Origin of the sequence: Bacillus sp. EKM501B, from assembly GCF_011800505.1 — a bacterium.
Classification (GTDB): Bacteria; Bacillota; Bacilli; order Bacillales; family Bacillaceae_G; genus Bacillus_A; species Bacillus_A cereus.
Map to the genome: position 1 here is coordinate 1 of NZ_JAALFZ010000013.1, position 57,671 is coordinate 57,671.

A 57,671-nucleotide genomic window follows, 5' to 3' on the forward strand; every position below is an offset into this window, starting at 1 on the left:
GGCTTTACTATTTCTTGCGCTTTCGGTTCTTCTTTGACTTTTGCCTCTTCTTTAGGCTTTACTATTTCTTGCGCTTTCGGTTCTTCTTTGACTTTTGCCTCTTCTTTAGGCTTTACTATTTCTTGCGCTTTTACTTCTTCTTTGACTTTTGCTTCTTCTTTAGGCTTTACTATTTCTTGCACTTTCGGTTCTTCTTTAACTTTTACTTCTTCTTTGACTTTTACCTCTTCTTTAGGCTTTACTATTTCTTGCGCTTTCTCTTCTTTTTTAACTTTTACTTCTTCTTTGACTTTTAACTCTTCTTTAGGCTTTACTATTTCTTGTGCTTTCGTTGTTTCTTTCGCTTTTGCTACTTTCTGCGTCTTTACTTCTTTCTTTTCTTTAACTGATTTTTGTACTTTCGCTACTTGCTTCGTTTTCTCTTCAGTTTTCTTTTCAGTTGGTGCTGTACTTGATAGGAAAGAAACGTTTGCATAAGCAGTTTTTCCTTTATACTCAAATTGCAGCCATCCGTCTTTTACTTGATGCGTTGATTCAATTACATCATCTTTTTTTAGTCTGCCAAGAATTTCTGAATCCGTGTTTGCTTCAGTGCGTACATTTAACAAATTCGCCGTTACATGATATACATCTTTTGTAAACTCCGAACTTACAAACACTTCTTTACCATTCAACTCAATTTTTGACCAGCCATCTTCGGTATTTATGACTTTTAACTCTTGCCCATTCTTTACTTTTTCGACCACTTTTGATTCTGTAGTCGGTTTTTCACGTACGTTAAGTACATCTGCTGTTACAATTGTTTCTGCGGTAGCAGTTGTGGTAAACGCCCCCAATCCAAAAACAGTTGCTGTTGCTGCGCCAATTACTTTTTTCATATTAGCCTCCATTAAATTTTTTTGAATTTTACCAAATGCCTTCGTAAAATTGTATAATCTTACATAATATCAAAACATTTGCAACAGTATATTAATATTGTTTAATATACTGTTATTAAAACTCCTTACTCCAATACTATCAAATTCTCATTTCTAATTCTATATATTATAAATCTCCTTATCTTTTATAAAAGCTCCATGCCCTTCTTCACACTAAATAGTTGTAGCAATTCCCGCCAAAAATAAACTTACGATTGCTAAAATTTGAGTAGCGACTATAGCCCCTCTTAAATGAAACTTATAATCTTTATATCCTTTCATACCTTCCGTACTAGGAATCACAACAAACCTTGGAGTAATCCAGCAAAAAATTAGCCAATCAATTATAAGTAAATCTACTAAATTGAAAATCATTAAAATACCAAAAGTGTGTAAATAGGCATCCATATACATTAATTTTTCATGCTTATGTAGTATATATGTAGAAATGAAAGGAGTACCGAAAAGAATAGTATTATATAAAATATTAAAATAAATGGTTTGCTTTTTTTCATGAATCGATTTTGGAAAAACTACTTTTTGAATATCTTTCGGATAATCAGTTAATGAAAGTCGAGGATTATAATATAAGGACCCTAAAATCATTACAGATAGTACAATAGACATGATGACACCAACGTACATCATTTGCTCAAATTGATTCATATACTGTATTCACCCTTTTCTGTAATTACTATGATGGTCATTCACTTAATTACATATTGTATGTACGTACATAATCAAAAATTAACAACTAGCTTTAATAGCAAAGCAAAATTGTTGCAATGCAAATGCAAATTTAATACAGTGGAAGCCTAATTGATACAGATAGGATTGGTGAAACCTATGAAAATTGAACATATCGCAATTTGGGTAAATGACTTAGAATGTATGCGTGATTTTTATATAAAATACTTTAATGGTAAAGCAAACTCGTTATACCATAATGAAATGAAACAATTTGAATCTTATTTTATTACGTTCGAATCTGGAGCAAGGCTTGAACTTATGCGTAAAAAAGGGGTTGAAAATAAGCCTAATTTAAACATAACTGGCTATGCTCATATGGCTTTTTCTGTCGGTAGTGAAGAACGAGTGAATGAACTGACAAAGGTGATAAAAGATGCTGGTTATCCTTTATTAAATGGACCACGTTTTACTGGAGATGGCTATTATGAAAGTGTAATAGGTGATCCAGAAGGCAATCAAATAGAAATTACGATTTAACTTACCCTTTTTTACCACCTCCATATTTTCCCACGGATTAGGCGGTGCTGTTGCTGAGGTGCCAAATGAGGCAACTGCTTACTTTTACCGAAAAGCACTATCAAACATGTCAATATTCGCTACTTGGGAGCAACCAGAAGGTGCCGCTGGAAGTATTCGATGGGTTGAAGACTTCCGCTTAGCGATGCTTCCATTTACAAAAGGTGTCTACGTTAATACGCCTGACCTATCCATTAAAAATTGGCCAGATGCATACTTCAGTTGCAACTTTGACCGATTAATGGAAGTAAAAGCGAAATATGATCCGAAAAATATTTTTAACTTTCCGCAAAGTATTCCGCTTTTTCAAACTATATATTACACCTAATATATTAAAATATAAAGCATCCATTTTTTAAATGGGTGTTTTATAAATAAAGTTTACATAATATAATTATTGGTTAATTCTTTTACTAAATATCTATTCAACAATCCAAAGTAACACTTTCTCAAACTCTTTTTTGGACAACATACTTTCGTTTATATAGCCATTCTTTTAATTGTACTTCATCCAAAGCTCCGTTCCCCTCTCATGATCCTTCACACTATATTCGCTCGTTTTTCACAAAAGGTTCATTTTACATGAAAATTTATTTATTACAATAAAAATATAAGGTATATTTTTATGAAAAGGAGGAATTCAAGAATGAATACAGAGGATAAAATTTACGCTGAAAAAGTGTTAAAAAATCTCTTTATCGGATCACAAGTTGATGGATTACAATTATCCCTCCTGAATCTTTAGCAATTTTCTATGAAACAGTTACATCTTCAAAGTTCTTCAGAAAATCTGATGAGCTGAATGAGTTAGCTTCAAAAATTGTACAAGCTACAGCAGAACAGAAGTACATGATCCATTATGGGGTTTAAATGTAATTCAAAAAATGCTTAGGATTTCTCCGAAGCATTTTTTGTATGTTACTAATACATTTATTCCTTAACCATTTAGTCAATGCTTGAGCCTATGGTCCCTTCTTTTACAAGTGAGGGCGCCCCTATTAATCTAAATAAGCGTCTCATTTCCAATCTTCCAGCTAAACCATCTCCCATGCCCTTCTGTTTCTCCAACCGTTTCACGATATTCGTTTCCGTTAATATAATAATCAATATGAAGGTCACGATCCCACATGTTGTTATACAGGTGGAATACATCACGTTTTGCGCCAATTTCTTGTATTTGTTTTTCTAACTTATGTTTTACTTGTTCTTGTATTTGATTTGCGACGTGTGTATGGAAAATACAAATAACAGCTTCTTCACTTATTTGTTCAATAATAGATGATAATAGCTCTACACCGTCTCCTTCTATTAATTGGACAGATTCATTTTTCACTAAAGATGCAGCTTGATCAAACATCTCAAACCTTTCTTTATGCTCTGGCCAAATTAAAGCACGTAACCATAAATAATCTTCCTCATTATGTAAATCATTCACATGTAAGTCCAGTCCGATTCTTTCTACGACAGATGGGCTTTCTTTTAGAAAATGCGGCACATTCTCCCCTCTTATTTCAGAAGTTACATGCACATTTGAATCTATATTTCCGTACATTTCATCCGTCCCGTACGAATAACGATATTGGTCCCAGAACAGTTGCAACCCAGAACTTGTCCCAATTTCAATTAACGCTAACGGCTTCTTCACTTTGTTAAATATGTAGCAGAAACTTGGGTATAAGTATGCGCACCGTCTTACTTCATTTGTTTGAACGAGTTTCGTTTGTAACAAAGTAATGATTTCTTCTCGGTACTCTTTACAGAAATCTTTAAAATGATTAAAAGCTTTATCTAAATTTGTATCAGCATTTTCAACTAAACTACTATAATACGTTTTTAAATGATGTTCTTTCCCTGCTAGCAATAAATAATGTACTGCACCTAATAGTAAGTTTGGGACTGGTTGACCTACCTGAGCATAGGACGATAGTGTAAGTACTTCCTCATCTTCAGCAATTTTCATTGATAAATATTCATATAAATCACTTGACCCTTTACATTCCTTTATTGAAAAGTTTCGAAATAAGTTTGAAATTTGTTCTTTTGTACACATTAGAGTCCCTCCTTTTTATTTTTCAGAATAATCTTACCATTACAGAAAGAATAATCCCATAAAAAGGTACTCGATTTAGTCACTTAAGGATACGTAAGCTTTTTCGAGATAATTTCAAACTGTAATTTTTTTCTATTTACCACCTTAAAAGAGCTTGTTAAATAAGATTTTTAGCGAATAAAACGTTAAATAGTTTAAAATTATCAGATAACACTAGATATTTTAGTCTATTAATTATTATAATAGAGTATGAGATGGTTATATAATTGAGACAAAAAAGGTATACACCTAGGTGGGGCCTAGGCGGTGTTTCTCTTTTACGGCTTAGACATAGAAAACACCTACACTTTTTTGCCAATATAGGGGATGGAGAGATTATCATGAGCAACATGCAGCAAAAAACAGACGTTATCTTAATTGGTGCAGGAATTATGAGTGCAACGTTAGGCTCATTACTAAAAGAATTAGCACCAGAATGGGAAATTAAAGTTTTTGAAAAACTCGCAAGTGCCGGGGAAGAAAGCTCTAACGAATGGAATAATGCAGGTACAGGGCATTCTGCGCTATGCGAACTGAACTATACTTCCGAAAAAGCTGACGGATCTATAGATATTAGTAAGGCTGTAAAAGTGAATGAGCAATTCCAGCTTTCAAGACAATTTTGGGCATATCTTGTAAAGAGCAAATTAATTCGTAATCCACAAGATTTTATTATGCCACTACCTCATATGAGTTTAGTACAAGGGGAAAAAAATGTTGAGTTTCTAAAAAACCGTTTTGAAGCGCTTTCAAAAAATCCACTGTTTCAAGGAATGGAATTTTCTGATGCTCCTGAAACATTAAAAAAATGGCTTCCACTCATTATGGAAGGTCGCACATCTAATGAACCGATGGCGGCAACGAAGATTGACTCTGGAACAGATGTTAACTTCGGTGCATTAACACGTATGTTGTTTGATTACTTAAAAACAAAAAATGTCGAGCTAAACTACAAGCATAGTGTCGAAAATATTAAGCGCACGAAAAATGGTTTGTGGGAAGTAAAAGTACACGATATGAATAGTGGTAAAATTGAGCATCATACTGCTAAATTCGTCTTTATTGGCGGCGGTGGCGGTAGCCTACCTCTACTTCAAAAGACTGGTATCCCTGAATCAAAGCATATTGGTGGCTTCCCAGTAAGTGGACTATTTATGGTATGTAAAAACCAAAAAGTTGTAGAGCAGCATCATGCGAAAGTGTACGGTAAAGCTAAAGTTGGCGCTCCGCCAATGTCTGTACCTCATCTAGATACGAGATATATAGACAATAAAAAAGCTTTACTGTTTGGACCATTCGCAGGCTTCTCACCTAAATTCTTAAAAACTGGCTCAAATCTTGACTTAATCGGTTCTGTAAAACCGAATAATGTCTTAACGATGTTAGCCGCTGGTGTAAAAGAAATGGGACTTACAAAATACTTAATTCAGCAAGTTATGTTATCACATGAAAAACGTATGGAAGAATTACGCGAATTCATTCCGAACGCGAAAAGTGAAGATTGGGATATTGTAGTTGCTGGACAACGTGTACAAGTAATTAAAGATACTGATGCTGGCGGTAAAGGAACACTTCAATTTGGTACAGAAGTAGTAAGTGCAGCTGACGGCTCAATCGCCGCATTACTAGGCGCATCACCAGGTGCTTCTACTGCTGTTCACGTCATGCTCGAAGTATTAGAAAAATGTTTCCCAAGCCGCATGGTAGAATGGGAAGAAAAAATAAAAGAAATGATTCCTTCATATGGCATTTCACTAACTGAAAATCCAAGATTGTTCCAAGACCTTCACACTTCTACTGGTCGTACACTTGGATTAAACGAAAAAGAAACTGTTCATAATTAATGCAGAAATAAAAAAACGTCCGATATATTCGGACGTTTTTTTGTCTACTAAAAATTATACTTATCAATATTATCTTTCGTAAATACAACTCGTTCTGGTAATACGATAATTCCGTTCCCTTCTGCCTCATAATCATATCCTTGAATGGAGTTTGGCTCTACTTTCACTTTTCCAATTCCTTTTACTTCGAAGCTATCCCCTACTTTTAACTTCTTCCCTTTTACAACAATTTCATTTGCTACATACGTTGCGAGAGCACCTTGTTGTTTTACATCCCATAAACCAAATTGTTGTACTGTTCCTCGTTTTACATAATCACGCATAACGTTCGGTGTAGAAAATCCAGTTACCACTACTTTTTTATCCATTTTTAAGTTTTCAGCTGCCTGCGCCATTGCTGGGAGTGCTGTTGCATCTGGACAAATAACTGCGTTAATATCTGGATACGTTTTTAATATGTTCTCCCCTACGGATAAAGATTTTTGTGCATTATTTTCACCGTACTGCGTCGTTACAATTTCCCAGTTCGGATATTTCTTTTTAATAATTTCTTTCGCTTTCGTTACCCATTGGTTTTGATCCGTTACTGTCGGGCTAGAATAAAAGAATGCTACTTTTCCTTTATCTCCAATTTGCTTAGAAGTCATTTCTATTAATAAGTTAGCAAGTTGGTCTGGTGTTCCTTGGCTTATATAAAAAGAACGATCTTTCGGATTCACATCAGAATCCCATGTTAAGACGGTCATTCCTTTTTTCTTAGCACGTTGTAGTGATTGCGATAAACCATCAACTGATGTAGAGGAAACCATAAGTGCATCATAGTTTTGGTTAATAAAATTATTTATATACTTTACTTGCCCTGATACACTCGCTTCAGACGGCCCATCATATTTCACTTGTACGCCTAGCTTCTCTCCCATCTCCTTTGCTCCTTCACCTCCCGATGTGAAGAAACCAACTCCTGTTAATTTCGGAATAAATGCAAATTTCACATCATCAGCCTTTTTCTTATCTGCCGTTTGGCTAGAACACGCAATTAAACCGATTAAACAAATACATACAATCAATACAATCCCTAGTTTTCTCTTCATGACATTTCCCCCTTATGCAAACTCTGTCTTTTCCCCGCTAAAAATTGATGTAATTTGAAATGTCTCATAATAACTGAAAGAATAAGGATAATACCTATTACTACATTGGATTGTTCATTTGTTAAACCCGTCATTTGCAAGCCATACTGCATGAGCCCAATGAAAATACTCGCCAGTACAGTACCGAAAATACTTCCTTTTCCACCTGTAATAAGTGTCCCGCCTAATACAACTGCTGTAATAATTGGTAATATTGTTTCGCTTCCTATATCAGCACGTGCAGAACCGAAATATGCAGTTAAGAAAGCTCCTCCTAATCCACCTCCTAACCCAGAAAGTATGTAAGCAATGATTACTACTTTCTTCGTCTTAATCCCGGTGTATTTTGCTGCATTTTCATTCGCGCCTGTTAATTTTACGTGGCGCCCATATATCGTTCGGTGAAACAAAATCGTGCATACAATTGTTAATAAAATAAGTAGCCATAATAAATTGGGTATTCCTATAAAACTACCATTTGCTAGTTGTACATAAGTATCAGGTAAGCCGCTTATCCCTTCATATCCAGAAGCACCTGCCCCTCCTGAAATGACGAGTGCAATTCCTCCGTATAAAAACATCGTTCCGAGTGTAACGACTAGTGGTTCTACATCTGTCAATTTTATAATAAGCCCATTTAAAGCTCCTGCTAAGCAACTGACTATAAGTGCCATTATTACTGCTAGTAAAATATGAATTCCATTCATCCAAAACACACCAATTAAAATCGAGGTTAGCCCCATAATTGATCCTACAGATACGTCAATTCCTCCTGTTACAATAACGAAAGTCATTGGAATTGCCGCGATTGCTATGAATAGAAAATCATTTGTACTAAAAAGGAGATTACTAATATTTAAGAAATTGCTGTTTATAAAACTAAAGAGAATGAATTCTATAAGAAGTAATATGATTAACACACCTTCCCATCTGTAAAAATACTTCATAGATTCATTCTCCTTTCTGCTTTCCACTTCTTCATGACGCTATCTAATATGATAATAAGTAATAGTAAAAAACCTGAAATAGCATTATTCCAAAATGCTGGTATTTTTAAAAAGATAAGTGAACTGCTTATCACTTCTAAAAACAATGCTCCTAGTGCAGCTCCAAATATAGAACCTGTTCCTCCTTTTAGATGAATTCCTCCTAGCACAGCAGCTGCAATCACCTGTAGTTCCATTCCTGTACCAGTTTGATTTGGAACGAACCCGATATTCATAACAAATATGCAACCAGCGAGCGCAGCGCTTATGCCTGAAATCATAAACGCATATATCTTCACTTTATTAACAGGTATACCAATAAGCCTCGCGCCATCTTCATTATCACCTACCGCATAAAAGTATCTTCCCAATGGCACTTCTCTTAAAAAAAAGTATAGTAGTAGTAAAATAATAAGAACGAACCATACAGTTATAGGTAAACCAAGAATGATGATAGATGACAGCTGCTTAAAATCGTTTGGAATATCTTCAATCCACTTCCCGCCTGTGAAAATTAACATTGCACCTCTAACAATTCCTAACATGCCTAATGTCATAATAATGGCTGGTACCCGAAACTTCGCAACTCCAATACCATTTACGAAACCGATAATGGCCCCAAGTATAATAGCTACAAATATCGACAAGAATGCACTATACCCATTCGTTAACATCATTCCGCAAACTGCTGCACTTAATCCCATGCTTGAACCAACTGATACATCTATATTTTTCGTAAATAAGACGAACGATTGACCGATTGCTAGCACGACTAAAATAACGCTTGATTTCATCAGTAAAGATAACGAGGTAAATTGAATAAAACTAGGGTTTATCATCCCTACAATAGCTATATAAATTAGTAGTAACATTATGATAGACGTTTCGTGCATTTTATACATACGTTTCATTCCGTTACACCTCCGTATGCAAGGCGTGTAACTTCATTCACACTCAGTTGTTCTTTTTCCATATGAGAAACAAATCGCCCATTTCTCATTACATATACACGGTTTACTAATTGGATAATTTCTTCAACATCTGAAGAGATTAATAAAATTGCGAGTCCTTCCCTTTTCATTTTTTTTATCGTCTCATACACTTCAAGCCTTGCTTTCGCATCAATTCCGCGAGTCGGCTCATCAAGAATAATAATTTTAGGATTACATGCAAGATACTTCGCAAGCACGACCTTCTGCTGATTACCTCCTGATAAAGATGCCAATTCTTTATTCATATTCTGTACAACAATTCGGAACTGTTCTATAAACGAATTAACTAAAGCGCTTTCTTTTTCTTGATTTATAAAAAAGCGATTATTTTGATATAAACTTGCTGCTGCAATATTTTCTTTAACAGAAGCAATTGAGAAAATTCCATTCCTCGCCCTATCCTCTGGCACATAAACTAGTCCTTCGTCTAGCCTTTTATGCAAAGAACACGTATCAATTGATTTTCCCCCCAATAAGATAGACCCTGATTTTATAGTTTTCAATCCAAATATCGCTTCTGCTAATTCCGTTCTGCCAGATCCTATAATGCCAGCAACACCTACAACCTCACCCGCATGTACAGTGAATGATATATTTTCGAATGCGTGACCATTTATATCAACCACTTCTAATATTTTTTTCGTCTTTGCTGTCTCTTGAACTACTTCTATTTTCTCTTTCTGTTTATATCCTTTTGGCAATAGTCCCTCCATCAGCATGTCATATGTATAGTCACATACATCACCTTGGCTTACAACCATTCCATCACGTAGTATTGCTACTTTGTTGGCAATTTCAAAGATTTCTGGAAAACGATGCGTAATATAAATCATCCCAATTCCTTTTTCTTGTAAACTTTTCATCAACACAAAAAGACTCTTAATTTCGTGTGTTGTTAATGTCGATGTTGGCTCATCTAGAATAAGAATCTCAGCTTCTCTTATTAATCCTCTAACGATTTCTACTAACTGTTGTTGCGCAATAGATAACGATTCTCCCTGTTCATTAAGATCAATATCCCAACTTAAACTGTCAATTAATTGCTGAACTTTTACTTTAAGCTTCTTTCTATTCCCCTTTAATCCAATACATATATTTTCTTCAATGGTCATATGCGGAAAAATGAGCGGTTCTTGTGGTATTAAATAAATCCCTTCTTGGTGTGCTTCTTTTGGATTTGCAAACTGCTGTCTCTTTCCTTTCACATACATTTCTCCACTATCATACGAATATAACCCCGTTAATATTTTCATTAATGTCGATTTCCCGGCGCCATTTCCACCAACTAAAGCGTATATATCACCATGCTCTACTTGTAAGTTCACTTCCTTTAGCACAAGTTGATTCGAAAACGCCTTACTCATTTTCTTCACTTGTAATAAGGGCACATTCTCCACATGATGTCACCTGCCTTTACCCAGAACATTTTTTGAGAAAATGATTATTTGTTCTACTTGTTTTGTAGCATTGTATATTCCTTTTTTTATATCTAGAACACTTTTTTCTACGTACTATTAATCGTTTCAACTGGAATAAACAAAATATATGGTACATATGTTTAAGCTGTGGTCAATTGTTGAAAGGGATGAAGAGTATGACTCAGCTGAACTTTGAAGAAAATTTATTAACTAAAGTAGCTTGGTACTATTATAAAGACCAATTAACACAACAGGAGATCGCGTCACTTCTTCATATTTCAAGAAATAAAGTCGTCCGGTTATTAGATAAAGCGCGGAGTGAAGGTATCGTTACATTTCACGTAAAAGGGACTGGTTTGCACTGTTTAAGTATTGAGCGTGACCTAATGAAAAAATTCCACTTAAAAGATGCTTTTATTATCCCTACCCCAGTAAACAATTATCACGCTTCTCTCGGAAAAGCTGCTGCACAATATTTAGAAACTCATCTCCAGCAAGGCGATTTACTCGGTATTGGCTGGGGAGAAACAATTAGCAAAATGCTAGAAAACATTCATTTTGAAAGTTCTATCAACCTTTCAATCGTAACGCTAACAGGCGGGGTAAATCACTATCTCCCGAGAAAACAAAACTATTTACACTACATGCAAGGCGAACTTCACATTATCCCTACGCCGTTTCTAGCGTCTACAACCGAAATGGCACAAAGTATTCTATCAGAACCGAGTGTAAAAGATATGCTTCAAGTCGCTTCACTTGCTCATACGGCTGTTGTCGGTATTGGGGGATTATCTCAAGACGCTACGATTGTAAAAGAAGAAAAATTAACACTACGTGAGATGACATATATTCGTAGTCAAAACGGTGCTGGCGATATTTTAGGACAATTTTATAATACAAATGGCGATTTATTAGAGCTCTCGCATCACAATCGTCTAATTGGCACGCCCCTCTCTATTTTGCGCAATATGAAGCATGTCGTCGGTGTTGCTGGAGGTACTGAAAAGATAGATGCAATTTATGGTGCCTTAAAAGGAAAGTTTATTCATTCATTAATTACCGATGAGGAAACTGCCCTCTCCTTATTACGAAAGGATGGTGATTGTTAATGTCCCATTTATTAGCTTTTGATGCTGGTACAGGGAGCATTCGAGCAGTTCTTTTTGATTTACATGGTAATCAAATTGCAGTAAGTCAAAAAGAATGGATTCACAAATCTGACCTTCGTTATCCAGGCTCTATGAACTTTGATGTAGTAGAAAATTGGAAGCTAGTACAAGAATGTACGAAAGAGGTGCTTCAAAAAAGCAACACTCCTGCCTCTTCTATTCTTGCTATTAGCGCTACAAGTATGCGAGAAGGATTTGTTTTATATGATCAAGATGGGCAAGAAATATGGGCGTGTGCAAATGTTGATGGGCGCGCATCCGTCGAAGTTAGTGAATTAAAAGAAATTCGGTCACATCTTGAAAAAGATTTATATACAAAGTCTGGTCAAACTTTTTCATTAGGTGCTTTACCACGCCTACTCTGGATAAAAAAACATGAACCCGACGTCTATAATAATATTTACTCTTTTACAATGTTAAACGATTGGATTTTATATAAACTAAGCGGCGTACTACAAATTGATCCCTCAAACGGATGCACGTCAGGTATTTTTGACTTACAAAATAGAGTGTGGGATAACGATGTCGCTAAGGAGTGCGGTCTATCTTTGCCATTTTCACCAACAGTAAATGAAGCTGGTACAGTAATTGGCAACGTTACAAAAGAGTGTGCAGCATTAACTGGATTACGTGAAGGGATTCCTGTCGTCGCCGGGGGTGGAGATGCTCAAATGGCATCGCTCGGAACAGGAATCGTGAAACCAAATCAAACGTTAATATGCGGGGGTAGCTTTTGGCAACAAGAAGTGAATGTTACTGAGCCAATAACAGATCCACATGCTGCGATTCGAGTAAATTGTCACGTCGTTCCGAACCTATGGCAATATGAAACAATCGCCTTTTTCCCAGGTCTCGTTATGCGCTGGTTTCGAGACGCTTTTTGCCAAGAAGAAAAGAAACTTGCTGATAAACTCGGTGTAGATGCTTATGAATTACTAGAAGAACAAGCGAAAGACGTACCTGTCGGTTCACATGGCATTATCCCTACTTTTTCAAACGTTATGAACTACATTTCTTGGCGTCATGCCGCACCTTCTTTTTTAAATTTAAGTTTAGACGCTGACAAATGCGGAAAAAAAGAACTGTTTCGTGCTATTGAAGAAAATGCAGCCTTCATTACACTTGGAAACTTAAAATTAATAAAAAATCTAACTGGCACATTCCCTTCTGAAGTTATTTTTGCTGGCGGTGCCGCTAAAGGAAAACTATGGCCACAAATTCTATCAGACGTACTCGGTATTCCTGTAAAAGTACCTGTTGTGAAAGAAGCAGCTGCTTTAGGAACTGCGATTGCTGCTGGAGTTGGTGCTGGCATATATTCATCTATGGAAGAAACTGCCGAAGAGTTTGTACAGTGGGAGCAAACATTCGAACCAGTTACTGAAAATCACGAACTATATAAAGAGTTCTATGAAACATGGAAAACTGTATATGACAGTCAGCTCGCTTTAGCTGATAAAGGGCTCACCTCACATATGTGGATTGCGCCTGGTGCACTGTAACACATTACATAAAGGAGTGAACTGTATGTTAAAAGCGAATGAAAATGACTTCTCCTATCGCTTCGGTGATAACGGGCCGAAATATTTAATACAAGGTCCAAATATTGATCTTGGCCTTGTTGTCATTCAACCGGGCCAGGAGTTTCAAAACCATTATCATACGACGTGCGAAGAGGTCTTTTATGCATTAGAAGGTGAAATAGATTTCTATGTGAATAATGAAAGAGTTCCAATTAAACAAGGTGATGTCCTGCAAGTTCGTCCTCATGAATCTCACTATCTTATTAACCATTCTGACAAACCTTTTAAAGCTGTTTTTATTAAGTCACCACATTTACCAAATAAAGATACTGTACAAACGGAAAATCCAACATTAACGAAGGAGTGATTTGGAATGACTTGGGGATTTAAAAATCGATTAAATACAATTTTACCTGATGGCAGAGCGGTAATGTTAGCAATAGATCACGGTTATTTCTTAGGACCAATTCACGGACTAGAACAACCACTTGAAACAGTTAAAAACTTACTTCCTTACACGGATTCTCTCTTTTTAACGCGTGGTGTACTTAGCTCCTGTATTCCTGAAAACTGCAGCACACCGATGGTTATGCGTGTATCTGGCGGTGCTACTGTCGTCGGTAAAGATTTAGCGAATGAAACAATTGTTACACCTGTAAAAGAAGCAGTGAAGCAAAACGCAATTGGCGTTGGCGTTTCTGTTTTTGTCGGATCAGACTATGAAACACAAACTGTTACAAATCTCGCAAATGTAGTCTCTGAAGCTCACGATTACGGCCTACCTGTACTCGGCATTACCGCAGTCGCAAAAGAATTACAAAAACGTGAAGCTCGCTTTCTAGCACTTGCTTCCCGCGTATGTGTTGAAATGGGTGCTGATATTATTAAAACGTATTACTGTGAAGGATTCGAAAAAATAACGAGCACATGCCCTGCCCCAGTCGTCATCGCGGGTGGCCCAAAACTAGATTCAATTGAAGACGCATTAAACATTACGTACAATGCGCTGCAAGAAGGCGCAATTGGAGTAGATATGGGCCGAAACATATGGCAATCCGAGCACCCAGCTGCGATGATTCAAGCGATACATGGCATTGTGAAAAATGGATTGAATGTGAAAGAGGCACTTGAACTTTATGATGATGTGAAGAATTAATGTGAAAAGACAGACTATTTATTAGTCTGTCTTTTTTACTTTACAGTGAAACTTTCTTAATCCGTCTTCTAATATGATACATACTTAAATTCTATACACCTTCAAATGATTACTCTAGATGATTACTATTAAGCTTTGAAACTTTCTTACCTTCTCTATAATCAAGACAAGACACTTCAATTAATAAGCCATTAAATACTGTAAAATAAAAACCATAACTACTACCTCGCATCAAATAAGGTCCCTTGTCTATTTCAATGCCGCCGGCTACTAAACGATTATACGCTTGATCCACTTCACTTGATGTATCCACTAAAAAACCAATATGAAAAGCTTCCGGATACGTAACTTCCTTATTCCCTTTAAATGCTTTTGGATCACTTAGTACAAGTATAAAACCACTCTCATCACTCATGACTACAAGTGCTTTCCCTTTTTGCTCCAAAAATTGAAAATCAAAAAATGTTTCAAAGAAATGTCTCGCTTCTGATAAATCATCAACACATAAATTTAAATGATTCAGCTTCATGTACTCATCTCCTTTTAAACAGAAGGTATATAGACTCATTTCCATAACACTTAAATATGTAAGGGAAAATATTCAAGCGTTCCGTCTAAGACTATGCTTTATAAGTCTAATATTTTTTTCTATAGCCTAGAACGTTTTTTAAATGAATGAAAGATTTCCTATCATTCCCATCCCCCCAGTAATAAAAAAGAGGATACATGTTTGCTTCTACAACATGTATCCTCTGCTTGTATATTACGACTGTTGATAAGCCGATTTCGATGATTTCACATAATAAACCGCATGATCCACATTAATAATATGATCTGGTTTTGGTTTACCACGGCCCGCTCTATGTCCAGCTAAGTGTTCTTCACTTGTTTCCCAGTTTTTCCATGCTTCTTCCGATTCCCAGCGAATCATTACGACAACTTCTTCGTCACCGCGTCTTACTTTTTTAACGAGAACACTTAAATCGATGAAGCCTTCAAATTTTTCAATTATGCCTTCTCCAGTAAAACGTTCTACAACTATATTTGATGTACCTTCTTTTACTGTAAATGTTTTCGTTTCGATAAACATATATTCCACTCCCTCTTTGTTATACGAATACTAGTATTCTTCTATTATAATTGATTATGATAATTATTTTCAATTGTAAAGTTTTAATTTTTTGAATTATGCTGATTTCTTTTCTATCGCCTCATCTAAAAATTTGAAATATGGAAGTAACATCCCTATTAAAGATGTAACACATATAATTGCACCGATAATTACATATAGCGCTCTTACTCCCCACATTTCACTCAATATTCCCCCTACTAACACACCTAATGGCATAGCGGATCGTATAAAAAATAAACGCACTGAAAATACTTGTCCTATCATATTATTTGGGACGATTTGTTGACATATTGTTGTGTTATGAACATTGAAAAATGCAATACAAATCCCTGCTATTACTTCAATTAGTATTGCAATGATAATACTATGATTGAATCCTAATGAAATGTATGTGAGTCCCCCTATAAACAATCCTCCAAGCATAAGTATACGCCGGCTTTTATATGTTACTTTTCCGACTAATACTGAGCCAATTACGTAGCCAAGTGGAAAACCTGCCATAAAATAGCCGTACTCTGCATATCCCGCTAACAGCTCGTCTTTTATATAAGGAAGATTTATGACCATCGTTACCCCTACTCCAAACTGCACGAAAGTAAGAAATATACCGAGCCAAACGATGATTGGTTTTGTAAAAAAATATGTAAAACCTTGAAGAAATTGTTCTAGCCACGTTTTTCGTATATCTGTTGTAGTTCTCTTTTCTTTTATATAAAGTAAGAAAGCACCACTAACAAATAGACAAATACATACGAAAGATAATGTAAGTTCTGTTCCAATGAAATGAATGACTACTCCGCCCAATACTGGCGCAAGAAACATCATGAGACGAGTCATTCCATCAATATACGCATTTGCGTCTTGAAGTTGTCCTTGACTTACAATGCTCGGTGTAATTGCTTGACTTGCAGGTGTATAAAGAGGTGTAATAAGTCCCACTACAATTTGAACAACATAAATGTGCCAAACTTCTATACTACCTGTAACTAGCATCACCAAAGGTAATAAGAATACGGACGCCCGTATCCATTGTGAAAAAATCATAATCCACTTCCGGCTCCATTTATCAATAAATGGGCCACTTATTAATTGCAGTATGAGTGATGGGATGAAATATAATAGCCACATACTACTTAAAGCCATTTCCGATCCTGTTAACTCATATACTAGAATTGAATTACATAACGTTCCGAAAGCCCCTCCTAATTCAGAGATTGCACTACCAATCCACATAAAAAAGAACGAACGATTTTTCAATATATTTTTCAATTTCACACACCAACTTTTCTTTTATATTCCTCCCTTTATGTACATTCTCGTTGTTAATTATCTATTCAAAAACATATCTAATTCTTTCGCTAAAGACTGTACTGCTTTCTTTCTTAATACATATTTTCCGTCATGTATATCAACTAACTTCGCTGCACGTAACAATTTCAAATGATGGTGTACAGTCGATTTACCAAGCTGTAATCTTTCCGTTATTTCCTGTAATGTACGTTCTTTTTCAAATAACATTTTTACAATTCGCAATCTCGCCTCATCCCCAAGAGCCTTATGTTTTTGAACTAAAAAATAATTCGGTTCATACGGATCTTCAGGATGAATGCTTTCATTCGCAACTGGATAATGAAATACTTTCGTATCATCAATATCCGCTTCAATATTCCACGGTCTGTACGTCATTTGCGGAATAAGAAGTACGTGATGAACACTTGGCTCTGGCATATAGTTCACTCCGCCAGTCGCCCACTCGACAAACTCTTCCGGCTTCATCTTTTTATTCATTTCATTTTTCGCTTCATAATCTCGTTTTAATATAGAAAGTATTTGTTCTTCCTCTCTTTTAATAACACTCTCATACCAACCTGTCATAACAGCGATTAAATGCGATTTCAGCACTTGTACATCTACATTACATATAAAGCTAATATAAGTAGAAAAAAACTGATGATTATCTGTTAGTTCCTTTAGTTCGTGTATTGCACATACAACTCCCGTTGCAGCTAAACGTCTTTTCTCTTCATACTTCTCTCCTAAAAACGGTAAACATATAAATTTCAAATCTTCTTCTGAAAATGAATCAATTTTAAAATTAAACTGCGATAAATCTTGAAAATCCTCTTCATACAATAACTGGAGTAATGCTTTCCACGTATTATGTTCTTCTACAAACTGTAAGTGTTCTCTCATTTCTTCTGTTAATGCTTTCTTAATTTCTTCCCATTCACTTTGAGTCTTTTCAAGAGTATCAATTAACCTTTTATGAGTAATCGCTGCAATGCCAAGTGCACATTCGAAAAGTATCGAATATTTCACCTGAACGTTGTATGTTTCCCTTTTTCTGCTCGTTATGTGATAGACCTCCATTTTTATCCCCTCCTTGTTTGCTATATAACATATTCTATTTTTATCGAATTTTACCTTCTATATTTTTAGAACCGTTTTGCAACTTTAAAAAAACTTTAATCAATGAGCAAACAGAAAAAGGTTTATACTCTTTTCATTCTGACTCAATGAAAGCCTTGATTATTAAATATCATATTAAAAATGAGATTTTTTAATGGCTCAATTATACGTTGTATTTCACTCTCTTGTTCAACTATAGAGAAGGTTTATTGAAGAGAAAAGCGAACGCTTCAAGTACATGATGCCTTACAATCTTCATTAACCGCCCTTCAAGAAGCAGAACTAGATCAACTAAGTCCTTCTCTACCAGTTTGGCAACAATATATGAATATCCTTTTGCATGATGCTTATCATACAGGACAAATTATACAGCTTCGGAAACTTCAAGGTTCATGGCCAACTCACCGTTCTTATTTATAAAGTGAAATTTTAATCAGCTCTTACCAATCGGGATTTTGCGGGCAGCCCATCCCCACTTCACTTCTTTGCTTTCCCTGAATTTTGAGGTAAAAGTCTTACTGCCCGTTAATCCGGGATAAACGATGTTTAAAATCGCATACGTTTAATATCTAACAAAACAATTGAAAACAACTAATTGTTCGATAATTACTGCGATTGCTCAAAATAAAGCAAATTAAAATACATTGATTCCTAACATAACTTACATGCTTCATAACTTCTAATCATAATCCAAATTTGGAAGAATAGATGCTTTTTTATATACAAATAATAAGCCTCAAGGAGTTGTTGACATGCATTTCATATTGAATATGTTAGGGATTTTCGTTGTCATATTAATCGTTTTCTTATGTTCGCCTAATAAAAAACATATAAAATGGAGACCAATTGTAATTCTCATCCTATTGGAGCTTTTTATTACATGGTTTATGTTAGGCACAAAGCTCGGCAGTATTATCATTAATAAAATTGCGTCATTTTTCAGTTGGCTACTAGCATGTGCGAATGAAGGTATTCGATTTGCATTTCCTTCAGCTATGGAAAGTCAGCACATTGATTTCTTCTTTAGTGCGTTACTTCCTATCATTTTTGTTATTACTTTTTTCGATATTCTATCTTATTTCGGAATCTTAACTTGGATTATTGATAAAGTAGGTGCAGTTATTTCAAAGATTTCTCGTTTACCAAAATTAGAAAGTTTCTTTTCGATTCAAATGATGTTTTTAGGAAACACCGAAGCACTTGCGGTTGTTCGTGATCAATTATCTGTGTTAAAAGAAAATCGATTATTAACTTTTGGAATTATGAGTATGAGTAGCGTTAGCGGATCCATTCTTGGCGCTTATTTATCAATGGTGCCAGCAACATATATTTTCAGCGCCATTCCATTAAATTGTATTAACGCATTAATTTTAGCCAATGTATTAAATCCTGTGGAAGTTTCGAAAGAAGAAGACGTTGTTTACACACCTTCAAAACATGAAAAAAAGGATTTCTTTTCTACTATTTCAAACAGTATGTTAGTTGGGATGAATATGGTTATCGTTATTTTAGCTATGGTAATTGGTTATGTAGCTTTAACAGCATGTTTAAATGGGATTTTAGGATTTTTTGTAACGGGGTTAACAATTCAAAAAATCTTCTCCATTATCTTTAGTCCTTTTGCATTTTTACTCGGTTTATCAGGCAGTGATGCTATGTATGTAGCTGAATTAATGGGGATCAAAATAACGACGAATGAATTTGTTGCAATGATGGATTTAAAATCAAACTTAAAGTCGTTACAACCGCATACGGTTGCGGTTGCAACGACATTTCTAGCTTCTTTTGCTAACTTTAGTACAGTAGGTATGATTTACGGAACTTACAATTCATTATTTGGCGGAGAAAAATCATCAGTCATCGGTAAAAATGTTTGGAAGCTTCTTGTTAGCGGGATGGCTGTTTCTTTATTAAGTGCTATGCTCGTTGGGCTATTTGTATGGTAAATAATTTTTATAATAAAAGACACCCAAGCCAATTGAGTGTCTTTTATTATTATTTTCGAATTTGCCCATTTCCACGAATCACATATTTTGTAGAAGTTAATGCTGGAAGCCCCATTGGTCCTCTTACGTGTAACTTTTGTGTACTGATACCAATTTCCGCTCCGAATCCAAATTCGGATCCATCTGTAAAACGAGTCGATGCATTATGATAAAGTGCCGCGGCATCTACAGAAGTAAAAAACTTGCTGACGTTTTCCTCGTTTTCAGTAATAATCGCTTCAGAATGCATAGATCCATACGTATTTATATGATGAATCGCTTCTTCAACAGTGGAAACCACTTTCACTGCTAGTGTGAGAGATAAAAACTCAGTTTCCCAGTCTTCTTCTGTCGCAAGTAAGATAGAAGGATCAATCGCCACTGCTTTATTATCACCACGTAGCTCCACTCCTCTTTCCTTCAAGGAAGAAAACAACTCGCTACCATATTGCTCTGCCCAATTCTCATGAAGTACAATCGTCTCAATTGCATTACATACAGATGGACGCTGCGTTTTTGCGTTTATAATAATATTAAACGCCATTTGTTTATCTGCTGTTTCATCAATGAATATATGACAATTTCCCGCACCTGTTTCAAGTACTGGAACAGACGCTTCTCTCACTACTGTATCAATTAATTGTTTACCGCCTCTTGGTATAAGAACATCCAAGTACTCGTTCAATGTAAACAACTGTTTTGCACTATCTCTCGTTGTATCTTCTATGAGCTGTACACTTTCTGAAGGCAAGCTAGTTTGCTTAAGCGCCCGGTGAATAACGCTAACGATAGCTTTGTTAGAATGTATAGCAGAAGAACTACCACGTAGTATTACTGCGTTTCCTGTTTTTAAACAAATTGTAGCAGCATCAACAGTTACATTCGGTCTTGCCTCATAAATCATTCCGACAACACCAAGTGGTACGCGCATCTCCTGAATAGATAGTCCATTTGGTCGTTCCCATGCACTTACACATTCTCCAATAGGATCACGTAATTCAATTAACTGCTTAATACCCTCTGTCATATCAACAATTCGTTGTTCATTCAGCAAAAGGCGATCAAGGAGTGAATGAGAAAATCCTTTCTCCTTACCTTCTTCAATATCCCGTTTGTTTTCTTCTAAAATATAAGCTGTTTCTACTATCAGCTGATTAGCAATTGCAGCAAGTGCTTCATTTTTTTGATCTGTAGTTTTAAGCACAAGTTCTCTAGCAACCTCTTTTGCTTTTATCCCCTTTGCCAACACTTCATTCATTTTTATTTCCTCCTTTTTAAAGTGAAACCCAATGATCCCTATGGATGACTTCATAACTATGTCTCTCGCCTCTTACTTGAATATCTTGGCTTTGCATACCTTTTACATCTCTTAGTTCCTCTGCACTATATGTGCATTGTCCTTTTCCTATTACGCGCCCTTGTTGCGTTACAACCTCTACAACTTCACCCACTTGGAAAAATCCTGATACATTCGTAACACCAGCTGGAAGTAAACTCTTCCCATGCTGAATGATGGCAGTAGCTGCCCCAGCATCTACTTCAATTTGTCCGCTAACAAGCGAATGCAAGGCAATCCATTGCTTGTTCATCTTCATTTCTTTTTGAGGAGCATTACCAACATACGTTCCATCACCCTTACCCTTCAAAACATCTACAAACTTTTCCTGTCCACGTCCTGTTCCGATAAATACACTCACACCAAGAGAGAGTGCTGTCTTTGCAGCATCGATTTTTGATTTCATACCGCCAGTCCCAAGTTTTGAGCCTGCATCTCCTGCAAGAGAAGAAATTTCTTCCGTAACTTCAGGAAGAAAATAATATTTTTTTGCATCCGCATTTTTCTGAGGATTTTTGTCATATAACCCGTTCACATCCGTAAAGATCATAAGCATATCCGCCGAAACAAGCCCGCTTACTAAAGCTGACAGCATATCATTATCACCGAACGTTAGCTCCTCTAAAGAGATGGAATCATTTTCATTAATAATTGGAAGAGCGGAACGGTTTAATAATTCTCCTAACGTAGCGTAAGCATTACTATATTGTTCTTTTCTAGAAAAATCACTTCTCGTCAGCAAAAGTTGCGCAGTAACGATGCCATATTTACGGAATTCCTCCGTGTACGCCTGCATTAACAAACTTTGTCCGACAGCTGCTGCAGCCTGTTTCCCTTTAATCGTTACAGGTCTGCTAGGATATCCTAGCGCTGAAAAACCTGCAGCGACGGCTCCAGATGTAATTAACACAACCTCGTGCCCATCTTCTTTCAACCGAGCCAATGCGGCAACGTGATCTGAAAGCTGTTCTGTAGAGATGCCTCCATGACTATCTGCCAAGGAACTACTCCCAATCTTTACAACAATTCGTTGTTTTTTCACTTTTTTATCCCCCAAGTCTAAAATCAAAGTTTTTTTATAAATTACACTTCATTCACTTTGTAACTATATCTATTCTCATCAATGCTGCACTGAAGTATTTAAGAGCAAAATAAAAATGACCGCTTCGCCCTTAATAAAATAAAAAGGACGAAACGGTCATTGTTCCGCGGTACCACCTTAATTGATATACATAGATATCCACTTGGTGCCTATAACGCAGGCGAACGCCTAAACTTTCATTTAAGACTCAGGGATAGGTTCGATATATTCTATACGAGGAATCTTTCAGCCGGTGAATTCCACTCTCTTTCGCAAGAAGACATATGTACTAATTCCCTTCAACGATTTTCAATCTAATTTTTTTATATTATGCGATATAGTTCGATTCGGTGTCAAGAGGTATTTTTAAAAATAAATAGAGCCACAAGTTATTTGTATGAAATTATCGCCCTACTGAATGAAAATACAAAATGATATAAGTTTAACTCATATTCATAAACATAAAACCTTACATTATAGTGTATATATTTACATAATGTCGAATATAATTAATTTTTGTCTTTTAGTGTTGCAAAAAGGAATATATTCTCTTAGAATGTTTCTTTATATTGCACAGGGATGTTATTCTTATTCTAAGAAAATAATATCAAACCGATATAATTGATTATAAAAGGAGCAAGATTGAGTTATTATGGATAAACAAATTGGATTCATCGGTTGCGGAAATATGGGAATGGCTATGATTGGCGGAATGATAAACAAAAATATAGTGTCTTCAAATCAAATTATTTGTTCAGATTTAAACACTGCTAATTTAAAAAATGCTAGTGAAAAATATGGGCTAACTACAACTACCGACAACAATAAAGTAGCTAAAAATGCTGATATTTTAATTTTATCAATCAAACCAGACCTATATTCATCAATAATTAATGAAATAAAAGAAGTAATCAAAAACGATGCTATCATCGTTACGATCGCTGCTGGAAAAAGTATTGAAAGTACTGAAAATGCCTTTAATAAAAAAGTAAAGGTTGTAAGAGTAATGCCTAATACTCCTGCTCTTGTTGGAGAAGGAATGTCTGCATTATGCCCTAATGAAATGGTGACAGAAAAAGATTTAGAAGATGTACTAAACATTTTCAATAGTTTTGGTCAAACAGAGATCGTAAGTGAAAAATTAATGGATGTTGTCACATCCGTAAGTGGTTCTTCACCAGCTTATGTATATATGATTATAGAAGCGATGGCAGATGCTGCTGTACTAGATGGTATGCCAAGAAATCAAGCATATAAATTCGCTGCTCAAGCTGTGTTAGGCTCTGCAAAAATGGTACTAGAAACAGGAATACATCCAGGTGAATTGAAAGATATGGTTTGTTCTCCTGGCGGAACGACAATAGAAGCTGTAGCAACATTAGAGGAAAAAGGATTACGAACAGCGATTATTTCAGCTATGCAGCGTTGTACGCAAAAGTCTGTTGAACTATCTGGTCAAACTAAAAAATAAAACTATAAAAGAGATTACGTTAGCTATGAATTCACATAATTTTAATTAAAAATTCACTACATGATAAACGGCCAAACTCATATAAAATTGAGCTTGGCCGTTCTACTTTTTAATTATATTAAAATAATTTGATTTGACTCTTCTTTAAAGGTTCTGTTTTATCCCTTACCTATTCCCTACTATGATTGTGTAATTTTATTAGAAACTAATAATTTTTCAATGCATTTCGGTAACATATCTAATAGTGTTTCAAATGCGTAGTTTACATCTAGACGTTCTGTCCATTGATGTGCATCTTTTCCTACCGGTCCCATATTTAATACTGGAACATCAAACTCTTCTAATTCCTGAAGCGGAATTGAATAGCCTTTATCCCATAATGGCATATTGTCTACAAGCGAACTCATTGAATCCAGTGGATACTGCAAGCCTACATAGCTTAAATCTGAAATCCCCCCAAAATAATTTTGGTTTTCAAATGTAATTTTATGATTGTAATGTGCGTACTTTTCCATTTCTACAACTACCTCTTTTATTAAAGGATTGTTGCGTGAACTCACAGCTGGATAGTACGGCGGAGCGAAGAAAAGTACAATCATCGGTGCCTTTTCTTTACATAAAATCGCTAATTTATCTACTAAATCAATCGTTACCGCACGATCATCTTTATCTCCTCTATTTTTTATAATATTAGATTGAATATGATCTATTTTTTCTCGTCCATGTTGCTCAATTGCATATGTGATAAGCTCTTCATAAGTTAATACATTTACTTTGAGATTAGGTGGTATAAATGGATTATATTTAGAAAAACGATATGCATGTTTTTCATACGACTCTTCTATTTTCTCTGCTACTTTTGTTACTTTTTGACGTAACAATGAAACTACATCTGTCATTGATTTTTCTAATAAAAACAAATTAAATAATGTGACTGCACGATGCGGAATTTGTACAGAATAATCCTCTTTTAAGTCCCTTTGAAGTAAGTTAGTTGGCGGCGGACTCGCTTCCCCTTCTACAATATCACAAAGGTCTGTGTTTAACTCTAAGTCTGCTGTTATTAATGAAGCCATATAAATCCCATTTAAACCTGCAAAAGGTTCACCTACATGTGTCTCTTTTCCGTAGCACAGAAAACCAGGTAACACTTTACCAATAGAGCCAGTGTAAATATACTTATTTTGGTCACCAGGATGTCTTGAAAACATAGGCTCTGAGTTTAAGACCGTTTTATAATCTAAGTTATGCTCTCTTGCTAAATCTAACAGTCTCGGAACAGCGGCCCTCATCCCTACCGAATTCACTTCCTCATCTGGTACAGCCAATAAAAGAACATTCCCATCGAATCTTCCTTCACATGCTTGTTCAATCATTGCCATTTGTAATGCGAGGCCACATTTCATGTCCATTGTTCCTCTACCAAACAGCCAATCTCCATGTTCTATATCTTCACGTACATGGTCTGGAAGTTCATCTTTATGAGAATAAAACATAGATGTTAACTTTTTAGGATTAAATGCATCTTCTTTCCACACTCCGTAATCTTGTACATCTACAACATCAAAGTGACTTACTAGAATTACAGTATTTTTTGTACTATCGCTTTTCTTTACTAGTGCTGTAACAAAAAATCGTCCGTCCCCTGTCGGATTTTTTTGTAAATGATGCTTGTTTTCTTTGAAGTACTGTAAATCAGATAACTGTTCCACAACAAAGTCTGGCAATATTACTTCAGCTTCTGAACCAGTAATACTAGGAATTTCAACAAGACCGCTTAATAATTGAATCAATTGTTCTTTTGATTGCCACTTTGACATATAAATCCCCCTATTTTTCCACATTATGAAAACGAATTCCAGTATATGAATAAAAAATGACGACAGCTATCAAAATTATAGTTCTGATGTACTGCCGATTTTTATTGATATTTCATGAGCTGCTTGTTTTACCTTGCTAATAAGAAAAGATAGTCGATCATCATTAATACGATGACTAATTAACCCAACACTTAATGCTCCTACTACTTTATGATTAAATCCGATAATAGGTGCAGCTACTGAAGCTGTCCCTTCTGTTTTTTCACCATAACTGACAGCATATCCTTCATTTTTTATTTGCTTTATTTGATTAAGAAGAATTTGCTTTTGTTCTGGTAATGAAGAAAGTAAATGCTCTACAATATGTTCCATTTCATTCGTTTTCATATTGGCAAGCATCGTTTTATTTGCGGCACCAATTGAAAGTGGAATTTGTTCCCCTAGATTATCAATAACTCGAATTTTTAAAGGACTATCAATTCTTTCAATGATAATAGAATGTGTTCCGTTTGGAATATTCAAATAGACACTTTCTTCCACTTCAGCAGCCAAACGTTTCATCACTTCTCTTGCAACAGATCTATAGTCTACCTTCTCCAATTGACGCAACCCTATTTCCATCCACATTGGTCCAATTTTGTACTGTTTTGTCTCTGAAATTTGTGTAACTAACCCATGCTCCATTAGAGAGTTAAGTAATCTATGTACTGTACTAACCGGGAGATGTGTTCCATCAGCTATATCAGAAATAGCCCAGTACTCTTTTTCATTTGTAGAATTCAATAATTTAATAATACTTATCGCTCGATCAATGGACTGTACCATAACTCGCCTCAACTTTACTCGTAGTATGTTAGTACGTTTAATTAACTATCAATTTAGCAAACATTCGAAATGAAATCAATATATTTATTCAATTTTCTAACAATAAAAATATATCACTAACAACGAATTGAAAACGCAAACAAAAAAATATTGACTTTTCTTTTTAATTATCTGAAAATTATAACAAGATTTCACATCACGGAATACATTCCATAATACGGAAAAACATCAAACTTTATTCTATCAACTACGAAAGTGAGGAAAACAATGGCGCAAGTAAACAATACAAACAATGAATTAAAACGTACGATGAAAAGTAGACACTTATTCATGATTGCACTCGGTGGTGTGATTGGAACGGGGTTATTTAACGGATCTGGCTTTATAATAAGTCAAGCTGGACCTGGTGGATCCGTACTTGCCTTTATGGCCGGTGGATTATTAATGTATTTCGTTATGCTATGTCTTGGTGAACTCGCTGTAGCCATGCCTGTTTCGGGTTCTTTCCAGGAATATGCCACTAAATTCATCAATCCTGCAACTGGCTTTACAATCGGATGGTTGTATTGGTTAAGCTGGGCGAATACGACCGGTCTTGAATTTACAACTGCCGGTATTACAATGCAGCGCTGGTTTCCTGATATTCCTGTTTGGGTTTGGTGTTTAATATTTGGCGTTACAATCTTTACTATTAACGCATTATCTGCTCGTAGTTATGCAGAAACAGAATTTTGGTTTTCAAGTATAAAAGTATCTGCCATTATAGCTTTTATAATTCTTGGTGGCGCCGCTATGTTCGGCTTTATTGATTTAAAAGGCGACGAACCAGCTCCACTCCTTTCAAATTTCGTAAATCATGGTGGTTTATTTCCGAATGGACTTGCAGCTATTCTATTAACAATGGTTACAGTCAATTATTCCTTCCAAGGTACAGAGCTTGTCGGAATCGCAGCAGGTGAAAGTGAAGATCCAGCAAAAACTTTACCTCGTTCTATTAGAAATATTATATGGCGCACAATGTTTTTCTTCGTCTTAGCAATCTTTGTTCTTGTTGCTTTAATTCCTTGGGAAGAAGCAGGACTCACAAAGAGCCCATTCGTTGCTGTTTTTGATAATATCGGTATTCCATATGCAGCTGATATTATGAACTTTGTTATTCTTACTGCTGTTCTTTCTGTTGCAAACTCAGGACTATACGCTGCTACTCGCATGCTTTGGTCTTTATCAAAAAACGAAATGGCTCCAGCATTTTTAAAGAAATTATCATCACGTGGGATTCCTCTCAACGCTTTAATCATGACAATAGCTATTTCTGCTTTTTCTCTTTTAACAAGCGTCGTAGCTGCTGAAACGGTTTACTTATGGTTAATTTCCATTTCTGGAGTCATAACAATTATTGTTTGGATGTCAATTTGTGTTTCTCAATTCTTTTTCCGCAAACACTATTTAGCTGAAGGTGGAAAATTAGACGACTTGAAGTTCAGAACTCCACTCTATCCCCTTGTACCAATTCTTGGTTTTGGATTGTATGGCATTATATTAGTAAGTCTTATCTTTATCCCAGATCAAAGACTAGGCATTTATTGTACTGTACCATTTATCATCTTTTGCTATACTTACTATCACTTTAAAGTTAAGAAAAGAATTGCAACTAACACTCAAAGTGAAACTAAAATTAGCGAAACTTCGTAATATTGTACGATACAAAAAAGACAACACGTGGCGTTTCACTTCATGTGTTGTCTTTTTTTATTATTTAAATATGAGTTCACCTGAATTTAATGGATTTTTCTCTTCTCCTACAAAAGTAGTAAAATTTTCATTTGAACTTGCTACCTCAGTTGGATTTATCGTATTTCAATTTCGATATAATAATAAATAGGTATATCAGATATAGCTGTACATTATTAGAACTACATTCATTACTCAACTGGTAGTTATCAAGAAAGAAAGGAATGATCATAATGATACAGAACATATACGAAACTCATTTACATGTAAGAAATTTAGAAAAAGCGATAAATTTCTATCAAAACAAGCTAGGATTAACCTTAGCAAGAAAACTCTCCAAAAGAAGAGTGGCTTTCTTTTGGGTCGGAGAAAATAAAAAACAAATGCTTGGACTATGGGAAGTAAATAATATCGAAGACTTTGAGCTGAGACATTTTGCTTTTGGTGTAAATTTAGAGTTTTTAATGACTTCTAAAGCGTGGTTAGAGGAGCGTGGAATAGAAGTGATAGGAAGTCAAGGAAAAGGAAATCAAGAGCCAATTGTCCAAAGGTGGATGCCCGCTGCAAGTGTATACTTTCTAGATTGTGATAGAAATAAATTAGAATTCATTTCTATGTTACATGACAATCCAGATGAATTAGAATATGCATCCTATTTAAGTGTATGGAATGCGGAACACCAAGAAAAATGAATGAAATTTCCGTTCAAGTCTTTTCTAATTTTTTAGATATACTGTTGTACGATCCCCCTTTTGCTATTAATTTTCGTCGGATTTATGAACAGTTATCGTAATGGAAAATTCATGATAACTCCAATTGTTAACATAATGCATTTATCGTCATCTTGTATTTGTACTTACGTACTAGCAATTCCTAATCTGCTTCCATTACAATTTGAAACATTTAATTTTTCTTCTTATCTGGCATCTAATCTTTAAACAAAAACTCCCCTTAAATCGAAAATGATTAAGGGGAATTTTATATACGATGCAATTATAGTTCAGATTTCACCCGAACAGAAACATTATTTTTAATTATATTTTTGACATCTTTAAAGCTAACAAAATTGTTACTTTTCTCATCCCAAAGACGGAAACGGAGTGAACGCAAGCTTGTAGCAAGCGTAATTGTTGGTACATTTTTTAAAGGAAGGGTATTGTTGTGTGCCTCTTCTAGTTTATAGTTAGGTACTCTTGGACTTAAATGGTGAACATGATGAAATCCAATATTACCCGTTAGAAATTGCAAAATTTTTGGAAGTTTATAAAAAGAACTTCCCTCCACTGCCGCTTTCACATATTCCCATTCTTTATCTTCTTCAAAATAAGAATCCTCGAATGTGTGCTGTACGTAAAACAGCCAAATCCCTATTGAACCTGCTATTAAAAATATAGAACCATGTACTAAAAGAAACGATTGCCATCCAATTGCCCAGCAAAGCATTCCTACAATAGCAACGATTAAAATATTCGTTAAATAAGTGTTCATACGTTCTTTTTTTCTAGCACCTTTTCGGTTAAATCTATTTTTAAGCAAGAAAACATAAATCGGGCCTAACCCAAACATAACGAATGGATTGCGATATAAACGATATGCTAAACGGAGTCTAAATGGTGCTGCTACATATTCATCTACTGTAAGCGTCCAAATATCCCCTGTACCCCTCTTATCCAAATTACCACTCGTAGCGTGGTGAATAGAATGCTCATGCCCCCACTGATCAAATGGGAATAATGTTAAAACACCCATACACGTTCCAACTATTCTATTTGCACGTCGACTTTTAAAGAATGAATAATGGGTACAATCATGAAAAATAATGAAAATCCTTGTCATAAATCCAGCGGCTAACAGTGCTGGAACTAATGTTAACCAATAAGAAACTGACAAACTTTTATAAGCAAGGTACCATAAAATAATAAATGGCACGATTGTGTTGATCAGTTGCCAAACACTTTTTTTAATCGTTGATTTTTCAAAAGGAGCAACTTGTTTTTTTAAATTTTTAGTATTTTCTAAGGTCATTGTTCTAATTCCTTTCCTTTTTGTTGCTAATTCATATTATAGCACACTATTAGTATCAGGTGTTAAAAGTAGCTATAATAAATATTTTATACTATGAAAATCTCTTTTTTCTTACTCATTACTTACAAATTTCTTACGTCCAAAATAGCTTCTATAATTGGACAGACGGAGCATTTTATGTATCAAAGAAACTTCATATTTTTCCAATAAGTACATAAAAAACAGCGAGTTTTTTCACAAGAAGAAAAAAGCTGCAATCAGTCAGTTTCACCGACTTATCGCAGCTTCTCTTCTTTTTACCTTATTTTATCGATGAAGCCAAACTGCACCTGCAGACTTGTCTTCAGCTTGGCCTACCACTTCAAACTTCAGTCCTAGCTTCGGTAACTTACGTCCTGCATCAGGAATAACGCTGTTGATGTATTGCTTAGAATCATCAAATTTTGCCACTCCTGGTAATCCTTTATAATCAAAGATACCGCGTGTTGGTGAATTTACTTTCCATGCTGGTGTTTGATCAAATGAGAATGCCGCATCGGCAATTTGATAACGCGTACTGCTCTTCACAGTAGGTTGTCCGTTTAATGTCCCTACAATTGCCTCTGGATGAGAATCTACTACTCCTAAGAACCCTTCACCTGGATGAACGCCTACCCAGTTATCTGTAAAGCTTTGATCCGCATACCATACAACCATTCCTGTATTAAATACTGGGCCACGTGCATATTGTAACGCAGTGTCAGAACCAGCGTAATTTCTCCACTCTACATAGTAATTATGTTTTTTCTGTTCAAATCCGTTAGACACAGTAAAGCCTTTTAACGTCATTGCAGGCTGACCTTCTGCATCATCAGAGAAAACAACTTTTCCATCTACAGTTAAGGCTGCATTATCTAACGCAAATCCTTTATAAGCTACTGCAATATCTGTTAAGTACTCAAATTGCAGTTTTACTTTTTTTCCTTTGAATTGGCTTAAATCGTATGATTTATCAACCCACTTACCATCAGTTGTATCCGCGCCGCCTTTTATATCTTTTTCGCCCATTCTATCAATGCGTGTCTTCGTTCCATCTTCTGCAATCGCATATACGTCAAGGAAATCATACTTCGCTTCAAGTTCGTAAAATGCCTTATAATCGAACTTAGCATCCTTTGCATTTGTTAAGTCAAATACTGGTGTCTCAAGTGTTGTATGAATGTCATTTCCTTTTGTACTGTAATAGAACTTCTTACCAAACGCTGATTCGATATTTTTTATATCTTTGTCCGGCAAGTTAACACGAACAATTCCAGGTCGTTTAGATTTTGTAGTACTTTGATCTACATATGTTGCAACACCGATTCCTTTGCTAAGTTTGTCATAATCTACTTCAAGAATATTCGCCCAGTTCCCCTTCATATTCTTTTGGAAAAACTCTTTATTTTGTGGCGAGAAACTCGTTGGCTCTGTTCCTGCAATTTTTCCAGCCCAGCTACCACCACTCATAATAGACCATGACTCAACAGGTTCACCTTGTCCTGAGTACTTTGTATCATATTCATCTGGTAAGCCTAAATCATGGCCATACTCATGTGCAAACACACCAACTGCTCCGTCTTCAGGCTCGATTGTATAATCATATGCAGCCATCTTTCCGCCCCAGTTCGAAACAGAAGATTTCGTGCCATCAATTGCATATGGTTTTGAACCTAGTTTTGAACGATGTGACCAAATCGCATCATCTTTCAATTTACCGCCGCCAGCTTCTTGACCAACGCCAGCATGTACAACCATTAAATGATCAATAATACCATCTGGCTCATTTTTATTTCCATCACCATCTTGATCGTATTGATCAAATTGGTCATAGTCTGCTAAATTGATTCCTTTTGCTACCGCTGCTTTTAATGCTTCTTTCACAAAATCTTTTGGTCCTAAAGGCCCCTTGTTATCATGCCCAGTACCCGCATCAGCACCATAATCTGATGCTTTTCCTGGAACAGTAAGCCATTCTGTTACAGTCCCATCAACTGTATAGCTACCACCAGATTGTTCTTCATAATATTGCTTAAATGTGTTAATTTTCGATCCATCAAATAAAGTAAATGGTTCATCACCAAATAACATTTTTTGATAATGTTCACGATTAAAGTCCTTAGAATACATGTATCCTGGCTCTTGATCAATATTGTTATGCTTAAAATCGCTAAATTCTACAAGTAAAACAAGTACTTTATCTTTTCGAACAGCTCCATTGTATTCTTCTTGCTTCGCTGATGTAGTAGGTACTTTTCCATTTAATTTCCCAGGGTTCAATGCTGCACCTTGTCCAGCTACTGGGCCTACTTCAGGCTGCTGCGCCTGTTCATTTTCCCTCATTTTTGCATCTTTTACTTTTTTCATAAAGTCAGAGGCTTCTTGCGTAAGACTATCTCCTGTTAAGATTTCTTTCCCAGGGTTTTCCCCTTTCTTTTTCTCAACATATTTTTCGACAGCTTTTGAAGTCTCAGCTTGTGATGCAGATTGATCAATTACCCCCCGTTGTTTTAGCGCTTCAGCCAAACGCTCCTCCGGTATTAAGTGCTCATCTATTGGTAGAGATGATGTTGGTGTCTCAGCATACGCTGCGTGACCTCCAAAAGCAAACGTACTACTTAGTACTGCTGCTGTTGTTAATACCGCTAATGGTTTTAATTTCTTTTTCTTTTTCTTTTTCAATGTATTTCCTCCCCAGTGTCTGCAAATTATCGTTTTTTGCCGATAACAACATAATATTCGTTATAATACGAATATTCAATCTTTTTCAACAAATAAAATGTTGAGAAATATTTTTTTATGCAGGGTGAAATACATAAGATATAAAAACAAACAGACTCTTCTATAAATAACAGTGAACTTTTATATGTTCTTAGTTACAATCAAAATCCAGTAAATCTGGGATTCATACTTTTTTAATAAAAATAAGAATTAAATATTTTCTATACTATTTAATCTATGGATTACCATATTACTCACTATTCTCATTATTACAAGCTAATAGTGGTTCGTACATCATTATAGCGTGATTCTCTGTTACATATTGATCTTCTATTAACTGTTTCTGTTGATTATATACTTTACGTTGAATCACATTATGTCGTATATAACCGCCCCAGTATGCAGGTTGAATTGAGTGTTCTTTCTCATACACTTCATATTGATAAAGTTGCGGATAGACTGTTCTCCATTCACCAACTAAATGTTCATCTGTCATATAAAGGTGAAGTTGATACAGTTGGTCCGTTTCATTTTTAATTTGTAAATCCAAATAGTTATAGGAACAAGTCGCCCCACTCCCAAACGGTTGAGTGCGCCTAGAGTCAGGAAAGACATCAAAGCTATGACGATATCGTTCTGTTACTGTCAGTGGTGTATGTAAAGTCATCCAATATATTAAATTCGAAAGCTGACAAAGACCTCCTCCAATACCTGTTTGAAAAGATCCGTAATGTAATACCATACCTTCTACATACCCTTTTTTCCTCGTTGGCTTACCTATTAAACGCCAGTAAGAAAATGTTTCTCCCGGTCTAATGACGATACCATTTAGTTTTTTAACAGCAATTTTCAAATTAACAACCTTATTCTGTTGATACCACATATCTACATCTTTGAGCTTACGAAGTAATATCGTTCGGTGCTGAATTGCTGTACAAGGTAGCTTTTCTTGTTGAAACCTTTTTGCATATGTTTTTCCGTCTGCTAACCACTGAATGTACCTCTTTGTAGAGTAATACCACTTCCCTAGCATAATGCGATACTTAGACCGCTGTTTAGGACGTAAGTGCACTATATTCATTTTATTCCCTCTCTCTTTCTTCAACTAAATTCTAATATATTTCTAATTCAATAAATTACAGTTTTCTTAGCTGCATAATAATTTCCGCAAAAAAATAATAAATTTACTCTAGTGGAGATTTTATTTTGATGATTGCTTTATAATTATATAAAACTGAGCTTCAATACAATAAATTGAAATAAACATATTATAAATATAACGGATAACCTTAAATAAAAAATAATGAACATTAAAGAAATTCTAAAGTATTAATATATTTTTCGTAAATATTAATTGATAACACATTAGACTTTACTATATGTATAACTTCTTATTCTACAAAACGAAATTTTTTAATGTAAGAAAAAAATATAATTTCCCTTTAACATTTATACAAGTCTCATATGGAAAACTTTACAAAACAATTCGAACACTTATATTTAGAATAAACACAAAAAATTGCCACCAGTTAACTTAACTGGTTGGCAATTTTTTAACGAGAATGCTTTACAAATAGTTGAATTGCTTCTTCTGGTACATAGCACTTTCCATTACTCTCTACAATAATACTTCTTAATTCATACCCTTTACCATTGATACGAATTATATTTTTGTTACCAAATAATTGTGCTTCTACTTTATTATGTTTTACTACGAGTAACGGGTTTGCTCCTTCGGTTTTGTCGGCTGTTACAGTTGCACCGATTTTCTTAAAGGCTTGTTCACTCTCTAAAAATATTTTATTCGTTACTTCTTCTAAGTTAAAGCCCATCGCTTTCGCCATCGTCTTCGCAATGTCTGTATTTTGGATTAAGCCTTCTGGTTTTTGAGGTCCATAAGAATGTAAGAATACATCCTCACCTGTATGTCCTCCTGTCGTAAAGCCGATATTTGCACGATTAGCCAATAATGTAGTAAAAATTCGTCCTACATCCATTTTCTTTTTTGCCACTTTTAATTGTTCTTTTTCATCATGAGTTAGATTATCCAAACCGTATAGTTTAGCTACATCTTCTACATTTGATAAATCAGATTTCAGTTTATTTATAGTTCCTTCAAGTGTCATTTTCGCCTTTTTCAATGGATCAATGTATACAGAAACCGGTGTAGTATTGTATCCTTTTGTCGTATTCCTATTCCCTATAGAGATGCCGCTGTTACCATGATCAGTTAAAGCGATGAGCATCGTATCCCCATCTTTCTTCGCAAATTGTAACGCCTTTGCTACCGCTTCATCAAATGCTAATACATCACTAATCATCCCAATTGGATCATTAGCATGAGCTGCCCAATCAGGCTTACTACCTTCTACGAATAAAAAGAAGCCATCTTTATCTTTTGATAATGTTTGAATTGCTTTTTCTGTCATTTGAGAAAGTGTTGGTTGTTCTGGATTTGTTGCTATACGATCCATATCAAACGCAAGAGCATGATGTGAGAAAGAGCCCCAAATTTTATTAGATTTGGAGTTCAATAACGCATCTTTCGTTTCAACGAAATCGTATCCTTTGTCTTGAATCACCTTTACTAAATTTTCACCATCTTTTCGGATTCCATTACTTTTCATAGGTAACAGCGCCGCTTTTCCCCCGCCTAATACGACATCTATATTTTGATATACTTGCTGCTTCGCAATTACGTCAAAATGTTTGCGATTGACATGGTGAGCAGAGAATCCGGCCGGAGTAGCATGCTGAATTTCAGATGTAGCAACAATGCCAGTTGCACGACCAGTACATTTTGCGCCTTCTAATACGTTTGCGACCGGCCGTAACTTTTCTTCTTCTTTTATTGGCTGTAAGCTAGGCGAACTTACAATAGAAGGTAATATACCTACATATCCTGAATTCGATTTATTTCCAGTTGCTAAAGCTGTTGCTGCTGGCGCTGAGTCTGTAATAGCTGATTCCGCCGAAAACGTACGAACACCTCCTGTTACAATTTGATCTAACGTAAGCGGTGCCCCTTTATACCAGCGAGCCAATGTTGTCGCCGTTGAACTCGTTCCGTCCATAACCATCATAATTATATTTTTAGGCTGGTGTTCTACTTTTTTCACCTTAGCTTTGGCCGCATGATAATTCATCATACTTTCCGTACTTAATACGCTTACTATTATAGCTCCCACTAATAGTAACTTTTTCATCTTCACACCATAATTCAACATGATTGTTCCTCCATAAACTTTGCATTCATTTCAATACACCTTATTTCCTTTTCCATACCAAAACCTACATATGTTTTATTAGTTCCCAATTCTCATAAAGCTAACAATAGTTACTTTCTCTTTCTTTAATTAAATATCGATATGTATCATTTATCTTATAAAAAAGATTTAACATCCTTTTCATTAATTACTTGTTTAACAATAAATCCTCGATTAAAAGAAATAAAAATTTATTGTTAAACAATAAATTTCATGTTAAATTAATAAGATATTAAATAAATGAGGTGCTTTTTATGAAACAAGGATCCACACTCTTTTTAAAGACCGTTGTAATTCTAATCGGAATCCCCGTTCTTGCTATGTGCATTTTTTTAGTCCCTAAAATAGGAAATTTTGCCGCAGAATTATATCCAGATATTGCATATATTAAATATCTTGTATTTATCAATTTATACGCAACAGCAATACCTTATTACTTCGCACTGTACCAAACATTTAAGCTTTTAAACTATATTGATAAAAATAACGCATTCTCAGAGCTATCTGTTCAAGCTTTAAAAAATATTAAGTACAGCGCATTGGCAATTAGTGTATTATATGTATTAGGTATGCCACTTTTTTATCTCGTGGCAGAGAGAGATGATGCCCCTGGCATTATTATTATCGGAATGATTATGATTTTTTCTTCAATGGTAATCGCGGTCTTTGCTGCCGTTCTCCAAAGACTATTAAAAGATGCTATAGATATAAAATCAGAAAATGATTTAACGGTCTGAGGTGAATAATATGGCAATTATTATTAATATTGATGTAATGTTAGCAAAAAGAAAAATGAGTGTAACAGAACTTTCGGAGAAGGTTGGAATTACAATGGCTAACCTTTCTATCTTGAAAAATGGAAAAGCAAAAGCAGTCCGTTTTTCAACTTTAGAAGCAATATGTAAAGCATTAGAATGCCAACCGGGTGATATTTTAGAATATCAACCTGAAGATACCGAGTAAAAAGAGTCCTTCATATGAGTAATGGGTTCAGTGTAGGAAGAGAAAAATGCTAATAACCATTAGAAATAACAAACTAAAACGCTCAGAAGATATTCTGAGCGTTTTTATTTCCTTATTCAACTAAAGCACCAGTTAGTGTAAAAAGCTATTTCACCATTTGTATGGCTAACTTATCTTTTAACATTGACCTATATGAGTCAATTTCATATTTTGTATTATTGATTTTTTCTTTTTTCATTTTTAACATATCGAATATTTCTAATTCTAAATTCCTTCTAGCTTCAAGAACTTTTATCGCTCCTTCTATACCTGAATGGTTATGTTCTTTTCCATAGCCTTGGTTAGTGTAATAGTCAATAATTCCTGTGGACCATTCTGGAGTTCTTTCTTTTAACGCCTTCCTAAATGAAAATTCAAGATTATCTTGTTCTACATACAATAACATTGGATTTAAATTCTCTATGATTTTTGCAACTTTCATTATATAATTTATTATTTTTTCTTTTTGTTCACCATATTTAATCATCCCAATAGTTAATGGATTTTGTATGAAACAACATTCAAAGATATAAACCTTATTGTCTTCTAGAGCGGTTTCAGCAAAGTCATTCCATTTATCAGCAATTAATTCAACATTTTTATCGAATGGTAATTCGTATATATCATTTTTAGAAATAATGTTAAATAATTCGTCCGAAAACTGGTCACCAAACTCATTTTTTATCTTTCTGTATGGTAATAAATAATTGCTTCCTTTTTTTAGAACTTTCTTAAGGAGCACTTCTTTAAAATCCCCACTGTTAGATAATAATCTATCGAACTCAAATTTATTAAAACAAGATACACCATCATAGTCGGCTGGGTGGTTCAAATTTCCTTCTAAAAATAGTTCAACTTCAATTTTATTTTGGCTTAGAATTTCATTTATTAGCTTTGCAGTGGTTGATTTTCCAAATCCAGGTAACCCTTCTACTATTATTAGTTTTGTATTCATAGTTATAAATGCCTTCCTTCAAAGTATTTAACTAAGATTAAAAAAATCACTTACTCCACTGCAATCACCCCTTCAAAATATGATATTTACCATTTCCTTTGAAAAAACTTTCTTAAAGTAACCTGACTGTTAGTTTAAGAACATTTTTTCATAATCTCTACAACTATTTTAACATAAATTTTCCATTTATCTTTTTATTTAGAACACTATTTAACTATATAAAAGTGCTTAAACACTATAATAACAATAAAAAAAGGGTGCTAAATCATATGTGATTTACATCCCTAATTTGTGTGTTATTTTATATTTTCTCTCCTGTAACTGAACCCGATATCATACGAGAAGGACTCTTTTTATTACACATTACGGCGCAAAACTAATTTGACCAGTAAACAATAGGATAATTGCTATGATCCAAAATATAAAAAATGATGAGGACAGTATTAATGAAAGAATAGCAATTCCCTTCTTCTCTGTTCTTTTCGTCATTGTGATTATTGAAAGCATGATACCTACACCTGTCAGGGCAATTGTAATATAATCCCCAACTATATTACCTGCATTGGCTATCCTTGTTGGCGTTATAAAAACGAATAGAAAACACAAAATGCCGATGAGTAAAGATGCATAGCTTATTATACTGTACTTCTTTTTAGGAACTATTTCAGTTTTCATACTAACCCCACCCCTTCTATATAGCTATGAGTTCATATTAACATGAATAACCATAATTTAGTTAAAATAAACTGGCCACTTCCTTAATAAAGATGGACGATTATCCTTTAATCTCTAGTAATTATTATATACAGAAAATAAAGTGAAACTTTAATCAGTGGAGGTTTTGTTCACCCTCCACTGATTATTAGTTGAAGCAATCAGGCTGCCCGTTAATGCGGAATAAAATGAAAGAGTTCTAAAAAATAAAGACTGTACCTTTAAAATAAAAGATTCAGTCTTTATTAATAACTTCTTTTATAAAGAAAACTCTCTATCACTCACTACCTTAAAAAACTCCGAGTAATGTGATAAAGAATAATCCGCTACATCACAATTACCTTGAAACATACATGTTGAAATACCTAATTCTTTTGCAGGTAATAAATCTAATTCTCTATCTCCAATAGCTAAATCAATATTATGCTTTTTATGTAAATGATTATAAGCTAAAGAGTTGGGCTTTCGGGGAAAGCCATCGTCAATTGTAACCATATCTACAAAGTATTTTTCCCAGCCGTAATATTTTAAAATGTCCATAACTCCTGCCCTATGTTTATGGGTCATAATCACATTTTTATCTGCAAATTTCAAAACCTCTTCGACACCTGCAAAAGGTTTCATATCTTTTGGCGTGAATTTTCCCTTCAAAACTTTAATCTTTTCTTCCTGCTCGCATGAAATATTATAATACTGAATTGCATGAGAGTATGATATTTTTAAGTTTTTGTATATTTCTTGTTTTTCTACTGAGTCACCTAATATTTCAGAAAGCATTATTGTATATGCAGGATACGTATCAAATAACGTCCCATCAAAATCCCATAAAATATTCATTCTATTCACCTTCTATTTTCAAATCATTGGATGACTAAATCCGCCCTATCCCTCGGCAATTCCGTTTCTAAGTAATAATCCTCTGCTTTCCAATACCTATTTTCAAACTTTGAAAGGTTCTTCTGTGTCTCCTCACTCTCACGTAGAAACCTTGTCTCTCTTGGACAGTCCAAATAGACCATATAATGAAAGAAATCTCTCCATTCTTTTCGCTGCAGAAAAACTCCTTCAATAACAATTACGCCTACAATAGGAATCTGTACTTTTTCCATTTCACATATATCTGTTTCTTCATGAAAAAAAGGTAATTTCAATTTTGTTTCGTGTTGTAGCTTTTGAAAAAATTTCTGCCTTAGCCATTCAATGTCCCATTGTAAATAATAATACTCGTACCATTCTTCATATCCAGTATGATATCGTTTATTACGCTCCACTATATGATCATCAATATGGAAAATATGAAACGGAATGCCTTCTTGTTTCATATTTTCTTTTAAATTGGCTACAAATGTTGTTTTTCCAGATCGACTTAAACCATCTATACCTAAAATGAATCTATTTTCCCTATGCTTCTTCATAATCGTTATAAGTTCGTTTGTACTCATTACTTCTTCCACTCTTCTTTTAATAAAGAATATAAAATGGTATCATGAGCAACTCCATTTTGAATCATATGTTTTCGAAGTAATCCTTCTTCTTGAAATCCTGCTTTACTTAATAATTTTTGAGAAGCTTTATTTTCTACATATACAACAGCAGCAACTCTAATAAGTTGCAATGTTTCAAACCCGTAAGTTAAAATTGCCTGTAACGCTTCCGTTGCATACCCTTGTCCCCAATATGTATCGTCTAATTCATAACCAATTTCAGCTCGTTTATGATGATTATTAATTAAATGAAATCCGCACGTTCCGATTAATTGGCCCGTCCCTTTTTTCTCGATTCCCCAGCGAAATACACTGCCCTCTTCATAACGATTTTTAAACGTTTGAATCGTTGTTTTCGCTTGCTCAATATTTTCAAAAGAATCCATTCCGAAATAACGTATAACTGATTCTTTCGAGAAATATTGGAACAGCGTTTCTGCATCTAATAGTGTAAGTTCTCTTAGTCGTAAACGTTCTGTTTCTAGTTTCGGAAATCCCATCTCTCTTTCTCCCTCTATTCTAATGAACTGCAAATTTCAATATAATTTCCATCTGGATCAGCAATGTAGGCAATTGTTTGTCCCCACGGTTTTACAATAGGTTCAACTAAAATCTTGATTCCTTGTTCTCTAAATTGCTCAATCGTTTCTTGTACATTCTCAACAACGAATCCTAATTCGAAATGAGAAGACTGTAATTCACCTTCTGTAAGCGGTAGTCCTGTTAATTCTTTCACATCTTGCCGCGTATTCATCGCTAAAATGGTAGTTCCAGTATTAAATTCAATATATGTTCCGTGCTCTGCTTTTATAGGTAACTGTAAAATATCTTTATAGAACCTTAAACATGCCTCAAACTTTTCTACATATAAAATGATGTACTTCATTTTCAAATTCATTTTACATCCCCCTTTGTATCTATTCCTAAAATTTCGACAAAAGTCTCATAAAAACCTTGTTCCTTGTAGTAATGAGCAAAAAAAATGAGGCCGATTTCTCGGCCCCCCAGCTTATTGGCATAAAACAGGAGATTTGGTTTGGACATAACCAGTTCGTACTTTTATTATATTTTATTTTTTCTGAATTTTAAATACATTAAACACCTATTTATATTGAGAAAGTTTTTTGCTTGCATAAAATTAAAGATTTTAAGAAATGATACAAATGGAGGTGTATACATATGGAACCAATGCTATGTCCAAGTTGTAAAACAAACCGTACCCGCTTTAATATTCTTGAGCAACAAGTAAAACCAGTCAAATTAAATCCACAAACTGGTCAAGTAGAAGAAGAATACACAAATGAAACGATGAATGCTTTTCATATGGCCTATCAAGGACCTACATACCGTGTCCAATGCGCTGTATGTGGGCTTGTTGAAAACCCAGAACAATTTATTAAACCTGCTCAAAATCAGTCTTTCTAATAAAAACATGATTATCCCTTATAGAAATAGATTTTTCTATAAGGGATTTTTTCGTTTAATAAGTTAATTAAAAATGGATTTCTTCCTTATTATATATTAACCTTCACACTCTTTTGGTCATTTTTAAATAAGGGAGGTAAAACAAATGATTTTAAATAAAAAGATAATGCTTTCATCAACATTTCTACTATTAACTTGTCATATAGTCATCTTTTACTTTTGGATCTTCGATTGGGAGAAAATAACGACTCCTTACAGTCTAACAATATGGTTTGTTTCTACTATTTATAGTCTTTTACTTTACTACCATTTTAAAAATTAAAAATCTAATAAATTAATATTAATTGCTAGTTCGTTATTATTGATTATTTCTTCTTCATTTATGATTTTTTTAGGTGTTGTTACTGGTATTATCTTTGTAACTGTTAGTTCTATGAATTAAAAAGTTGGTCTTTTATTATATAAAAAAGAATGAACAAAATAAATATATATAGAAATTAGAGAAGTTGATTCCCATCAATAATCTTCTCTAAGAATATCACTCTTTGTTAAAATATTTCCTTTTTCAACTTTTTAATCTTCCTAAATAAATTAATAAACGCATATAAATATATACAAACTAAAAACCCAACCATACCTTTATATAATCCTGATTCTGATACTCCAAGAAAACATAAGTAAAGCACTGGAATTAACATTACAAACATAATTGCAACGAACTGTATCAATTCAACAAATTTTTGTATCTTCGTTTCTTTGTCTGAATAAATATCAGGTAACTCATTTTCCTCGTCTACTTCTTTACAAAAATAATTCCACTTCGCAAAACTCGTTACATGTTTCCATCCACACATTTCATATATTTCAATATATTCTTTTTGTTTTTCTTTTGAATCTTTATAATCCAGTCTAAAATCCGCTTTATATACTACATCTTTTGGTTCAGTTTTCTTAAACGTATACATTACATTATACTTTTGTAAAGCCCATCCTTTTTGATGCATTTTTCTTAAAAAAGCTTCTTCTTTTTCCAAGCTCCATATCGCAAAAGGTTTGAATACCTTCTTTGTCTCCATTTCCCATTCACTCCCCTAATATACTATTTCCATTCCTTACAGATCTCTGCAATCTGTTATATTCTAACTCTAACACTTCTCTCCCAAACGGCGTTAACTCATAGCACTTCTTTCTATCTGTAGAGGCAACTTCAACAATTAATTTTTCTTTAAGTAATTTCGTCGTATTCCCGTATAAAGTACCAGGCCCGAGCTTTACTTCCCCATTTGTCATCTCTTCTACCATTTGCATAATTCCATATCCGTGCATTGGTTTCACTAGTGATAACAGTATGTAATATGTCGCCTCAGTTAACGGAATATATTTTTGCGCCTTCGCATTCATTATAACTACCTCCGATACATCGCCTTATGATATATCGACTTACGATACATCGTATATCGATATTGTATAATCATATTCCAAAATATGCAAGAGTAATTTAATAATTAAATATCCATTTCTTTGAATTAAAAAACCATACAAATTTTCTGAATAATTTGTTAAAATATAGAAATATTAGCTCTTTTATAATGAAAGGAATGGTACATATGATAAATAAATTGAAAGAAAACATCGGATCTGTGTTTGTTGGGAAAGAAAATGTTATTGATCTACTGCTCGTTTCACTTCTTGCTGGTGGGCATGTATTGCTCGAAGACGTGCCTGGTACTGGGAAAACGTTACTGGCAAAAACCATTTCCAAAAGTATTGGTGGTAGTTTTTCTCGCGTTCAATTCACCCCCGATGTACTTCCAAGTGATATAACAGGTATTGAATACTTCAACCCAAAAACAAGCGAATTCGAATTAAGAATTGGACCAGTTATGACAAACATTTTGCTGGCAGATGAAATTAACCGTGCAATGCCGAGAACGCAGTCGAGTTTGTTAGAAGCGATGGAAGAACGACAAGTGACACTCGAAAAACAATCTACGCCTCTGCCGAAACCGTTCTTTGTTATTGCGACGCAAAACCCAATTGAATCACAAGGGACTTTCCCTCTTCCAGATGCACAGCTTGATCGCTTTTTAATTACGATTTCAATCGGTTATCCTACTCCTGAAGATGAGCTACAAATGATGCGACGTTTTCGGAACGATTTACCATTAGAAAGTGTCACATCTGTCATCTCATTAGAAGATATTTTAGAATCTCAAAAACGAGTAAAAGAAATATTTGTTTCGGAACCGTTAGAACATTACATTATTAAACTTGCTCATGCTACAAGAAATCATGATTATATCGCTAACGGTGTAAGCCCACGTGCTACATTAGCTTTAGTACGTGCTGTTCAAGCTTTAGCCTTTTTACGCGGGAGAGAATATTGCACACCAGAAGATATACAATTGTTAGTTCCTTCTGTTTGGAATCACCGTATCGTCTTATCAATGGAAGGTGCCCTGCGTACGACAAAAAATGATATTATGAAAAGTATTTTAAAAGAAGTTGACGTACCTGTGGAGATTGAGCAAGCATGAATGGACAGCGTGTTGTAACTGTGCCTTTATTTTTTCAACTCCATATTATTCAACTAACCGTTCCAATCGCGTTACTTTTCACATTCTTTTTCCCGCAACGAATGCTTATGTTTCTCTTTTTCTTCTATTATATATTTGCGATTTTTATTTATAAATATGTCGCTTTCATAGAGAAGAAGTTTCAAATCATAAATGAGAAACAAACTACACGGCTTTTTCCTGAGGAATCTGGACAGTTTTTTATTCATTTAAAAAATGGAGCCAGCATACCGCTCGTTAATGGTGTTTGTTACTTTCATTTAAATTCGTCCCTTATACCGCATAAAGAGCAAGGCATTGAACAAATATCAAAAACATTATTCTCTTTCCCATTTTCACAACCCGCACATTCGGCACAAAAATGGGGTTTAACATTAACCGCAACGAAGCGTGGTGTGTTTCAAATTGAACAGTTTGAATGTGTATTAAAAGATCCATTTCATCTATTAACTGTACATTTACCTGTTTTTGATAAATTAAGGACTGAAATTATTGTGTATCCTTCTCCTAAAGAAGTAGCAGGTTTGCAAGAACTTCAGCAACTTTTGAATGGATTTTATCGAACAAATTTTTCTTTTTACAATGATGAAACATCTATTATCGGTGTAAAGCGATATGAGCGTGAGTCTTTCCGCTCTATTCATTGGAAGGCATCTGCTAAAATGCAACAATTACAAGCGAAGCAATATGAACCTGTAAAAAATTATAGTTGGACGATTTGTCTTTCTTTAGCTGCCGATCGTGGATTTGGTTGGAAAGATAATGTAGAAGAACTTATTTCATATGCAACATACATTTTCCAGTACACAACGAAGCACCACATTCCGTTTGAATTGTTTATTAGTGTATTAGCAGAAGGCGGTGCATTACATGTACCGTTAAATGAAGGACAAACACAATATGCAAAAGCTTTAGAAGAATTAGCCCGTATTTCAGATGATAGTACGTTACTTCCGAAACAAGGATTCCTTCATTATGTAAAGAGAAAGAGAGAACGATCGTCTACAATGATATACATTGGTTTACAAAGAAATGAACTCCCTCTTCTCTCGCAGCCAACGTTTCTCATTACTAGTGAAGGGATGGTGGAACCAGTTGAAAACTTGGCTATATCACATTCATGATTTCATTCTGCTCCTCCTGCTTTCATTATTAACAGAAAGAGATGAACTAATTAGTATTGCAATATTTTTAACAACAGGCTATATTGGAGTATTTCTTATTCATAAATTTATGCAGAAAAAAACAACAGGATTTGTAATACTTTTAGTTCTTCAAATCGTTCTTTTCTCTTTATTTTTACCTTTTTCTCTTTTTGGCACAATCATATTACCACTATTTTTCTTTATCGTACATGCGATCGGACCTGGATATCCAGTTCAAAAATCTTTAGGTGGTATTGTATGGTTTGTTGTTTCAACTATATTTTATGCACCCTTTCCACCGTTGTGGAAACTATTAATGTTAGCCTTGCATCTTATAATTACATTTTGGTTAACCGGGGCAAATCGCAAACAACAACTATTACGTTTTGCTTCTATCATTACGATTGGCTTAATGAGCATATTAATTGTTCAAGTATTTCCTTTCATTCGACTTATTTTTGGTTTTATAACGGAAGTAGTCGCATTAGGCGTCGGCTATGCTTTAATGCCATTAATTAAAGCAGCGGAATTAAAAGATACTGAAGATGTTTGGGCAAATAAAGGACATCTCTTAAAACCAAAAATTGAAGACGGGAAAAAAATTCCTGATTTTGATCCAATACTCATAAATAGCGCTACAATAATAGTCTGTACAGCTATCGCTATTTACGTCGTTTGGAAAATATTAAAAAAACGAAAACATTTAAGTTTACCAAATATGCACGTCTTCGAATCTACTATCATTACTGATAAAGAAGGAATGAGCCAAAATCGTTTTAAACGAAATAAACCGCCACATAACGAAATTCGGAAGGAAATTTTTAAGCTAGAGAGTAAGTTAACCTCTCCTTTAAATAGAAAACGGGGAGAAACTGTTGAGGCTTGGCTAGAAAGAATAAATGATAAAGAAGATGTAAATATTCAAAGTGATATTATTATAGATGCTTATAATACGGTGCGTTATTCAAATGGTAAAAGCATTGTACTTCTGCATGAATTTAAGGAAGAGGTTCATAAGCTTTATGCCTATCAGAAAAGTTTGAAGAAACGAAAGAAATAACGTAACAAAAAGACTCCTATATTCATAGGAGTCTTTTTATACTTCTACGTTGCTTTTTAAATTGAAGCATTCTTCCCTGCTTCAATTTCTAATGACTCTTCATGCCACCAAAGTGTTTCTTCAGGGTCTTCTTTAGCGATTAGGTGTGCTTCTTTTTTCGTTTCTACTGTAGGATATGAACCTTTTAGCGCACGCCCTGAAGTCGTAACGAATAGTACACTAAATACAACTAATCCAATAATACTTACACCTGCTAAATAAAATGCCGGTGCGAGCGGGTTACCAGTTGCATGAACTAAGTATGAACATACGAGCGGTGTTGTTCCACCGAATATCGATACAGAAATATTAAATGAGATCGAAAGTGCTCGATAACGTACATCAGTGAAAAAGAGTGATGGTAATAATGAAGGTAATGTTCCTTCATATACACTTAAGAAGAAACCTAGTACGAAAATACCTGCAAATATAGCTGCAATATGTCCGTTACCTATTAGTAAAAATGCTGGAATTGCAAATACAGTTAAACCAAGTAAACCAATTTGCACAACGCGTTTATTACCAATTTTATCACTTAATTTACCGAAATATAGTGCTAGTGGAATCATAAGTGCCATCGTAATAGAAATAATTAATAAGCCTGTTGTTTCTTCGACTTTAAGTACTTGAGTTAGATAAGAAGGAATATACGAAAGAATCATATAATTTGTAATATTAAAGAAGGCGACAATTACTGTGCTTAATAAGAAGTCTTTTTTGTGATATTTAATAATATCCATGAATGAAAATTGTTCATTGTCTTCAGATTCCTCTTGTGCTTTTTCCATCTCTTCAAAGATTGGAGATTCATCTAGATGACGGCGTAAGTATAAACCGACCAAACCAATTGGTGCAGCTATTAAGAATGGAATACGCCATCCCCAGCTGAGCATTTGCTCATCTGTTAACAATAACGTCAAAATGGTAACAATTACCGATGCAGCAATGTAACCTGAGAGTGTTCCAATTTCAAGACCACTACCGAGTATACCACGCTTTTTATCTGGAGAAGATTCTGCGATATAAACCATTGCTCCTGAATATTCGCCGCCTGTAGAGAAGCCTTGAATCATTCGGGCAACTAAAAGTAGTATTGGTGCCCATACACCAATTTGTTCATAGGTTGGTAGTAATGCGATGAATAATGTAGAAAGTGCCATTAAAATAATAGTAGTACTTAACACGATTTTTCGGCCGTACTTATCTCCTATTCTACCAAAGAATACACCTCCGATTGGTCGAACGAGAAAGGCTGCTGCAAATGTACCGAATGTAAGTACAAGTTGCAATCCACTATTATCAACACCTGAGAAGAATAATTGACTTAAAATTACCGCTAAATACGCGTATAATCCGAAGTCAAACCACTCCATTGCGTTCCCTATACCAGTAGCAATTACTGCTTTCCTGGCTTGTTTAGGATTGACAATATTAACGTCTTGAGGTTCAAAATTTAAATCATTATTTTGTTGCATATAATAAAACAGCTCCTTATTTAATTTAACTTCTTTAAGCACACCTTCTCTTATTGAATAAAATTAATTCGAAGCACTTAAGGAAAAACAACGTCTCCTTATCTGTTATTATTATTTCACATAATTAATTATTTGTCCAATTAAATGCTCTTTTTATATAAAATTAAACCCTGTTTAACTTGTTATAAAATGACGTTTAGCTTATATAATATATACCTTTACACTACAAATGAAACTTTCATTTATTTATATTTATAACGTTTCTATAATTGCTTCCTCTAACTTAGAAATCAGTAACTTTTACTTAAGATTTGCATATATTTAAAAAGTGAACTCATTAACTCGAATTCTGTTTTATTACATTTAACTATAATATTATTATAGTTTTAAAGGAGGCTCTTTTATGTTGGAAATAATACTTTTACTTACTACTGTTTCTTTTCTCTTCATTATTTCTGGATTTTTCATTACCTTAAAACAATATAAAGAAATAAAAAATATAAAGACTATATTAACTACAAAAAAAGAAAATGAGAAAACTACATCCGAAAACTCAATCCCTATGCAATTAGACCTTAGCGTTCTCAATAATTTACTCGCGTCTGGAATAAATAAAGGTTCCAATTCAAGTAATGAAAATTCTAAGTCTGATAAAACTAAATAGTCGTTACGTATATAATAAAATATATATCTCCTATTTTATCTAACCTTATTAATAACTACCTCTGATTAAAAAGGAGACTACTTATGTGTAAAAATCCAATTTCTATTATTATTCGTATACAGCATAACATAAAAGTTTTACCTGAAATTTTGAAAGCCTGTGAACAACTACAGCCTTTAGAAATTATCCTTACTATTAACGGATGTATCGATGATTCCATTGATATTGCACAATCTTACAATTGTAAAATTATCACATTAGAAGAACCGACAGAATCAAATAATTGTTATGTAATTGGTGCCAAAAAAGCAAAAGGTAAGTACCTCTTATTTTTAGATGCAAATTACAATATCCCCCCTTCCTTACTTAAACAATTTCTTCAACCATTACTAGATAAATCAGCTGACTTAGTATTAAACAATTTAGATGATTTTTTTTATCAAAAGCAAAAGCCAACTATAGAAATGATTTGGCAGCAAGTTACGAATCATTTCTTTCATCGTCCAGATTTACATGTTAACTCACTATTATTTCCTCCCTACGCGGTAACAAAGAAAATTCTTGAAGCAATTACTCCAGAAAGTTTATTAAATCCGATATTAGCACAAATGAAAATTATTAAAAATAATTTTCGCATTAGCAATCATTTTAAAATTTCTATACCGCAAATTCCCTCCTTCCCCTCAAAACAACTCATTCGTTATCACCTAGAAGCAATTGAAAATTGGGTAAATATATTACAAGATTCAAGAGGAAACCATACTGATAATAATCGAAGGCGGGATATTATTTTAGAACTTCAAAACGGCGAACAAAGAGCTATATCCAAAATAATTACAGGTAAAGAGTTTTATTCAAATACTTATGGAAATAAACAATTATCCATCATTATCCCTGTTCAAAATGAAGAAAAAACGATAGAATCTATCATTTTTGAGGTGCAGAAATTAAAACCTTTAGAAATCATCATTATTGTTAATGGATCAACAGATAAAACAGAGGAATTGGCGAAGAATTGCGGTGCAACAGTTATTACTTACAAAGAAGCACTCGGCATCGATACCGGACGTGCCGTTGGTGCATATTTTGCAAAAGGTGATATATTATTATTTATTGATGGTGATTTCTTAATTCCTAGTTCTGATTTATTACCATTTGTACAATCTGTTCAAAATGGAACCGATTTAGCTTTAAATAAATTAGAGCACTACTACATGTATCGTGTTCCTTATACTATCGTAACTGCATGTAAGCATGTTGTTAATTTAGCATGTAATCGAAAAGATTTAGGTATGGGCTCCACAACTGCTGTCCCTCATGCTTTTAGTCGAAAATGCATTGATACAATTGGGTTTGCTTCTCTTCTTTCACCAACCTTAAGTCAAGTTAAAACAATTTTAGCAGGATTGCATGTACAAAATGTTCATTCTATCGACGTTGACAAGATAAATCGAGTTCGACCAGAAAAACACTTCTCGCAGGAAGGCTACCTTTCATTAGCAACGCAACAAATCATTGGTGATCATATAGAAGCAATTTCTTACCTCATCGAACAAAAAAGAAACACTGAATGCTTTTAATTGTATATTCTTACCACCAAATAATATATGAATTTATTTTAAATATATAGCAAAATAAAAAAGATGGTTGTAACCATCTTTTTTATTTTCACATTAGATCAAAAGAAAAGTAGCAGGCAGGCTTTTCATTTCTGTATCTTTCTTAAGAAGTTTGAAAATAGAGGCTTGTTAATGAAGAGTCAACACTTAAATCATCTTTTAGTGCAATTGAGAAACATGCAACTAATGGTAAAGTAATAACAATTGATCCACTAGGACTAATTACAATAGTAGGACTTGTCCCACATGTGCCTCCACAATCGACTACTGCATCAATTCCACTACCAGGGGTAATTGTAATTTTAAGACACACATCTAAACAAACATTATTCGTAGTACATGCCATAACTCTCCCTCCTTTCTTTTAACAATATATGCAGTTAATCAAATTCGGACACGACTCTCTTACTAAGTCTTGTAAATTAGATGCTATTTTACTATTCGTTTTATAGGCAATTAACGTTTGATTAAACTATCTAAATTAACTAAGAAACTCAAATCATCTTTCACTGCAATAGAAATACATGCGATAAATGGTATTACATTAAAATTAGACAAACTTTCATCATTGCACCTTACGAATATTTCTGCGCCACCATTTGGATTGACTTTAGTTTCTAAAGAAATATTAAAACAACTTTTATTGATGCAAGACAAAATATTCCCTTCTTTCTTATATCTAATATCGATTTATCCAAAAATAAAAATACAACTTTATTTACCCTTTACCTTCCATACTTAAAATAAAAAAGATAAAAGCTTCTTCATATATATAAAGAAGCCTTTACCTTTTAGTTACTTGTTCATTTACTATCAGTCAGTGAAACATGCTCTTCACTTGTACCTGAGCTAAAAATAATAAAAATTTTTGATTTTAGTTTCATTGCAATACTAAATATCGTCAAGTTGCATAAATGAAATGTTTAAGTTACTCATTCAATAGACAAAATTACCTTTTAAAATAAATCTTTAAAATCCTTATTCTTCAATAAATATGAAAGTCCTTCTAAATGATCCCCAGTAATTCTCAATACAGCTGGTGGATGTCCTATCGTCGCAAAATGCTCTTGTGGCCGAATACGATTTGGTTTCATTACATCTACAAAATGGACACATCCGACTTTATACCCTTCTAATATTGCCTTTACTTGTGCAACACACGCTGTGTGAAGAGTGTCCCAGCCAATTCCCTCTAAACATTTTCTACTAATAGCATGGGGAACAGCAATTGTAGATCCTACCCCTAAATCTTTACGGTTACAAGCAATATTCAAAATATATTTATATAAACTTACAATATATAGAGGAAATCTAAGATTTAAATTTAAATCATTTAAAACCATATCAACACCATCCGCAACAGCTTGCGTTAACGGATGAAGATCTTTTGCTGGAATAGCAAAATCAGCATCAATAAAGAGAAGTATATCCCCTGTGGCTTCTTGTGCACCAATTGCCCGTCCTACATCATGCCCTAATCTTTCTTCATAAACAATTACTGTTGCCCCTGATTGCTTAGCGATTACTTCTGTCTGATCTGTTGACCCATTAATGACAACAATTATTTCTTTCGGTTCAATTTTTCTTGCCTCAAGAATAACTTCTTTAATCGTTGATTCTTCATTTTGTGCTGGTATAATAATTGATAACTGTTTTCCATTATAAATTGATGAATTCATTCCCCATCCTTTATGGAAACGTGAATAATTCTTTTGTTTTTTTAACTGCTCTATAATTTCTCTTTTTCTTCCTCCATCTGTATAGTTACCTCTATCATCTTTTCGTTGTAACCAACTCTCCAAAGCTTTTATATTTTCTTTAATCTCATATACTTCTAATTTAGTTAATTCATTTTTATAGAAAGAGGTTTCGTTTGCGGGCATATTATTCAAGGAGGTGTTAGTGATGGCTGACGAGGATTGTAGTCGCCACCCTTTCTCAATAAGAGTGACTTGGGACAGAATAGGGTTCTGCAAGATATCATATCCAATGTCTTCAATTGCTTTTTTAGTAATAGCATATGGCATAGATAACATCGAATCATATTTTAAATCCATACGCCCCAATACATCGTTTACTATTTTTCTATACACCATAGCAATACTTGGCCATTCTACTCTCATCTTTTCAAAACATACGGAGTCTATGTTATTTAAGATTACATCCTGTTCCTTTTTCAGTATCGGTTCTATAAATCGCTCTAATTCTACCGAAAAAATAACATCTTCCCCATCTAAAAATAAGACTACATCACCATTGGCGATTTTTGCCCCATGAACTGGTGCTTTCCGTTTACTTTTCTCCTCAATCACAACAACGTTACTTTCAACAAATGTTGGTATAGATTGTATCGCACTCATTCTATCATCAGCTACAATAATAATTTCTATTGGTTTTATATGCTGCACTTTATTTAAAATTTGATTCAATTTTGATTTTTCTTCTCCTAAAACTATAACGACTGATAGGTCCACTTCTTTTTGTTCTTCTTTTACAGTCTGATTAGGTTTTACTTTTTTTATATATTCAATTGTTTCACTCTTCCCTACAGCTGCATGCCCTGCTTTTTTATCAAAATATAAGTCAATTATAATTTGATTTACTTCCGTGTCTTTATCAAGTTGCTCTAATTCAGAAATAAATGGTAGTAAATGATTTTGCACATCAAATTCACACGCGAAATTTTGTAAAAAATAAATATTCGGTACATATTTAATGTGATTAAAAAATTTCACAACATTAATTCTTTCGCCAAATTTCTCCTCAATTTCTTCTCTTGATAAATTTGGATAAGACAAATCGAAAACTAGATTTATTGGTACAGGTATCCATTTTAATAAATTTGTTTGAGGATTATTAATTAAAGCTGTGGAGCCCTTAACGAATCCAGCTAAAATTAAAGACATAAATCCTCCCCCGGAACTGCCATAAAACAACACATTTTTCGAATCAACTTTTAACTTTACAAATACTATTTCTAAAATATTTGCTATATCTTGTAAATAAAATCTATTTAACTCTCCTTGTCCCCAGCCTAAAGATAATTTCCCAAGATATAACGTAGGGTCATTATAATATATAACAGTATCTTCAAATTCATCCATCCAAGAATGTCGATGAAAAATAGGTGGACCAATTGGCTGTTCTTGAAACCCACCTGCTCCGGATCCAAAAACAATAGTGTTAGAAGCATCGGGCTTAATACGAATTAAAAATTCATACGTTACTTTATCCCAATCAACCTTGAGTATAAATGGTTCTGTAATTTGAAAATCCATTTGCCATAATTGTTCATATGAAATGTTAATTTTTTTGTACTGGTCTAACAGTTTAATCACCCTTTCCATCTATTTCAAGATGTTCTATTAAGTAAGAGAGAGCTTCAACGTGATCACCAATTATTCTTAATACTGCCGGAGGATGTCCATTGTGACTTACATTCTCCATTAAACGAATTCTATTCGGTTTTACAACATCAACGTAATGTACACATTCTACTCTATACCCTTGTAATATAGCTTTTACTTGTGCAAGACTAGGGCATAGTAAGCTTTCCCAGCCTATTGCATCTAAACATGATCTACTCATAGCATGTGGAATTGCTACTAATGAGCCATTGCTTAATTCTGGACGATTATATGCTAAATTAAGCATATATTTTACGACGTCTACAACATAAAACGGAGGATGTAACATCGGATTCAAATCATTTAATGCTATGTCTACACCAGCTGAAACTGCTTTTGTAAAATGATGCAAATTACTTCCTGAAACACTAAAATCACCATCAATAAATAAAAGAATATCTCCTGTAGCTTCAAGCGCTCCAATAGCACGTCCAACATTATGACCAAGTCGTTCGTTATATTCAATAATAGTAACACCAAGTCTTTTAGCAATATTAGCCGTTTGATCTGTCGAACCATTTACAACGACAATTATTTCTAGTGGTTCTATTTTTCTCGCCTCAAGTATTACTTGTTCTATAGTCTCTTCTTCATTTTGTACTGGTATAATGACAGAAAGTTGTTTCCCGTTATAAATTGAAGAATGCATTCCCCAGCCTCGATGATACGAAGGATACTGCTTGCTTTCACCTAATCTTTGAATAATATCTCTTCTTTTTCCTGCATCAGTAAAACCTACTCTTCTTCCCTTTTTCTCTATCCATTTGGATATACCAATTAAATATTTTTCCACTTTCTCTTTTTCATTTTCTAATAATTCTTTTTTAAATAAATACCCTTCTTCTTCGAACATTTCATCTTTAGATAACGTTCTTATTGCACATTGATCGTTAATCCGCCACCCCTGATTCACAATCTTCATATAAGATAGAACGATATCTTCCATATAATTAAAGCCGATGTTTCCCACTACTTCCTTCGTAAGCGCATATGGTAACGAAAGTATTGAATTGCTTTTTAAATCTGGTCGACTTAAAATTTCATTTAACATTTTTCTCCATACAATATCCATATTTGGACATTTATCAACTTCTATAAATTTATCTATTTTGTTTAATACTACATCAGCCTGATTTGTAACGACTGGCTCAATAAAATTCTTCATTTCATTTGAAGATAATAAAAAATTACTATCTACAAATAACAATACATCTCCTTTTGCTGCCTTTACAGAAGCTTCATACCCATCATAATACGTACTATATTTATCCATCAAAACAATATGGCATTTATGTTTCTTTGCTATTTCATACAAATTACTTCTATCGTTAGGAACGAAAATTATAATTTCAAGAGGATTTAGCTTCCATATAGATTGAATTGACTCTTCTAATATTTGCTCTCTTTCACTATACAAAATAATAACCGTTAACGATTTCATTACACGCCCCCTTTACACATCATGTGACATAAAATATTAAGTATTACCATTTCCTGTGAATTCGCTACTTTATTAACATATTCAAAAATGAATTATACTGTGTAAAAACAACCGTCTATTTTTGAAAATATAAGTTCTGCACTTACCTCTTTTCTCTTATCATTGTTTGTTACAACTCTCACCATTTAAAAATAAAAAAAGTCCTAATTTCTTTAGGACTCTTTTAAATAAACTTATCAATATTATTAATTTTATATACTACCTTTTTCCATGTTATACCGCGATCTTTTGTAGTAAATATTTCTTTTTTATTACACGCCCAACCTTTACGCCGATTAAAAAAATGCAAACAAAATACATTTTTTAATAATGGATTACTTGATACTTTGATCCATTTTGATCCTTTTTTTATTATTTGATATACACTTCCATTTTCACTATTTATAACCCAGCCATAATAGGAACTAAAAAACGAAACAGCCACTTTACTAGTATTTATTGTTTTATTTGAAATATGCCACGAATTCCCCTTATCAAATGAGTAATTCATTAAAAATACATCATCATTCTTTTTAGTTGGTATTACTAATAATTTATTTTTATAGATTGCTTTATAAGCCATAGCAGTCCCATTATTAATTCCTTCAAGACTTGGAATATCTTTTATAGGATGCCAACTTTCCCCACCATTTATTGTTTTAAATACCGTTGATGTTTCATAATGTTTTTGTAGTGAAATAAACCCAATTAGATCGTTTATAAATGTTATCCCTGAAATACTATCACTAATACTTATATTTTTTATTACTTTCCAAACTTTCCCTTTCGTTTTCAAATAGTATAAATTATGTTCAAATTTATTTGATGCAAGCTTTCTAGATAATACAATCCATATACTATCCATATTCGTAGCATGCAATTGTACTTGAACATCAGTCGATTTCTCCCAATCTTCTTCAACCGGTAAAATAAACTCACTCCATCTTTCTCCTCTATTAACTGTATAAAATATAGCTGGCAATAAATCGTCATTCTTTTTTGTTAAACCATATGCCCAAGAGCTTCGAGCGTTTATTGGATACCCAAATAATACAATTGAATTAAGAGGATTGACAATATCCCATTCTACTCCTCCGTTTCGAGTATATAAGATAGCCTGCTTTTTATTTGTATATTGAATACTAGCCCAACCATATTTATCCGTTCTCATTTGTAAAGAAGTAAATTGAATATCATTATTTTCCAATATATCACCTCATTCTTATTATTTATATATTCGTATGCTATTATTTTCAAAACGTTCTATCATTAGTTATTTAAACCACCCGCTTTATCTACTATCTTTATACTTACTTTCCCTTTTCTTCACCACTCAAATATAACGAAATTCCTTCTATTTTTCCGTTATCATATACAAACGACTATATTTTACAAAATTCAACTATAAAAAATGCACCCCAATTGTAAACTATCCCCAACAATTAGAGTGCACTTTATATAAAATATAGCTTTTAATTTTTAAGCACTTACTACAGTAGCAACCTTATCCATACAAGTAATAAATTGAGTAATAAATGTATCAATTTCTTCTTTTGTAATTATATATGGAGGAAGTAAACGGATAATATTCCCTTGTGTTACGTCAACTAATATCCCTTTTTCCATTAGCTCTACCTGTAATTTCTTCACATTTTCATTTGTATCATTTAAACTAATTCCAAACATCATACCAGCATGACGTACTTCCTGAATATAATAAGAGTTTTCTTTCTGAATTTCTTGTAATTTATCATTTAAATATAGTGACGTTTCATACGCTTCGTGCATTAAACCATCTTCAATCAATGTGTTTAATACCGTTAACCCTAAAGCCGTTCCCATTGATGAATGAGCAAACGTTGTCCCGTGATCTCCTGGTGAAAATACATCACATAACTTTTTGCCTACAATAATTCCTCCTAGCGGTATCCCGCCTCCTGCTCCTTTACCAATTTGAATAATATCTGGTGTAATATTAAAATTTTGATAAGCAAATAGTTTTCCCGTTCTACCCATACCACTTTGAACTTCATCAACGACAAGAAGTACATTATATTTTTCACATAAATATTGAACACCATGTAAATATTCACTTGATAAAGGATAAATTCCTCCACTTCCTAAAACAGGCTCTAGCATAATCGCAATTGGTTTTTCTTTAATAATAGTCTCCTCTAATTGGTCTATATTTTCGCGCTCTACTTCATATACAGGAATCGATGTTTTAGGGAAATTTTGATATACACTTTCTTGTCTCGTAAAATGAAGTGCCCCTAACGTACGCCCATGGAAACTATTCTTCAGCACTACAATTCC

Annotated in this window: 53 protein-coding genes, 3 pseudogenes and 1 other annotated feature (1 of these 57 running past the window's edge); of the genes and pseudogenes, 22 read left to right on the forward strand and 34 right to left on the reverse strand. The window is 34.1% G+C overall.

Going from position 1 to position 57,671, the window contains the following annotated elements; genetic code table 11:
- Both HFD78_RS20755 and HFD78_RS20760 read right to left on the reverse strand, forming a co-directional pair.
- Positions 1-878 (reverse strand): SH3 domain-containing protein (locus tag HFD78_RS20755; protein ID WP_191968107.1); only part of this gene is annotated, 878 nt, incomplete at its 3' end.
- Positions 879-1,091: 213 nt separating this feature from the next.
- Complete coding sequence (locus HFD78_RS20760) at positions 1,092-1,583, reverse strand: hypothetical protein (RefSeq protein ID WP_001071234.1); 492 nt, start codon at positions 1,581-1,583, stop codon at positions 1,092-1,094.
- Positions 1,584-1,763: 180 nt separating this feature from the next.
- Here HFD78_RS20760 and HFD78_RS20765 point away from each other — a divergent pair, with 180 nt between their 5' ends.
- The 3 genes and pseudogenes from HFD78_RS20765 to HFD78_RS29600 all read left to right on the forward strand — a co-directional run.
- Positions 1,764-2,144, forward strand: a complete 381-nt coding sequence (locus tag HFD78_RS20765) for a VOC family protein (protein ID WP_000687533.1) — start codon at positions 1,764-1,766, stop codon at positions 2,142-2,144.
- 58 nt (positions 2,145-2,202) lie between these two features.
- A complete protein-coding gene (locus HFD78_RS20770) occupies positions 2,203-2,511 on the forward strand; it encodes a BBE domain-containing protein (protein WP_002196612.1) in 309 nt (102 codons plus the stop codon).
- A gap of 389 nt (positions 2,512-2,900) precedes the next feature.
- A pseudogene (locus HFD78_RS29600) lies at positions 2,901-3,053 on the forward strand (short-chain dehydrogenase); the annotation flags it as partial.
- A gap of 133 nt (positions 3,054-3,186) precedes the next feature.
- Here the strand turns inward: HFD78_RS29600 and HFD78_RS20775 are convergent.
- Entirely contained in the window at positions 3,187-4,233 is a 1,047-nt protein-coding gene (locus HFD78_RS20775) for a DUF2332 domain-containing protein (protein WP_000337436.1), read from the reverse strand.
- Positions 4,234-4,613: 380 nt separating this feature from the next.
- On the opposite strand from HFD78_RS20775, the gene HFD78_RS20780 reads away from it, so the two are divergent.
- Positions 4,614-6,116, forward strand: coding sequence for a malate:quinone oxidoreductase (locus HFD78_RS20780; RefSeq protein ID WP_000069138.1), 1,503 nt, complete (start codon positions 4,614-4,616; stop codon positions 6,114-6,116).
- A gap of 47 nt (positions 6,117-6,163) precedes the next feature.
- Here the strand turns inward: HFD78_RS20780 and lsrB are convergent, their stop codons facing one another.
- From lsrB to HFD78_RS20800, 4 genes are read right to left on the reverse strand one after another with little or no spacing between them, the layout of a single operon-like run.
- On the reverse strand, positions 6,164-7,207 hold the full coding sequence (gene lsrB, locus HFD78_RS20785) for an autoinducer 2 ABC transporter substrate-binding protein LsrB (protein WP_000823656.1): 1,044 nt from the start codon (positions 7,205-7,207) through the stop codon (positions 6,164-6,166).
- Positions 7,204-8,193, reverse strand: a complete 990-nt coding sequence (locus tag HFD78_RS20790; protein WP_000873530.1) for an ABC transporter permease — start codon at positions 8,191-8,193, stop codon at positions 7,204-7,206. The genes lsrB and HFD78_RS20790 overlap by 4 nt, the downstream gene beginning before the upstream one ends.
- A complete protein-coding gene (locus tag HFD78_RS20795; RefSeq protein WP_000827684.1) occupies positions 8,190-9,143 on the reverse strand; it encodes an ABC transporter permease subunit in 954 nt (317 codons plus the stop codon). Before HFD78_RS20795 ends, HFD78_RS20790 begins: the two co-directional genes overlap by 4 nt.
- Positions 9,140-10,621: a sugar ABC transporter ATP-binding protein gene (locus HFD78_RS20800; protein WP_000432630.1), complete on the reverse strand. Its 1,482-nt coding sequence runs from the start codon at positions 10,619-10,621 to the stop codon at positions 9,140-9,142. Before HFD78_RS20800 ends, HFD78_RS20795 begins: the two co-directional genes overlap by 4 nt.
- A 197-nt stretch (positions 10,622-10,818) precedes the next feature.
- Between HFD78_RS20800 and HFD78_RS20805 the strand changes: the two genes are divergently transcribed.
- The 4 genes from HFD78_RS20805 to lsrF are packed head-to-tail and all read left to right on the forward strand — an operon-like array spanning position 10,819 to position 14,490.
- Positions 10,819-11,751: a sugar-binding transcriptional regulator gene (locus HFD78_RS20805; RefSeq protein ID WP_000192709.1), complete on the forward strand. Its 933-nt coding sequence runs from the start codon at positions 10,819-10,821 to the stop codon at positions 11,749-11,751.
- On the forward strand, positions 11,751-13,313 hold the full coding sequence (gene lsrK, locus HFD78_RS20810; protein ID WP_000018815.1) for an autoinducer-2 kinase: 1,563 nt from the start codon (positions 11,751-11,753) through the stop codon (positions 13,311-13,313). The genes HFD78_RS20805 and lsrK overlap by 1 nt, the downstream gene beginning before the upstream one ends.
- Positions 13,314-13,338: 25 nt before the next feature.
- Entirely contained in the window at positions 13,339-13,701 is a 363-nt protein-coding gene (locus HFD78_RS20815; protein WP_000909986.1) for a cupin domain-containing protein, read from the forward strand.
- 6 nt (positions 13,702-13,707) lie between these two features.
- Entirely contained in the window at positions 13,708-14,490 is a 783-nt protein-coding gene (gene lsrF / locus HFD78_RS20820) for a 3-hydroxy-5-phosphonooxypentane-2,4-dione thiolase (RefSeq protein WP_000219782.1), read from the forward strand.
- A gap of 109 nt (positions 14,491-14,599) precedes the next feature.
- On the opposite strand, the gene HFD78_RS20825 is transcribed toward lsrF, so the two are convergent.
- The 4 genes from HFD78_RS20825 to HFD78_RS20840 all read right to left on the reverse strand — a co-directional run bounded on the left by HFD78_RS20825 (position 14,600) and on the right by HFD78_RS20840 (position 17,992).
- Complete coding sequence (locus HFD78_RS20825; protein WP_097814007.1) at positions 14,600-15,019, reverse strand: VOC family protein; 420 nt, start codon at positions 15,017-15,019, stop codon at positions 14,600-14,602.
- Positions 15,020-15,253: 234 nt separating this feature from the next.
- Positions 15,254-15,580, reverse strand: a complete 327-nt coding sequence (gene hmoA, locus HFD78_RS20830; RefSeq protein ID WP_000469498.1) for a heme-degrading monooxygenase HmoA — start codon at positions 15,578-15,580, stop codon at positions 15,254-15,256.
- A 96-nt stretch (positions 15,581-15,676) separates the two neighbouring features.
- The gene (locus HFD78_RS20835) at positions 15,677-16,897 is read right to left on the reverse strand and encodes an MFS transporter (RefSeq protein WP_000769178.1); all 1,221 of its coding nucleotides are present in this window, start codon (positions 16,895-16,897) and stop codon (positions 15,677-15,679) included.
- Between the two features lie 51 nt (positions 16,898-16,948).
- Positions 16,949-17,992: an ArsR/SmtB family transcription factor gene (locus tag HFD78_RS20840; RefSeq protein WP_000454579.1), complete on the reverse strand. Its 1,044-nt coding sequence runs from the start codon at positions 17,990-17,992 to the stop codon at positions 16,949-16,951.
- A 258-nt stretch (positions 17,993-18,250) separates the two neighbouring features.
- Here HFD78_RS20840 and HFD78_RS20845 point away from each other — a divergent pair.
- Both HFD78_RS20845 and HFD78_RS20850 read left to right on the forward strand, forming a co-directional pair.
- Positions 18,251-18,451 (forward strand): annotated as a pseudogene (locus HFD78_RS20845) (DinB family protein); the annotation flags it as partial.
- A 332-nt stretch (positions 18,452-18,783) separates the two neighbouring features.
- Positions 18,784-19,977, forward strand: coding sequence for a NupC/NupG family nucleoside CNT transporter (locus HFD78_RS20850; protein ID WP_000545484.1), 1,194 nt, complete (start codon positions 18,784-18,786; stop codon positions 19,975-19,977).
- A gap of 49 nt (positions 19,978-20,026) precedes the next feature.
- On the opposite strand, the gene HFD78_RS20855 is transcribed toward HFD78_RS20850, so the two are convergent.
- Together HFD78_RS20855 and proB are read right to left on the reverse strand one after the other, a co-directional pair.
- Positions 20,027-21,274 carry a glutamate-5-semialdehyde dehydrogenase gene (locus HFD78_RS20855; RefSeq protein WP_001006620.1) on the reverse strand — a complete coding sequence of 416 codons (1,248 nt, stop codon included), beginning with the start codon at positions 21,272-21,274 and terminating at the stop codon, positions 20,027-20,029.
- 16 nt (positions 21,275-21,290) lie between these two features.
- Positions 21,291-22,394 (reverse strand): glutamate 5-kinase, encoded by a 1,104-nt coding sequence (proB, locus tag HFD78_RS20860; protein ID WP_000744736.1) that lies wholly within the window; start codon positions 22,392-22,394, stop codon positions 21,291-21,293.
- A gap of 140 nt (positions 22,395-22,534) precedes the next feature.
- Positions 22,535-22,745, reverse strand: a binding site (T-box leader).
- Between the two features lie 340 nt (positions 22,746-23,085).
- Here proB and proC point away from each other — a divergent pair.
- Positions 23,086-23,904 (forward strand): pyrroline-5-carboxylate reductase, encoded by an 819-nt coding sequence (gene proC / locus HFD78_RS20865; RefSeq protein ID WP_000360729.1) that lies wholly within the window; start codon positions 23,086-23,088, stop codon positions 23,902-23,904.
- A 179-nt stretch (positions 23,905-24,083) separates the two neighbouring features.
- On the opposite strand, the gene HFD78_RS20870 is transcribed toward proC, so the two are convergent.
- Positions 24,084-25,748, reverse strand: coding sequence for a M20/M25/M40 family metallo-hydrolase (locus tag HFD78_RS20870; RefSeq protein ID WP_002061658.1), 1,665 nt, complete (start codon positions 25,746-25,748; stop codon positions 24,084-24,086).
- A gap of 51 nt (positions 25,749-25,799) precedes the next feature.
- Positions 25,800-26,549: an IclR family transcriptional regulator gene (locus tag HFD78_RS20875; protein ID WP_000250750.1), complete on the reverse strand. Its 750-nt coding sequence runs from the start codon at positions 26,547-26,549 to the stop codon at positions 25,800-25,802.
- A gap of 267 nt (positions 26,550-26,816) precedes the next feature.
- On the opposite strand from HFD78_RS20875, the gene HFD78_RS20880 reads away from it, so the two are divergent.
- Entirely contained in the window at positions 26,817-28,241 is a 1,425-nt protein-coding gene (locus tag HFD78_RS20880; protein WP_000079967.1) for an amino acid permease, read from the forward strand.
- Between the two features lie 272 nt (positions 28,242-28,513).
- Positions 28,514-28,972, forward strand: coding sequence for a VOC family protein (locus HFD78_RS20885; RefSeq protein ID WP_000615639.1), 459 nt, complete (start codon positions 28,514-28,516; stop codon positions 28,970-28,972).
- A 301-nt stretch (positions 28,973-29,273) separates the two neighbouring features.
- Here HFD78_RS20885 and desA read toward each other — a convergent pair whose 3' ends face one another.
- The 4 genes from desA to HFD78_RS20905 form a co-directional block, all read right to left on the reverse strand.
- Positions 29,274-30,305, reverse strand: coding sequence for a Delta(5) desaturase DesA (gene desA / locus HFD78_RS20890; RefSeq protein ID WP_000171499.1), 1,032 nt, complete (start codon positions 30,303-30,305; stop codon positions 29,274-29,276).
- Positions 30,306-30,611: 306 nt separating this feature from the next.
- Positions 30,612-33,005 (reverse strand): immune inhibitor A domain-containing protein, encoded by a 2,394-nt coding sequence (locus HFD78_RS20895; RefSeq protein ID WP_000727434.1) that lies wholly within the window; start codon positions 33,003-33,005, stop codon positions 30,612-30,614.
- Between the two features lie 289 nt (positions 33,006-33,294).
- Complete coding sequence (locus tag HFD78_RS20900) at positions 33,295-34,125, reverse strand: VanW family protein (protein ID WP_009327106.1); 831 nt, start codon at positions 34,123-34,125, stop codon at positions 33,295-33,297.
- Positions 34,126-34,597: 472 nt separating this feature from the next.
- Complete coding sequence (locus HFD78_RS20905) at positions 34,598-36,271, reverse strand: alkaline phosphatase (protein WP_000935923.1); 1,674 nt, start codon at positions 36,269-36,271, stop codon at positions 34,598-34,600.
- A gap of 293 nt (positions 36,272-36,564) precedes the next feature.
- Between HFD78_RS20905 and HFD78_RS20910 the strand changes: the two genes are divergently transcribed.
- Entirely contained in the window at positions 36,565-37,047 is a 483-nt protein-coding gene (locus HFD78_RS20910) for a DUF2975 domain-containing protein (RefSeq protein WP_000809119.1), read from the forward strand.
- Positions 37,048-37,057: 10 nt separating this feature from the next.
- Positions 37,058-37,273, forward strand: coding sequence for a helix-turn-helix domain-containing protein (locus HFD78_RS20915; protein ID WP_000974619.1), 216 nt, complete (start codon positions 37,058-37,060; stop codon positions 37,271-37,273).
- A 145-nt stretch (positions 37,274-37,418) separates the two neighbouring features.
- Here HFD78_RS20915 and HFD78_RS20920 read toward each other — a convergent pair whose 3' ends face one another.
- The 6 genes from HFD78_RS20920 to HFD78_RS20945 form a co-directional block, all read right to left on the reverse strand.
- Positions 37,419-38,267 (reverse strand): P-loop NTPase family protein, encoded by an 849-nt coding sequence (locus HFD78_RS20920; protein WP_001093189.1) that lies wholly within the window; start codon positions 38,265-38,267, stop codon positions 37,419-37,421.
- A gap of 363 nt (positions 38,268-38,630) precedes the next feature.
- Positions 38,631-38,942 (reverse strand): hypothetical protein, encoded by a 312-nt coding sequence (locus HFD78_RS20925; protein ID WP_000845547.1) that lies wholly within the window; start codon positions 38,940-38,942, stop codon positions 38,631-38,633.
- Between the two features lie 297 nt (positions 38,943-39,239).
- Complete coding sequence (locus tag HFD78_RS20930; RefSeq protein ID WP_001024221.1) at positions 39,240-39,818, reverse strand: HAD-IA family hydrolase; 579 nt, start codon at positions 39,816-39,818, stop codon at positions 39,240-39,242.
- Positions 39,819-39,841: 23 nt separating this feature from the next.
- Positions 39,842-40,423: a kinase gene (locus HFD78_RS20935; RefSeq protein WP_000106112.1), complete on the reverse strand. Its 582-nt coding sequence runs from the start codon at positions 40,421-40,423 to the stop codon at positions 39,842-39,844.
- Positions 40,423-40,965 (reverse strand): GNAT family N-acetyltransferase, encoded by a 543-nt coding sequence (locus tag HFD78_RS20940; protein ID WP_000506676.1) that lies wholly within the window; start codon positions 40,963-40,965, stop codon positions 40,423-40,425. The genes HFD78_RS20935 and HFD78_RS20940 overlap by 1 nt, the downstream gene beginning before the upstream one ends.
- A 14-nt stretch (positions 40,966-40,979) precedes the next feature.
- A complete protein-coding gene (locus HFD78_RS20945; protein ID WP_001049847.1) occupies positions 40,980-41,363 on the reverse strand; it encodes a VOC family protein in 384 nt (127 codons plus the stop codon).
- Between the two features lie 281 nt (positions 41,364-41,644).
- Here HFD78_RS20945 and HFD78_RS20950 point away from each other — a divergent pair, with 281 nt between their 5' ends.
- Both HFD78_RS20950 and HFD78_RS29605 read left to right on the forward strand, forming a co-directional pair.
- Positions 41,645-41,890: a hypothetical protein gene (locus HFD78_RS20950; protein WP_000433609.1), complete on the forward strand. Its 246-nt coding sequence runs from the start codon at positions 41,645-41,647 to the stop codon at positions 41,888-41,890.
- Positions 41,891-42,035: 145 nt separating this feature from the next.
- Positions 42,036-42,332 (forward strand): annotated as a pseudogene (locus HFD78_RS29605) (hypothetical protein).
- 106 nt (positions 42,333-42,438) lie between these two features.
- Here HFD78_RS29605 and HFD78_RS20955 read toward each other — a convergent pair.
- Positions 42,439-42,966: a DUF2812 domain-containing protein gene (locus tag HFD78_RS20955; RefSeq protein ID WP_000448424.1), complete on the reverse strand. Its 528-nt coding sequence runs from the start codon at positions 42,964-42,966 to the stop codon at positions 42,439-42,441.
- A 7-nt stretch (positions 42,967-42,973) separates the two neighbouring features.
- Positions 42,974-43,291: a PadR family transcriptional regulator gene (locus HFD78_RS20960; protein ID WP_000991891.1), complete on the reverse strand. Its 318-nt coding sequence runs from the start codon at positions 43,289-43,291 to the stop codon at positions 42,974-42,976.
- A 206-nt stretch (positions 43,292-43,497) separates the two neighbouring features.
- On the opposite strand from HFD78_RS20960, the gene HFD78_RS20965 reads away from it, so the two are divergent.
- The 3 genes from HFD78_RS20965 to HFD78_RS20975 are packed head-to-tail and all read left to right on the forward strand — an operon-like array spanning position 43,498 to position 46,671.
- Positions 43,498-44,427 (forward strand): AAA family ATPase, encoded by a 930-nt coding sequence (locus tag HFD78_RS20965; RefSeq protein WP_000608797.1) that lies wholly within the window; start codon positions 43,498-43,500, stop codon positions 44,425-44,427.
- A complete protein-coding gene (locus HFD78_RS20970) occupies positions 44,424-45,590 on the forward strand; it encodes a DUF58 domain-containing protein (protein WP_001014390.1) in 1,167 nt (388 codons plus the stop codon). Before HFD78_RS20965 ends, HFD78_RS20970 begins: the two co-directional genes overlap by 4 nt.
- On the forward strand, positions 45,562-46,671 hold the full coding sequence (locus tag HFD78_RS20975) for a DUF4018 domain-containing protein (RefSeq protein ID WP_000860476.1): 1,110 nt from the start codon (positions 45,562-45,564) through the stop codon (positions 46,669-46,671). Before HFD78_RS20970 ends, HFD78_RS20975 begins: the two co-directional genes overlap by 29 nt.
- Before the next feature lie 56 nt (positions 46,672-46,727).
- On the opposite strand, the gene HFD78_RS20980 is transcribed toward HFD78_RS20975, so the two are convergent.
- Positions 46,728-48,185, reverse strand: coding sequence for an MFS transporter (locus HFD78_RS20980; RefSeq protein WP_001186925.1), 1,458 nt, complete (start codon positions 48,183-48,185; stop codon positions 46,728-46,730).
- Positions 48,186-48,588: 403 nt separating this feature from the next.
- On the opposite strand from HFD78_RS20980, the gene HFD78_RS20985 reads away from it, so the two are divergent.
- The gene (locus tag HFD78_RS20985; RefSeq protein ID WP_000889747.1) at positions 48,589-48,849 is read left to right on the forward strand and encodes a hypothetical protein; all 261 of its coding nucleotides are present in this window, start codon (positions 48,589-48,591) and stop codon (positions 48,847-48,849) included.
- A gap of 83 nt (positions 48,850-48,932) precedes the next feature.
- Positions 48,933-50,429, forward strand: coding sequence for a glycosyltransferase family 2 protein (locus HFD78_RS20990; RefSeq protein WP_000335249.1), 1,497 nt, complete (start codon positions 48,933-48,935; stop codon positions 50,427-50,429).
- Between the two features lie 142 nt (positions 50,430-50,571).
- Here HFD78_RS20990 and HFD78_RS20995 read toward each other — a convergent pair whose 3' ends face one another.
- From HFD78_RS20995 to HFD78_RS21015, 6 genes are all read right to left on the reverse strand, one after another.
- A complete protein-coding gene (locus HFD78_RS20995) occupies positions 50,572-50,814 on the reverse strand; it encodes a hypothetical protein (RefSeq protein ID WP_000752474.1) in 243 nt (80 codons plus the stop codon).
- 110 nt (positions 50,815-50,924) lie between these two features.
- A complete protein-coding gene (locus HFD78_RS29990; protein ID WP_002098269.1) occupies positions 50,925-51,125 on the reverse strand; it encodes a hypothetical protein in 201 nt (66 codons plus the stop codon).
- Positions 51,126-51,424: 299 nt separating this feature from the next.
- A complete protein-coding gene (locus tag HFD78_RS21000) occupies positions 51,425-53,746 on the reverse strand; it encodes a glycosyltransferase family 2 protein (RefSeq protein ID WP_002196617.1) in 2,322 nt (773 codons plus the stop codon).
- A gap of 52 nt (positions 53,747-53,798) precedes the next feature.
- A complete protein-coding gene (locus HFD78_RS21005; RefSeq protein WP_000839300.1) occupies positions 53,799-55,316 on the reverse strand; it encodes a glycosyltransferase family 2 protein in 1,518 nt (505 codons plus the stop codon).
- A 223-nt stretch (positions 55,317-55,539) separates the two neighbouring features.
- Positions 55,540-56,562, reverse strand: a complete 1,023-nt coding sequence (locus HFD78_RS21010) for a hypothetical protein (protein WP_000429612.1) — start codon at positions 56,560-56,562, stop codon at positions 55,540-55,542.
- Positions 56,563-56,834: 272 nt separating this feature from the next.
- Positions 56,835-57,671 carry the 3' portion of an aspartate aminotransferase family protein gene (locus HFD78_RS21015; RefSeq protein WP_001286506.1) on the reverse strand. The gene runs 381 nt beyond the window's last position, so 837 of the gene's 1,218 nt are visible here — the last part of the coding sequence; its start codon lies beyond the right edge, outside the window; the stop codon is at positions 56,835-56,837.

What these genes read in the sequence shown, in the direction of transcription:
- HFD78_RS20945 (WP_001049847.1), bottom strand. Translation starts at nt 41,363, where the DNA reads ATGAATTTGAAAATGAAGTACATCATTTTATATGTAGAAAAGTTTGAG.
- HFD78_RS20790 (WP_000873530.1), bottom strand. Translation starts at nt 8,193, where the DNA reads ATGAAGTATTTTTACAGATGGGAAGGTGTGTTAATCATATTACTTCTT.
- HFD78_RS21000 (WP_002196617.1), bottom strand. Translation starts at nt 53,746, where the DNA reads ATGGATTTTCAAATTACAGAACCATTTATACTCAAGGTTGATTGGGAT.
- HFD78_RS20910 (WP_000809119.1), top strand. Translation starts at nt 36,565, where the DNA reads ATGAAACAAGGATCCACACTCTTTTTAAAGACCGTTGTAATTCTAATC.
- HFD78_RS20950 (WP_000433609.1), top strand. Translation starts at nt 41,645, where the DNA reads ATGGAACCAATGCTATGTCCAAGTTGTAAAACAAACCGTACCCGCTTT.
- HFD78_RS20885 (WP_000615639.1), top strand. Translation starts at nt 28,514, where the DNA reads ATGATACAGAACATATACGAAACTCATTTACATGTAAGAAATTTAGAA.
- lsrF (WP_000219782.1), top strand. Translation starts at nt 13,708, where the DNA reads ATGACTTGGGGATTTAAAAATCGATTAAATACAATTTTACCTGATGGC.
- HFD78_RS20925 (WP_000845547.1), bottom strand. Translation starts at nt 38,942, where the DNA reads ATGAAAACTGAAATAGTTCCTAAAAAGAAGTACAGTATAATAAGCTAT.
- HFD78_RS20775 (WP_000337436.1), bottom strand. Translation starts at nt 4,233, where the DNA reads ATGTGTACAAAAGAACAAATTTCAAACTTATTTCGAAACTTTTCAATA.
- HFD78_RS20875 (WP_000250750.1), bottom strand. Translation starts at nt 26,549, where the DNA reads ATGGTACAGTCCATTGATCGAGCGATAAGTATTATTAAATTATTGAAT.
- HFD78_RS20855 (WP_001006620.1), bottom strand. Translation starts at nt 21,274, where the DNA reads ATGAATGAAGTGTTGGCAAAGGGGATAAAAGCAAAAGAGGTTGCTAGA.
- HFD78_RS20935 (WP_000106112.1), bottom strand. Translation starts at nt 40,423, where the DNA reads ATGAGTACAAACGAACTTATAACGATTATGAAGAAGCATAGGGAAAAT.
- lsrK (WP_000018815.1), top strand. Translation starts at nt 11,751, where the DNA reads ATGTCCCATTTATTAGCTTTTGATGCTGGTACAGGGAGCATTCGAGCA.
- proC (WP_000360729.1), top strand. Translation starts at nt 23,086, where the DNA reads ATGGATAAACAAATTGGATTCATCGGTTGCGGAAATATGGGAATGGCT.
- HFD78_RS20760 (WP_001071234.1), bottom strand. Translation starts at nt 1,583, where the DNA reads ATGAATCAATTTGAGCAAATGATGTACGTTGGTGTCATCATGTCTATT.
- HFD78_RS20955 (WP_000448424.1), bottom strand. Translation starts at nt 42,966, where the DNA reads ATGGAGACAAAGAAGGTATTCAAACCTTTTGCGATATGGAGCTTGGAA.
- HFD78_RS20960 (WP_000991891.1), bottom strand. Translation starts at nt 43,291, where the DNA reads ATGAATGCGAAGGCGCAAAAATATATTCCGTTAACTGAGGCGACATAT.
- HFD78_RS20905 (WP_000935923.1), bottom strand. Translation starts at nt 36,271, where the DNA reads ATGTTGAATTATGGTGTGAAGATGAAAAAGTTACTATTAGTGGGAGCT.
- HFD78_RS20920 (WP_001093189.1), bottom strand. Translation starts at nt 38,267, where the DNA reads ATGAATACAAAACTAATAATAGTAGAAGGGTTACCTGGATTTGGAAAA.
- HFD78_RS20795 (WP_000827684.1), bottom strand. Translation starts at nt 9,143, where the DNA reads ATGAAACGTATGTATAAAATGCACGAAACGTCTATCATAATGTTACTA.
- desA (WP_000171499.1), bottom strand. Translation starts at nt 30,305, where the DNA reads ATGACCTTAGAAAATACTAAAAATTTAAAAAAACAAGTTGCTCCTTTT.
- HFD78_RS20850 (WP_000545484.1), top strand. Translation starts at nt 18,784, where the DNA reads ATGCATTTCATATTGAATATGTTAGGGATTTTCGTTGTCATATTAATC.
- HFD78_RS20880 (WP_000079967.1), top strand. Translation starts at nt 26,817, where the DNA reads ATGGCGCAAGTAAACAATACAAACAATGAATTAAAACGTACGATGAAA.
- HFD78_RS20765 (WP_000687533.1), top strand. Translation starts at nt 1,764, where the DNA reads ATGAAAATTGAACATATCGCAATTTGGGTAAATGACTTAGAATGTATG.
- HFD78_RS20940 (WP_000506676.1), bottom strand. Translation starts at nt 40,965, where the DNA reads ATGGGATTTCCGAAACTAGAAACAGAACGTTTACGACTAAGAGAACTT.
- HFD78_RS20805 (WP_000192709.1), top strand. Translation starts at nt 10,819, where the DNA reads ATGACTCAGCTGAACTTTGAAGAAAATTTATTAACTAAAGTAGCTTGG.
- HFD78_RS20990 (WP_000335249.1), top strand. Translation starts at nt 48,933, where the DNA reads ATGTGTAAAAATCCAATTTCTATTATTATTCGTATACAGCATAACATA.
- HFD78_RS20780 (WP_000069138.1), top strand. Translation starts at nt 4,614, where the DNA reads ATGAGCAACATGCAGCAAAAAACAGACGTTATCTTAATTGGTGCAGGA.
- hmoA (WP_000469498.1), bottom strand. Translation starts at nt 15,580, where the DNA reads ATGTTTATCGAAACGAAAACATTTACAGTAAAAGAAGGTACATCAAAT.
- HFD78_RS20825 (WP_097814007.1), bottom strand. Translation starts at nt 15,019, where the DNA reads ATGAAGCTGAATCATTTAAATTTATGTGTTGATGATTTATCAGAAGCG.
- HFD78_RS20915 (WP_000974619.1), top strand. Translation starts at nt 37,058, where the DNA reads ATGGCAATTATTATTAATATTGATGTAATGTTAGCAAAAAGAAAAATG.
- lsrB (WP_000823656.1), bottom strand. Translation starts at nt 7,207, where the DNA reads ATGAAGAGAAAACTAGGGATTGTATTGATTGTATGTATTTGTTTAATC.
- HFD78_RS20965 (WP_000608797.1), top strand. Translation starts at nt 43,498, where the DNA reads ATGATAAATAAATTGAAAGAAAACATCGGATCTGTGTTTGTTGGGAAA.
- HFD78_RS20985 (WP_000889747.1), top strand. Translation starts at nt 48,589, where the DNA reads ATGTTGGAAATAATACTTTTACTTACTACTGTTTCTTTTCTCTTCATT.
- HFD78_RS20995 (WP_000752474.1), bottom strand. Translation starts at nt 50,814, where the DNA reads ATGGCATGTACTACGAATAATGTTTGTTTAGATGTGTGTCTTAAAATT.
- HFD78_RS20970 (WP_001014390.1), top strand. Translation starts at nt 44,424, where the DNA reads ATGAATGGACAGCGTGTTGTAACTGTGCCTTTATTTTTTCAACTCCAT.
- HFD78_RS20900 (WP_009327106.1), bottom strand. Translation starts at nt 34,125, where the DNA reads ATGAATATAGTGCACTTACGTCCTAAACAGCGGTCTAAGTATCGCATT.
- HFD78_RS20840 (WP_000454579.1), bottom strand. Translation starts at nt 17,992, where the DNA reads ATGGAGGTCTATCACATAACGAGCAGAAAAAGGGAAACATACAACGTT.
- HFD78_RS21005 (WP_000839300.1), bottom strand. Translation starts at nt 55,316, where the DNA reads ATGAAATCGTTAACGGTTATTATTTTGTATAGTGAAAGAGAGCAAATA.
- HFD78_RS20980 (WP_001186925.1), bottom strand. Translation starts at nt 48,185, where the DNA reads ATGCAACAAAATAATGATTTAAATTTTGAACCTCAAGACGTTAATATT.
- HFD78_RS20815 (WP_000909986.1), top strand. Translation starts at nt 13,339, where the DNA reads ATGTTAAAAGCGAATGAAAATGACTTCTCCTATCGCTTCGGTGATAAC.
- HFD78_RS20870 (WP_002061658.1), bottom strand. Translation starts at nt 25,748, where the DNA reads ATGTGGAAAAATAGGGGGATTTATATGTCAAAGTGGCAATCAAAAGAA.
- HFD78_RS20930 (WP_001024221.1), bottom strand. Translation starts at nt 39,818, where the DNA reads ATGAATATTTTATGGGATTTTGATGGGACGTTATTTGATACGTATCCT.